The sequence below is a fragment of the Bradyrhizobium sp. SZCCHNPS1003 genome (assembly GCF_032381555.1).
GTDB lineage: Bacteria > Pseudomonadota > Alphaproteobacteria > Rhizobiales > Xanthobacteraceae > Bradyrhizobium.
Window position 1 is genome coordinate 113,206 of record NZ_JAUHIU010000015.1, and the last position, 53,720, is coordinate 166,925.

Here is a 53,720-nt window from a genome sequence, read left to right on the forward strand (position 1 = left end):
GCCTCGGAGGTGAAGGCGCTCGCCAACCAGACGGCGAAGGCGACCGAGGAGATTTCGGCACAGGTCGCGGCGATGCAGACCTCGACCCAGGATGCGGTCACCGCCATCAGCGGCATCACCCAGACCATCGCGCAGATGAGCGAGATCACCAATTCGATCTCGACCTCGATCGCGCAGCAGGGCGACGCGACGCGCGAGATCGCCCGCAACATCCAGTCCGTCGCTGCAGGCTCCAACGAGATCAGCGCCCATATCGGCGGCGTTACCAAGGCGGCGGAAGCGACCGGCATGGCTGCCTCCGAAGTGCTGTCGAGCGCGCGTGAGCTCGACAGCCAGTCGGGCCTGCTGCAGCAGGCCGTCGATGGCTTCATGGCGAAGGTGCGAACGGCCTGATCAGGCCCGGCGCGCCGTTGATCCGGGGCTCTCGGATCAACGGCGGCCGTCAAGTCGTAGGCGTGCCAGCCGTCACTTGGCTTTGAGGAAGTCGCCGACCTCCAGCAGCACGAACTCGTTGTCGTCGGCCTTGTTGGGATCCCGGCTGGACGAGAACGGCAGGTTGTTGTCGTTGCCGACGATGATGTGGGTGTCGTCGACGCGGTCGACATTCTCGATCGTGAAGAACGGGAAGGCGAGCACGCCGTCGTTGAGCGGCTTGCGCGCCTTGTCGTCCGGATCCTTGATCTTCATCAGGTCGATAGAGGCGATCTTGCGGACCGGCTTGCCGACGTTGGCGTCGGACAGTTCGATCTTGTAGACGCGCTTGAACTTGGCGAGATCGGGAAAGCAGTTGCCGCCGCGCGTGCCCTGCGGGCAGGCCTTGTCGCTGGTGCCCTCGCCATTGTCGCGCTCGATGATCAGACCCTGGGTCGGATCGATCATGTTGAAGTCGCCGATCGCGTTGCCGTTCTGCTCGAACACGTACTGCCAATACCGGCCGGTGAACCGCTCCGCCGCGACGTCGAATTCGAGGATGCGCGAGGCTTCCTTGCCGTCGACCTTCTCCCAATCCTTCTTCTCGGCGTCCCACAGCGGGCCTTCGAGCAGGCCGTAGATGAACTTGCCGTCGACCGAGGACGCGAAGCCTTCGTAGCCCTTCGAGCGCCGCAGGTTGACGTTCGCATAGGTCGCGCCTGGCGCGCCCGGCGATTGCACCGCCCAATGGTCGGGCGAGCGCACCGGCTTGCCGTCGGCGACCGTGTCGAACACGGCCAGCACCTTGCCGGTCCTGTCCGCCTTGATGACGTAGGGACCGAACTCGTCGCCGATCCAGAGATTGTCGCCGATGATCTGGAAGCCCTCGGTATCGAAATCAGCACCGGTCAAATAGCGCTTGGCGGTGTCCTCATGGACGATGCGGAAGGGAACCTTCCTGTCGGGATCATGCAGGAAGATCGTCTCGAGCCGCTCGACCTTGCCGCTGGTCCAGTCGATCTTGTGGTGGTTCAGATAGAGCATCGAGTCGGGCGAGTTGTAGCGCGAGCCCATGCCGTTGTCGGTGAGGACCCAGAACGTGCCGTCGGCCATCTTCTTGATGCCGGAGTGGCCCTGGAGAGGTTGTCCCTTGAACGGGAGCGACACCCCGGTCGGACGCTCATAGGACTTGCCCATCACGCTGCCGATCGCGTCGATGCGCTTGCCGGTGGTGTATTTGCCGGAGGTCTTGAGATCGTTCGGGGCATCGGCCGGCGCCTCGACGAAGGACTCGGCCGGCATCACGGCATGGCCGGAGAGCGTCGCCGGGAATTCGCCTTCGCCCTGGGCGAACGCTGTGCCGGCGCTCAGAACGAACGCGGCAACGGTGGTCAGCAGATATCGATGCATGGGAGGGCCTCCTGGGAGCTTGATCCACGCATCGTTCTGGACAGGAGGCCTGACGCGGCGCTGACATTTCGATGACAGCCGGATGATGCTCCCCGGTCTTCATGAGGCGTCTTGCCGCACGCTCACACCTTGAGCCGGTCACCTGTGCCGGGAGGCCGGATCGGGACCCGCGACGCGATGATCACGCCGGCAATGACCAGCGCGTAGCCCGCAAGGTGGAACAGCCTGAGCTCCTCGCCGAGGAGCAGGATCGCGAGCACCGAGCCGAACAATGGCACCAGATGGAGGAACGGCGCGGCGCGGTTCGGTCCGATCAGGCTGATGCCGCGATTGAAGAACAGGTAGGCCAGTGTCGACGCAAACACGACCACGTAGCCGAGCGTCAGGACCGACAGCAGATCGGGCTTGAGCACGAAGCCCGACGCGTATTCCCAAGCCGCGAACGGCAGCAGCAGCACGGCGCCGGCCGCCGTGCAGGCTGAGATCAGCGACAGCTGGTGCACCGCCGGCCGTCGCGTCATGGCGGCCGAGTAGAGCCCGAATACCATCAGCGCGCCCGCAAACATCAGGTCACCGCGGTTGAATTGGATGCCGGCGAGCGCACCGAGATCGCCGCGCAGCAGGATCACCAGCACGCCGATCAGCGACATCGCAATGCCGGCGAATTGGGCGATGGTCAGGCGCACACCGAACAAGGCCAGCGACCACAGCGCGACGAACAGCGGCGTCGAGGATTGGATCAGGAGACCGTTCAGCGCCTGGGTATATTGCATCGCCCAATAGGACAGCGCGTTGTTGATGGCAAAGCCCGTCAGCGACAACAGCAGGATCAGCGGCCAATGCGCGCGCAATGTTCGCCAGTCGCGGGCGAGATGCGCGCGGGCGAAAGGCCACAGCATCAGGAACGTTCCGACCCAGCGGATGCAGGACAAGGTCAGCGGCGGGACATGACCGGCCACATAGCGCGCGAGCACGATGTTGCCGGCCCAGAACAGCGAGGCCAGCGTGAGCAGCAGATAGGGCTGGTTGTTCAGCCAGGAGAGCGGATGACGGTGTGGGGCAGGCAAAGGCAGCCAAGCGTGCTTGGAGAGACGAGGCAATCTGGGCTCAATCGTATCCCCTCGCAAGCCGGCGCAGCGGATTGGTGCCATGCATCGGACAGCAAAGGGCCGCGGGGGCGCGCGCAGGACGTGGATATCAGGTCGCCTGCTTGCGCGACGCCACGAACACGCCGGCGAGCACCAGCACGAAGCCGATCACGTGGAAGACCTCCGGCTGCTCGCCGAGGAACACGAAGGCCATGATCGAGCCGAACACCGGGACCACGTGAAAGAACGGCGCGGCGCGATTGGCGCCGATCAGGAGCACGCCGCGATTGAAGCAGAGATAGGCGATCGTCGAAGGAAAGATCGCGACGTAGAGCAGCGACAACAGGTTCTGCGCGTCGAGCGCCATGACCGGTCGCGCGTTGATTTCCCAGATCAGCAGCGGAATGAGGCTGGCTGCGCCGCAACCGAAGGTGAAGGCGACCATCGACAGGCCGTGGATCTGCGGCCGCTTGATCGTCAGCACCGAGTAGAAGCCGAACACCGCCATCGCGAGCAGGAAGATCAGATCCCCTCTGTTGAAGCTGATGTCGGCCAGCGCGGTGGGGTGACCGCGCGTCAGGATGAGCAGCACGCCCACGAGCGACAGCACGATGCCGATGGCCTGCGCCAGGGTCAGGTGCACGCGCAACAGCAGCATCGACCAAATTGCCACGATCAGCGGACCAGCCGACTGCAGCAGCAGGGTGTTGAGTGCCTGCGTATATTCGAGCGACCAGTATTGCAGCGTGTTGAAGGCGCCGATGCCCGTCACGGACAACGCGATCATGATGCCGAGCCGCGACCGGATCGCGGGCCAGTCCTGGCGCAGTTGTTTCCAGGCGAGCGGCAGGATCAGCAGGAAGGCGAGCGACCAGCGCAGGAACGACAATGTCACCGGCGGGATGTGGCCGGCGGCAAGCCGCCCGACGATCGAGTTGCCGGCCCAGCATAGCGCCGTGATGCTGAGCAGCACATAGGGCTGGTTGGCGATCCAGGCGCGCGCGGGCGCGGCGGACGCGGTGGGATCGGCGGCGGACATGCGGCGGTGTTGGCCCCGGTTCGATGCGCCGCGGCGCGCGGCCGGGATGTCCGGCCGCCGTTCCTCCCGGCGCTTTCGACAGACACCAATTGCAGCTGCCTATCAAGAGGGCAGATGCATCGCGACCATGCAGCGATGGCCGTCGTCAAGATCGCGCACGAGCGTGTCCCCGGTGCGGTCTCCGCGGTCCGGATCGCACCGCGAGCGATTTGAGGCCCTCCGCACTGACCAGATAGGCGACGACGAGGGCGGCGATGGCAGCCAAGACGGTGAGGGGCGGTGCAACGAAGCCGAACCATGCGCCGGCCGGTGTGAAGGGCACGACCAGTGCGACGGCGAGCGCGGTGAGCGACGACGCCGTCAGCATCGGATCCGCCCGGTTGCTCCATGGCCGCCCATTGGTCCGGATGATGAAGATGACGAGAATCTGAGTTGCCATCGATTCGAGGAACCATGCGGTGCGGAATTCATCGGGCGTCGCATGGAACAAGTACAGCAGCGCGCCGAAGGTGAGAAAGTCGAACAGGGACGACAGGGGCCCCATGATCGCGGCAAAGCGCATGAGCCGCTTCATGTCCCAGCGCTGCGGCCGCGCGGTCGCCTGCCGGCTCACGCGGTCGAACGGAATGCCGAGCTCGGAGAGATCGTAGAGCAGATTGTTGAGCAGGATCTGCGTCGGCAGCATCGGCAGGAACGGCAGCACCATCGATGCGGCGGCCATCGACAGCATGTTGCCGACATTCGAGCTCGCGCCCATTCGGACATACTTCAGGATGTTGGCGAAGGTGCGTCGGCCTTCTTCGACGCCGTTGGCGACGACGTCGAGATCAGAGGCGAGCAGGATGATGTCGGCGGCCGATTGGGCGACGCCGGTGGCGCCTTCGACGGACAGGCCGATGTCGGCGGCCTTCAGCGCCGGCGCATCGTTGATGCCGTCCCCGAGGAAGCCAACGATCTCGCCGGAGGCCTGCAGCGCCTTGACGATGCGCGATTTCTGATCGGGCGCCAGACGGCCGAACGCATCGGCTGAGTGCACCTGCACCGCGAGCGCGTCGTCGCTGAGCTCGGCGATGTCGCTGCCGGACAGCACGCGATCCGCCTTCAGCCCGACCAGGCCGGCCAGCCGCTTGACCACGACGGGATCGTCGCCGGAGAGGATCTTCAGCGTGATGCCGGCGCGGGCAAGCTGCGCGATCGCAGCCGCCGCGGTCGGCTTGGGCGGATCGGCGAACGCGCACAGCCCTTCGAAGATCAGTTCCTGCTCGTCGTCGGTTTCGATCTCGCGCGGCGCGCCGTTCCACGGCCGTGACGCGATCGCGACCGTGCGCAAGCCCTCGCGTGCGAGCGCGTGAACGCGCTCGTACATCTCGGTGCGGCCGTTGTCGTCGAGCGGCGCGAACGTGCCGCCATGCCGCTGCTGCGTGCACAACTCGATCACCGCCTCAGGCGCGCCCTTCACGATCAGGATCCGATCCTGGCCGCGGATCGCCAGCACCGAGCCGAGCCGGCGCGAGAAGTCGAAGGTCTGCTGGCCGCCCAAGGACCATCCCTCGGCCGCATGATTGGCGCCTGCGACGAGCGCGCAATCGAGCGAGCCGCGATCACCGCCGAGTGCGGCCGCGATCGCGCCGAGCTCCGCAGCTCGCGGATGGTCGGTGCCGTCGGGCGCGACGCTGCGGGCGAGCGTGATCTCCGCGGATGTCAGCGTTCCCGTCTTGTCGGTGCACAGCACCGACATCGCGCCGAGATCATGAATCGCCGCGAGCCGCTTCACGATCACCTTGCGCTTGGCCATGCGCAGCGCGCCGCGCGACAGTGTCACCGTCGTGATCATCGGCAGCAGCTCGGGCGTCAATCCGACCGCGAGCGCGACCGAGAACAACAGCGAGTCGAGCACATCGCGTCCGAATACGACGCGAACCGTGAGCACGATCACGACCAGGGCCAGCGTAAGCCGCGCGATGACGAGGCCGAATTCATGCAGGTCGCGCTCGAACGGCGTGCGCGCCTGCCCCTCGGCGAGCGCCGCGGCGGCCGCGCCGAACATCGTGTTCGGTCCAGTGTTGACGACGATGGCGACGGCCTCGCCGGTCTGCGCCACCGAGCCGCGGAACAGCGCATTCGACGTGTCGTTCTCAACGGCCGGAATGCCGGCCTGTTTCGTCACGGGATAGGGCTCTCCCGTGAGCGCCGCCTCGCCGGCGGTGAACGCCTTGCTTTCGATGACCAGCGCATCGGCAGGAACGATGTCGCCCGCGCGTACGCGCAGGATGTCTCCGGGAACGACCGCCTCGACGTCGATCTGGCGATAGGCGCCATCCCGCTTGACCTCGGCCTTCAAGGCGACGGAGCGGCGGAGCTCCTCGGCCGCCTTGACGGCATGTCCCTCCTGAACCGTGTCGAGGCCGATCGACAGCGTCAGGATGAGAACGATGATGGCGCCGCCGATCACGTCTCCCGTCACCATCGAGATGATGCCCGCCACCAGCAGGATCAGCGACAGCGGCTCGAGTAGGCGGCGGAGCACGGCGCGCAATGGACCCACGACGTGCGAGGGCGCATCGGCGTTGTGGCCGTAGCGTTGCAGCCGCTGCTCGGCGTCGGCCGCGCCGAGACCGTTCAGGTCGCAGCCGAGCGTCGCGCCCGCCTGTGCGGGCGACAGGCGCCAAAATTGGTGCGGGCCGGAGGTCGTCTCAGTGCTCACGCGGGCCTGTCCAGGTTGGTGGATGAATGGTCGTGGTCATCATGGTTGATTTGCATGAAGCTCTCCGGGCGGCGGTTGACCTAGCGCAACATCCCGCTGCCGTGATGGCCTAGGTTGCCGCATGCGCCGCATCGCGGCCGTGCTGATCGTCTCGGTGATCCAGCGCTCCAAGGAGATCGGGATCCTGCGTGCGATGGGCACCTCGCGCGGACAGATTTTGCGTGTGCTTCTGCTGCAGTGACACCGAGCTCACCCATCTGCGCGGCCATACCATCGGCTTCATCTCTCAGTCTCATCTCCTGATCCTTGCCTTCACGGCCAAGGAGAACGTGATGATGCCGCTGCTGGTCGATCGCGGCTTCCCGGGCCCCGAGATCGAGGCGCAGGCGTCGACGCTGCTCGACCAGGTCGGGCTGGCGAAATTCGCCGACCATCTCGCGAGCAACATGTCAGGCGGCCAGCAGCAGCGCGTCGCGGTGGCGCGGGCGCTGGCGATGAACCCGGATCTGGTGCTGGCGGACGAGCCGACCGGCAACCTCGAAACCAAGTCGGCCGAGGCGGTCTTTGGCCTGATGCGCGAGGTCAATCGGGAGGTCGGCACGAGCTTCCTGCTCGTCACCCACAACCTTGATCTGGCCCGGCGCTGCGATCGCATCATCGAGGTTGTCGACGGCCGCATCCAGAGCTGAGAGCGCGCCGCTTCGATCGTAGATTCGCCGCCGTTCGGGTGCTCAATGGAACCGCCCGGGTCGATGCGCCGCCAGAAGCGTACGGCCGGGTCGCCCGATCCGCAGCCGGGGCGGCATGAAATTTTGGGGCTTATCAAAGGCTTGGTGGCGCTCTTGTGTGCTCCGAAGGCCCGTTCTCGCTTGCCTAGCCCGGCGGCTTCCTTTATCCGGTGGGTCGCCTCGCAAGCGAGCGGTCCCGGCCGCGATTTGGGCTGGGCGCATGGTTGGCCAGGCTGGCCCCTCATCGGAAGCGATTTCGTCCGAACCGATCGTGCTGTTTTGGATCTTGGCAGAGGAAAGAGCTGCGAATGGCTAACGTGGTCGTCGTCGGCGCCCAATGGGGTGACGAGGGGAAGGGCAAGATCGTCGACTGGCTGTCGGAGCAGGCCGACATCGTCGTGCGCTTCCAGGGCGGCCACAATGCCGGCCATACCCTCGTCATCAACGGCGCGACCTACAAGCTGGCGCTGCTGCCGTCCGGCGTGCTGCGCACCGGCAAACTGTCGGTGATCGGCAATGGCGTCGTGTTCGATCCGCAGGCCTTCCTCGACGAGGTCGGCAAGCTCCAGTCGCAGGGCGTCGCCATCAGCCCGGACAATCTGCGCGTTGCCGAGAACGTCACGCTGATCCTGCCACTGCACCGCGAACTCGACGCGCTGCGCGAGTCCGCGAGCGCGGCGACCGCGATCGGCACCACCCGCCGCGGCATCGGCCCGGCCTATGAGGACAAGGTCGGCCGCCGCGCGATCCGCCTGATGGACCTCGCCGATCTCGATACGCTGCCGCACAAGATCGATCGGCTGCTCGCGCACCACAATGCGCTCCGCCGCGGCCTCGGCCTCGAGCCGATCGACGGCCAGCAGATCCTGCGCGAGCTGACGGCCTTTGCGCCGAAGCTGCTGCCCTATGCGGAGACGGTCTGGCGTCTGCTCGACATCAAGCGCCGCGAAGGCAAGCGGATGTTGTTCGAGGGCGCGCAGGGCGCGCTGCTCGACGTCGATCACGGCACCTATCCCTACGTGACCTCGTCCAACACGGTCGCGGCGCAGGCGGCCACGGGCGCGGGCCTCGGGCCGGGCGCGATCGGCTATGTGCTCGGCCTGTGCAAGGCCTACACGACCCGGGTCGGGCAGGGGCCGTTTCCCACCGAGCAGGACAACGAGACCGGCCGCAAGATCGGCGAGCGTGGCCGCGAATTCGGAACGAATACCGGCCGGCCGCGTCGTTGCGGCTGGTTCGATGCGGTCCTGGTCCGCCAGGCGGTGCGGACCTGCGGCATTAACGGTCTTGCGCTGACCAAGCTGGACATTCTCGATGGTTTCGACACCATCGATGTCTGTACCGGCTACAGGCTGGACGGCAAGGAGATCGATCATTTCCCGGCAGGTGAGGGCGCGCAGGCTCGGGTCGAACCGATCTACGAGACCATCGAAGGCTGGAAGCAGCCGACCGCAAACGCGCGCTCCTGGGCCGATCTGCCGGCACAGGCCATCAAATACGTCCGGCGGATCGAGGAACTGGTGGGTTGCCCGATCGCGCTGCTTTCCACCAGCCCCGAACGCGAGGATACTATTCTGGTCCAGAATCCCTTCGAGGCGTGACGGGACCCGACAGCTGAGCGCGCGAATTGAGTTGATATGGCCGACTACTACCCGCTGATAGCCCGTGCCATTGCCGGATTGGACCCCAACGCTCCCGGGGAAAGCCGGCGTGCGCTTTACGAGCGGGCGCGGGCGGCCTTGATCGCACAGTTGCGCAGCGTCCAGCCGCCGCTGAGCGAATCCGAGATCACGCGCGAGCGGCTGTCGCTCGAGGAAGCCGTGCGCAAGGTCGAGGCGGAAGCGGCCCAGCGCGCCCGCGAGGCACAGCGGGCGTCCAGCGGCGCGGCCCGCCCAGGTGATGCGCTCCGGCGGGCCGGTGCGCGCAATTCGGATGCTCCGGCCACCCCCGCGGCTCAGCCCGCTCCGACTCCAGATCAAGCCGCCACGACCGCCCCGCGGCCACGACCGGCGGCCCCGGCCGCTGCCCGGGCCGAGCGGCCGCCGCTCGGCGGCGAGACGGCCGAGCCGCGTCCGGCGCGCAATCCGCGACCGGAAGCGCCGCCGGCTGCCGCTGGCGCGCCAGCTGTGCCGCCGCGGCCCCAGCCGCCTCAAACGCCTCCACAGGATGGGGCGGCGCCTCCAGTGCGCGAACGTCCGGCGGCCGCCCGCCGCGGTGCTCAGGACAACGGCAATCCGGCAACGCCGCCCGCCATGCGCGGCTTCCGCGACATCACCGCTGATGTCGACGATCTCGGCAAGGCCACTGCCCAGGCCAACCGTGCGGCGCGCAAGACCTACGCCAACGTTCCGACCACGGATCTCGATCGGCTCGAGGGCGACGACGATGACCGGCCGCCGCTGCCCGAGGCGCCATACTCCTATGACGAGTCGGTCCAGGAGGCCGAGCGCTACGCGCTGCCTGCCACCTCGACCCGCCAGCGCGGCGCCGCGCCGGATCGCGAGGGCAAGAAGAAGTCGGAGCGCAGCGGCTCGACCTTTCCGTTCAAGGCCGCCATCGCCGCAGGGATCGTGCTGATCCTGATCGGCGCCGGAATTCTGTGGGGCCGGCCGCTGGTCGGGATGGTCAATGGCCTGTTCAAATCTTCCTCGACGGTCGAGGCGCCCAAGGACACCGGCACGCCGCTGAGCAAGCCGAAGATCACCGACCGTGTCGGCCAGTCGCCGTCCTCGGACCAGATCGCGCCGGTCGCGCAACGCGTCGTGCTCTATGACGAGGATCCCGCCGATCCGAAGGGCAAGCAATACATCGGCTCGGTGGTCTGGCGCACCGAGCAGATCAAGGCGACGGGGACGCAGAAGGCCGACATCGCCGTGCGCGCCGACATCGAGATTCCCGATCGCAAGTTCAAGATGACGATGTCGTTCCGCCGCAACACCGACACGTCGCTGCCGGCGAGCCACACCGCGGAACTGACCTTCATCCTGCCGCAGGATTTCTCTGGCGGCGGCGTCGGCAACGTGCCGGGGATCCTGATGAAATCCAACGAGCAGGCGCGCGGGACGCCGCTGGCCGGCCTCGCAGTGAAGGTCACCGACGGCTTCTTCCTGGTCGGCCTGTCCAATGTCGACGCCGACCGGACCCGCAACGTGCAGCTCCTGAAGGAGCGCTCCTGGTTCGACGTTCCGCTGGTCTACAGCAATCAGCGCCGGGCCATCATCGCGATCGAGAAGGGCGCGCCGGGCGAGCGCGCCTTCAACGACGCCTTCGCGCTGTGGGGTGACTGAGCAGTCCGCACGCGCCTCGCGCGTTGGGCGAATCGGCGAGGCAGGAGATTGGGCATGAAGCGATATCTCATCTTCGTTGCCGTGGGCCCGGCGCTGGGCGGTTTCGCGCTGCTTCTGGTCACGACCTACATGTCCGGCTATTGGACCAACACCAATCCCGGCGAAGTGGCCAAGCTGTTCAAGGTCTTCGTCACCTCGCTGCAATACAGCTACCTGTTCGGTTTCCTGCCGGCACTGATGATGTGCGCGATCGACGACATCCTGTTCCACGTCAGGCGCATCGGGCCGACCTTGCGGATGCTGCTGGTGGGCGGCATCGCCTTCCTGCTCGCCGGCTTCAACTACGCTTCGCACGGCTCCGAATACGGTGCCCTGCAATGGGTCCTTTACGGACTGGTCGGCTTCATTCCCGCGACGGTGTCGTCGTGGCTGGTGCACAAATTCGTCGACGAAACCCCGCCCGAAGCCCCGGCGGCTCAGCCCAGCGAGCACAGCGCGTGACGGCGTGACGCAACTTGCGCCCTGCTGCCGCGTTTCTATGTGATGGGTATGCAAGAGCAGATGACCCCCTCGCCCCGCCGCGCCTCCGGACGCGCCTCGCAGGCACGCTTCAACGCCAATGAGGCGCGCGGACCGATCATCGACCAGGACGGACGTGAGATCCCGCAGGGATCCTTCCAGTCCTCGTTCAATGGCGCCTTCGTCGGCCCGGGCGGCGTGCGCTTCGATTTCAGCACCTCCAATCCATTCGGCAATCTGACCCGTGAGCAGCGCATCGCGCGGCTGGAGGCGGTGGCGAAGCTGCTCGACGTCGCCTTCGTCCTGCCCGGCACCAACATCCGCTATGGCATCGACGGCATCATCGGCCTGATCCCTGTGGTCGGTGACCTCATCGCGACCGCGCTGTCGCTGTGGCTGGTGCGCGAGGCCCGTGCGCTGGGCGCGCCCTGGCACGTCATCACCCGGATGCTCGGCAATGTCGCGGTCGAGGGGGTGATCGGCATGGTGCCGGTGGCGGGCGACGCCTTCGACGTGCTGTTCCGCGCCAATATGCGCAACGCCAAGATCTTGCGGCGGTGGCTCGATACCCAGCCGCGTTGATGCGCCGCGAGACCGGGCCAAAAGCCGCACAAACCGACCCCCATAAAAAAACTGCCCCGCACAAGGCGGGGCAGGGTGTTGGAGAATGGTCTGGCAGCCGTCAGGCTGCATCGGCGTCCGGCGCCTTGTCGACCACCCGGCGCGGCAGCGGGAACGCCTCGCTCTCATACAGGGTGCGGATGCCGTTCTGGTCGAACCGGGCTTCCTCGACCTGCAGGTAGGCGCCATTCAGCGAATCCGCAGGCAACTCCTCCATGGCAAAGCGCACGGCTTCAGCCGCGGTGCCGAACCGCCGATAGGCAAACCCCGCCCGCTTCTTCTTGCGGATGGCGGCGGGAAACAGTTCGGCAGAGGTGTTGAAGTTGAACGGACGCAGTGGACGCATGGTCTGAGACCTCTTCTTGTCGGCTGGAAGCGCTGACGCGAGCTTTCAAAACATTCAGCTTGGCGATGACGCCAGCGATTGCGGGGGTGGAGGGCGGGATTTGCCGCTCCAGGCGGCCCGGCCCTGCATAGTCAGTTACGACCCCTAATATAGGCCGATTTGGCAGAAATGCGAATCCTGCACGCTCACATCGTAAATCCGGCCTGGTTCGGACCGCGCTGAAATATCCTCTTTTTTCAATAGTTTAATCGATCTGCAACTTGTGAATGCAGGAGAGCCCGATCTGCACGGCTAAAATCTCACCCCTGGTGGCCGGTTTTGGCCGCCCACGCCTCGCCGGCCGCCAGCCCAGCGGCCCCATTACCGTCCGTAACGGAACCGGGGCCGATGGTGACGTCAGCGCGGCTTCAACTTCAGGGCCGCGGAATTGATGCAATAGCGCAGGCCGGTTGGCCCCGGACCGTCGGGAAAGACATGGCCGAGATGGCCCGAGCATTTCGAGCACAGCACCTCGGTGCGGACCATGCCGTGGGTATAGTCGGTCTCCTCGTCGATGTGGCTCTCCGTCGCCGGCTGGGTGAAGCTCGGCCAGCCGCAGCCGGAGTCGAATTTGGCGTCGGACTCGAACAGGGTCTGGCCGCAGCCGGCACACACATAGGTCCCGGCGCGATGCTCATGCTCGTATTCGCCCGAGAACGGGCGCTCGGTCGCCTTCTCGCGCAGCACGGCGTACTGCATCGGCGTCAGCTCCTTGCGCCATTCCGCCTCGCTCTTGATGACCTTGTCGTCGGTCTTGGTGTCGCTCATCTCTTTTCCTCTGGCGGACCTAGACTCGTCCGCCCCTGTCATTGCGCTGATCGGCCACCGTCGCGGCCTCAAAGTCGTGGCGGCAGGTCGTCGCCTCAGTTCGTCGCTTTGGCCTCGCCGACCAGCGTCGGCTTCTCGATGTAGTTCTCCGCGAAGATCTTCTTCAGGTTCTCGATCTTCGGCAGGTCGTTATAGGCAATATAGGGCTGGCTCGGGTGCAGCGTCAGATAGTCCTGATGATAGGCCTCGGCCGGATAGAACGCCTCGAGCTTGCCGATCTTGGTGACGATCGGCTTGCCGAACACCTTGGCCTTGTCGAGCTGGGCGACATAGGCCTCCGCGACCTTCCTCTGCGCCTCCGAGGTGGTGAAGATCGCCGAGCGATATTGCGGGCCTGAGTCCGGGCCCTGTCGGTTCAACTGGGTCGGATCGTGCACGACCGAAAAGAAGATCTGCAGGATCTTGCCGTAGGAGATCTTCTTCGGGTCGTACTTGATCTGGACCGATTCCGCATGGCCCGTCGTGCCGCTCGACACCGTGCGGTAGTCGGCCGTGGCCTTGGTGCCGCCGGCATAGCCGGACACCGCGCTGACCACGCCCGCCGTGTGCTGGTAGACGCCCTGGACGCCCCAGAAGCAACCGCCGGCGACAACGGCGGTTTCCAGCCCGTCGGAGGCCGGCTGATCCTGGGCCGGCGGCGGGATCACGACGGCCACCTCGGCGGCGTGCAGCGGCTGCCAGGCCAGGATGCCGGCCGCCATGGCACCGAGCGCGGCTGTCTTGACGAAAAGGGAGCGGGTGAGGCGCATCTTTGGATCCTCGCTAGGGGGGCTTGTCGTCTCGCCAGCCGGAAACACTGGCCCGGTCCGGCCTCTGCTGCAAGATACGTCGGTGCTCGGCCGGCGTTACGGGGGACGCGACACGACTGCGTGAACGGCCGGGGTGGCGCGAGGCGTGCACAATTGCGCGCTGGGCGCCGGGAACGACACTGTGAGTTGTGGCGGGAGCGTTCCAGACATGGCGATTTGTTCTCGCGGCTCGAATGGCCCGAGGGATGCCGGATCATCGGCCCTCCGGAAGCGGAGGGCGCAGGGAAGGCCGGACCTCGGCTGAGGCCCGTGGCCCGCCTGCGGAAAAAATGCAGGCGGCAGGTACCACAGGTTCAGCCAGACAGATCCGGCCTTCCCCGCGCGATGGTGTTAACGCTTATACGTGCTCTCCTCGGGGACCGGCTGTCTTGCCCCCGTCGCCGGCGGATCATCACCACCAGCTTGGCCTCAGCGTCGGGAGGCCAGGACCACACGCTTTCGCCGTCCGCGCCATGCCGTTCGTCCGCAGGCGCTTCGCCCGCTGCAACATGTCGCGTCCATCGCATTTCGCTGCCAACGTCCGTGACGATCGCGATACGTCCCCTGCCGTGCAACGAAACGCGGGCATCATAAGCGTGATTTGGGCAAACCGCGAAACGATTTATGTTTTTCAGAAGGCCTTGACAGCTTCTGTCGTCGTTGGCCGATTTGCCCGACGGGCCATCTAATCCGCAAGCTCACGATGACATCACACTTCGTCGATCTTCGAACCATGATGTGGTTCAGGTCTCGTGGTCGTGATGCCCGCGCGGCGGAGACGCCGCGAATATTTCGTTCTCTCTGCGGTCAATACAGAGGCGGACGCGTCTCGATCGTCAGACCCCTGACCAGACATCGAGTGCGCGTTCTCCGCATCTTGAGAACCTGGAGAACAATCATGACATCCTGGAAATCAAAGGCGGCAGCGGTGCTGCTGTCGATGGCGACTGCCGCGCCGGCATCGGCGCAGGGCTGGTTCTACGGCGAGCAGGAGCCGGGGGCGTTTCAGGCGATGTATCCCGATCGCGACGTGCTCAACGGCGGCGCACTGACGCCGGCGGGACGAATGGGCCTGGTGCGCGCCTCCGGCGCGGCGCCCGCGTTTCCGCCGTCCGCTCATCTCCGCCCGTATGATCGGCTGCCGCAGCGGCGATGACGGGTCGCCTGGAAGGCGTCCTACGATCTGCTGCCCGGACAGCGGCTGCAGCGCTACGTCTGAGAGATGGGCGCGATCACGAACGGCCGTCACCTCGCGCGGTCGTGATTGGGATGCCGCTTTCGCCTGCCTACATCATCGCCTGCGCGAATTGGTGCGCAACAGGGAAGACCAATCATGATCGCATTCAGGAGCCTGGCGGCAGCTCTGCTGATGTCGCCACTGGCGGCCACCGCGGCGTCGGCCCAATTCTCCGAGCCGGCGGCCTATGCGGCCATGCATCCCGACCGCGATGTGCTCAATGGCGGCGCGCTGACGCCGGCGGCGCAGGCGGAGCTGGCTCGCCGTGGCCCGCCGGCCTTTCCGAATGCAAATGCAGCGATGCCGCCAGCCGATCCCGTGAGGGCGCATCGGCGTCATCGGCGCTGAGCGCGTCGCCTCAGCTCGCGTGCTCCTCGCGCTCGTGGATGACGCTGGCGCGGCCGACGATGAGATCGTCGACCTGCCCGATGCGCGAGGCGTCCTTGCCGGCATAGGGCAGGGAGTGCAGCACGCAGCGCATCGCGTTCAGCCGCGCGCGCTTCTTGTCGTCCGACTTGATCACGGTCCACGGGCAGTCGGCGGTGTCGGTGGAGAAGAACATCGCCTCCTTGGCGCGGGTGTAGTCATCCCATTTGTCGAGCGAGGCGGTGTCGATCGGCGACAGCTTCCACTGCTTGAGCGGATGCGCCTCGCGCTCCTTGAAGCGGCGGCGCTGCTCCTCGCGGCTGACCGAGAACCAGAACTTGATGAGATGCATGCCGCTGCGCACGAGATTGCGCTCGAACTCCGGCACCTGGCGCAGGAACTCGTCATATTCGGCCTGCGAGCAGAAGCCCATCACGCGCTCGACCCCGGCGCGGTTGTACCATGAGCGATCGAACAGCACGATCTCGCCCGCGGTCGGCAGGTGCTCGACATAGCGCTGAAAATACCATTGGCCGCGCTCGACGTCGCTCGGCTTGTCCAGCGCGACGACGCGGGCGCCGCGCGGATTGAGATGCTCCATGAAGCGCTTGATGGTGCCGCCCTTGCCGGCGGCATCGCGGCCCTCGAACAGCAGCACCAGGCGCTGCCGCGCATCCTTCATCCAGTTCTGCAGCTTGAGCAGCTCGGTCTGCAGGATGAATTTCTGTTCCTCATAGTCCTTGCGGTACATGCGGAATTTGTAGGGGTAGCCGCCCTGGCGCCAGTTGTCGGCGAGCTCGTCGGAGGTGTGACGCTTGTCGGGCTTGGCCTTGCCCTCGATCAGCGCCTTCATCAGCTTGGCATCGTCGGGCGCGGCACCATCCAGCATCGCCTTGACCGGCGCGGAGTTGGCGTCCAGGGCCGGCGGTCCGTTGAGCACGGTCTCGAACGCCGACAGCCCGGTGATCTGCGCGGCCTGCATCTGTTCGTCGACCAGCGACTGCGCGATCGGATCGAGCCTGGCGGCGGACTGCCGGCGCGCGACGCGCGCGGTGGCGGCTGCGCGCCTCATGCGTTGGCCGTTGGAGGCCTTGCCCTTCGTGGTCCTGGACTTTGCCATGCGATCCCGCCGCCTGCTGCCGGATTAACAGAGATGTGAATCGATCTCTATCCGCCAAGGACCCTGCGTCAGGTTGACGTGGATCAACCGGCCGCAGGCGGGTACCAGCGAGGCGGACGAAATCGCCTCGCGCGGTAAAGCCGGCGTTACACCACGATCGACAGCCGCTTCGCGGCCCGTGTGATTCCGGTGTAGAGCCAGCGGGCGCGGCTCTCCTGGAAGGCAAAGCTCTCGTCGAACAGCACCACGTCGTCCCATTGCGAGCCCTGCGACTTGTGCACGGTCAGCACGTAGCCGTAGTCGAACTCGTCATAAGGCTTGCGCTGCTCCCACGGGATGTCCTCGATGCCGCCGCCGAAGCATTCGCCGCGCACCGAGACTTTCGTTACCTTGCGTCCGAGATCCTCGTCGGGCGCGACCCGCATCGTCACGATCTTGGATTTCGAGGTCGCGCGCGACTTCACCCGCCATAGCCCGCCATTGAACAGGCCCTTCTTGCGGTTGTTGCGCAGGCAGACCAGCTTGTCGCCGGCGACGGGGAGGGCGTCCTCGATGTCGAGGCGCTGCCGAAAGCGGTTGTTGTAGGCGCGGCGGGTGGCGTTGCGGCCGACCAGCACCTGGTCGGCCTCCATCACGCGCGACGGATCGAGCTCGCGGCGCTCCACCACCTCGCTCTCGCCGTAGCGGCCGATGTCGAGCGTGTTGCCCTCGCGCACGTCCATCGACATCCGCACGATCGGATCGTCCTTGGCCTGGCGATGCACCTCGGTGAGCATCACGTCGGGCTCGCTCTCGGTGAAGAAGCCGCCGCCCTTGACCGGCGGCAGCTGCGCGGGATCGCCGAGCACCAGCAACGGGCAGTCGAAGGACAGGAGATCACGGCCGAGATCGGCGTCGACCATCGAGCATTCGTCGATGATGATCAGCTTGGCCTTGGACGCCGGCGCGTCGTCCCACAATTCGAAGTTCGGCTGCTCCTCGCCGCTCTCCTGCGCGCGATAGATCAGCGAGTGGATGGTGGAGGCATTGTCGCAGCCCTTGCTGCGCATCACCAGCGCCGCCTTGCCGGTGAAGGCCGCGAACTTGACCTCGCCGTCGACGTCTTCGGCGATGTGGCGGGCCAGCGTGGTCTTGCCGGTTCCGGCATAGCCGAACAGCCGGAACACCTGCGGCGTGCCGTTCTTGCCCGGCTTGGCCTTCAGCCAGTCGCCGACGGCCTTGAGCGCGGAATCCTGATGCGGGGAGAAGGTGGTCATGGCTCACGAGGATGGAGCCGCGCGGCGACTCGGGGACATTCCGTGAACCTAAGGGCTGGCGGGGAGAGATCAAGCGCTCGATGTGAATGGGTCCACGCCTCCCCCGCTTGCGGGGGAGGTCGCATCGCATCGGAAGATGCGATGCGGGTGGGGGAACGCTCCGGCGGGACTGCCCGTGTGGCGCCCCCACCCCAGCCCTCCCCCGCAAGCGGGGGAGGGGGCGCAGCGTGCCTGCGGCGATCGCTCGTTCCCCTCCAGAAGAAGCCTACTGCCAGCCCGGGACGCCGCGCATGTCCGGCAGATGGTGCGCGATGCCCTTGTGGCAGTCGATGCAGGTCTTCTCGCCGGTGAAGAGGAAGCGCTGGTGCGCTTCGACGGCGCGCGGCGACTGCTTGGTGATGTCCATCGACTGCGCGCTGTGGCAGTTGCGGCATTCGAGCGAATCATTGGCCTTGAAGCGCGCCCATTCGTGCAAGGCCAGCTCCAGCCTGCGGTCGGTGAACTTCTCGCGGGTGTTGATCGAGCCGAACAGATGGCCCCAGACCTCCTTGGAGGCCTGCATCTTGCGCGCGATCTTGTCGGTCCAGTTGTGCGGCACATGGCAGTCCGGGCAACTGGCGCGCACGCCGGAGCGGTTGGAGAAGTGGACGGTCGACTTCAGCTCGGCGAACACGTTGTCGCGCATCTCGTGACAGCCGGTGCAGAATTTTTCGGTGTTGGTGATCTCCAGCGCGGTGTTGAAGCCGCCCCAGAAGATGACGCCGGCGAGGAAGCCCGCCAGCACCAGCACGCCGAGCCCGAACACGGAGCTCGGCTTCAGCAGCACGTCGATGAGGTCGAGAATGAACTGCCAGGCGCGGCGGACAAGGCCGAGCCGCTTCTCGGGGACGGGCGCTTTGGCGCCCTCCGGGATGTCGGCGCTGCTCATCGCTTGCCACCCGGCCTGTCGTGCGCCAGCAGCGTGTCGATGTCGACGAAGTCGTTGCTGACCGGCGGGTTGGCGACGCTCTGCGGCACGTGGCACTGGGTGCAGAAGAAGCGGCGCGGTGACACCGAGGCCAGGAACTGGCCGTCGCGATCCATGAAGTGCGTGATCGACAGCATCGGCGCCTTCGACTCCGCGGTGCGCGCGCGGGCATGGCAGGACAGGCATTTGTTGCCCTGCATGTCGACCTGATAGCCGTCGATGGCATGCGGAATCACCGGCGGCTGCTCCGGATAGTTGCGGACCTCCTTCTCGGCGGTGTTCTTCATCGGCTGCATCGGCGGCGCCGGGCCTTCGTCGTTGAGCGGCGCGGGACCGCGCAGGGACGAGCTGACGCTCTGGGCGAGCAGCGCGCTCGACCCGGCTGCAACGCTGGCCGCGACCAGCATCATGGAAAGTTTCCTGATCATGATCGTCACACCCGCTCGATGCGCACGGCGCATTTCTTGTAGTCGGTCTGCAGCGAGATCGGATCGGTGGCGTCGAGCGTCACCTTGTTGATCAGCTTCGACTCGTCGAACCACGGCACGAACACGAGCCCGCGCGGCGGCTTGTCGCGGCCGCGGGTCTCGACGCGGGCGCGGATAAAGCCGCGTCGCGAGGCGACCTTGACCTCGTCGCCGCGCCGCAGGTTGGCTTCCTGCGCATCGTCCGGATGCATGAAGCAGACGGCTTCGGGGAAGGCCTTGTAGAGCTCGGGCACGCGGCGCGTCATCGTGCCGGAATGCCAATGCTCGACCACTCGGCCCGTCGACAGCCAGAACGGGTAGTCCTTGTCGGGCGATTCCGCCGGCGGCTCGTAGGGCAAAGCGAAGATGCGAGCCTTGCCGTCGGGGAAGCCGTAGAACTGCACGCCGGTGCCAGCCTTGACGTAAGGATCGGAGCCCTCGCGGAAGCGCCAGCGCGTCTCCTTGCCGTCGACCACCGGCCAACGCAGGCCGCGCTCTTTGTGGTAGGCCTCGAACGGCGCCAGGTCATGGCCATGGCCGCGGCCGAACGAGGCGTATTCCTCGAACAGGCCCTTGTGGACGTAGAAGCCGAACGCCTTGGATTCGTCGTTGGCATAGCCCGGCTCGATCTGGTCGAGCGGAAACTTGTCGACCTGGCCGTTCTTGTAGAGCACGTCGAACAGCGTCTTGCCGCGCACGTCCGGCTTCTTGGCGATCAGCTCCTCGGGCCAGACTTCCTCGATCTTGAAGCGCTTGGAGAACTCCATCAGTTGCCAGAGGTCGGAGCGCGCCTCGCCCGGCGCGGAGACGAGCTGATGCCAGAACTGGGTGCGGCGCTCGGCATTGCCATAGGCGCCTTCCTTTTCCACCCACATGGCCGTCGGCAAAATGAGATCGGCGGCGAGCGCGGTGACGGAAGGATAGGCGTCGGAAACGACGATGAAATTGTCCGGATTGCGGAAGCCCGGATAGGTCTCCTCGTTCGCGTTCGGGCCGGCCTGGAGGTTGTTGTTGACCTGCACCCAATAGGCGTTGAGCAGGCCGTCCTTCAGCATCCGGCTCTGCAGCACGGCGTGATAGCCGGGCTTGTCGGGGATCGTGCCCTCCGGCAACTGCCAGATGTGCTCGGCCTTGGTGCGATGCTCCTTGTTGGTGACCACCATGTCGGCGGGCAGGCGGTGCGAGAAGGTGCCGACCTCGCGCGCGGTGCCGCAGGCCGAAGGCTGGCCGGTCAGCGAGAACGGGCTGTTGCCGGGCTCGCTGATCTTTCCGGTCAGGAGGTGGATGTTGTAGACGAGGTTGTTGCACCAGACGCCGCGGGTGTGCTGGTTGAAGCCCATGGTCCAGAACGAGACCACCTTGGTCTTCGGATCGGCATAGAGCTCGGCCAGCGCCTCCAGCCGGTTCAGCGGCACGCCGGACATCTCGGCGGCCTTCTCCAGCGTGTAGTCGGAGACGAACTTGGCATAATCGTCGAACGAGATGTCGGTGGCGTCATTGGCCTTGGTGCGGCCGGTCGCCTTCTTCTCCAGCGGATGCTCGGGCCGCAGGCCGTAGCCGATGTCGGTCTGGCCCTTCTTGAACACCGTATGCGCCTGGACGAACTCCTTGTTGACGCGGCCGGTCTTGATGATGTGGTTGGCGATCGCATTGAGGAGATAGAGATCGGTCTGCGGCTTGAACACCATGCCGATGTCGGCGAGGTCGAACGAGCGGTGCTCGAAGGTCGAGAGCACGGCGACCTTGACATGCGGCGCCGACAGCCTGCGGTCGGTGACGCGGCTCCATAGGATCGGATGCATCTCCGCCATGTTGGAGCCCCACAGCACGAACGCGTCGGTGGCCTCGATGTCGTCGTAGCAGCCGGGCGGCTCGTCGATACCGAAGGTGCGCATCATGCCGGCGACGGCCGAGGCCATGCAGTGCCGCGCATTCGGATCGATGTTGTTGGAGCGGAAGCCGGCCTTGAACAGCTTCGAGGCCGCATAGCCTTCCCAGATCGTCCACTGTCCGGAGCCGAACATGCCGACGCCGGAAGGCCCGCGCTTCTTCAGCGCCTCCTTGTACTTCGCGGCCATGACGTCGAAGGCTTCGTCCCAGGAGACGGGGGTGAACTCGCCGTTCTTGTCGTACTTGCCGTTCGTCTTGCGCAGCATCGGATGCGTCAGGCGATCATGGCCGTACATGATCTTCGAGAGAAAGTAGCCCTTGACGCAGTTCAGGCCGCGATTGACCTCGGCCTTGATGTCGCCATGGGTGGCGACGACCCGGTTGTCCTTGGTCGCGACCATCACGCTGCAGCCGGTGCCGCAGAAGCGGCAGGCGGCCTTGTCCCATTTCAACTCGGAGGCTTCGCGCTCGGTGACGAGGTTTGCCGCGAGCGAGGCGCTCGGCATGCCGGCGGCGGCCGCGGCAATCGCGGCGGCCTCCAGCTTCAGCATCTGGCGGCGATCGATCTTCATGTCGGTCATTGGAGTCTCGTGTGATTAGCCGGCGTCGATGGCGTGGAAGACGAGGCAGGCGGAGTGCACGTGCGGCAGCAGTCCGATCCGGTTCATGGTGGCGCCGAGCGCGCCGGCATCGGGCGCATCGACGACCACGATCAGCTTGCCGCGCTCGTCGCGGCCGTGGATCTCGCAGCCGGACAGCGCGAGGATGTCGGCTTCGACGCGATCGAGCTGCTCGGGGCGGGTCTGCACGATGATGCTGGCGATCTCGCCCTTGGCCGGCGCGACGACGGGATCGGCGGTGAGGACACGGCCGGTGATCAGCGCGCGGCGGTCGAGGGAGGTGCGGTGGGAGAGCATAGGCGTGGTCGTTCCAATCAATGCGCAGCAGGCGGGCCGGGCGGCCCGACCATCATCTGGTAGACCCACACCGTGAGCCCGTAGGAGCCGACGGTGGCGACCGCGAGCGCGGGCATCAGCACGGCGGTGAGAAACAGGAAGGCAAAAATTTCCATGCGTCTGCGACGCGCATGCGCGTTCGCATCGCTGCCAACGAGCGACATGAGAGAATTCTCTGCTAGGGGAGGTTCAGGAGGGATTGCGGCATCCGGGCCGCGCCTAATCTTATGTTTAAGAAAGCTCCGGAAACCGGCGTTGACCTGGATCAAGCGGGCGGAACCTCGCGCACACCGGCGCACCGCCAGAGCGGAGTCGCGCCGGTCCCACCGAGATCTTGGTTGATGGGCCGTGAAGACGCCTGATCGCATCTTTGCTTGCGAGAAATTCTCGCTGCTTTGCGTGGGGGCCTCGATACGATCATCCCCTCTGGTCGTGAGCCGAGAGGACCGGCATCACTATTTTCCAGGGGTGCTCGACACGCGTTTCGCCCGCCACCATCATCCTGTGCATCGCATCAACGTAGATGCACAAGGGTGATCGGAGAGGGCAATGAAGCGGCGTGATTTTCTGAAACTGTCGTTGGCATCGGCTGCGGTGATGGCCTCTGCGACGCCGCTGCGCGCCGAGGACAAGCCGAAGGAGATCCGGATCGGCACCCAGAAGGGCGGCTTCTTCCCGGCCGTGAAGGCGCGCCGCACCATCGAGGACACGTTCAAGCCTGTCGGCATCGACATCGTCTGGGTCGACTTCCAGTTCGGTCCGCCGCTGCTGGAGGCCATCAATGTCGGCAGCGTCGATTTCGGCTATGTCGGCGACGCGCCGCCGATCTTCGCGCAGGCCGCCAGTGCCAAGATCCGCTACGCGGCGGCCGTCAAGCAGAACGGCAGCAGCCAGGCGATCATCGTGCCCAAGGACTCGCCGATCAAGTCGCTCGCCGATCTCAAGGGCAAGCGCGTCGCCTTCGGCAAGGGCTCGAGCGCGCACAATCTCCTGGTCGCCGCGCTGGAGAAGGCGGGCCTGTCCTGGACCGACATCACGCCGGCGCCGCTCGCGCCCGCCGATGCCACCGCCGCCTTCGTCAAGGGCTCGGTCGACGCCTGGTCGATCTGGGATCCGTATCTCGCGCTCGCCGAGCTCAAGGAGAATGCGCGGGTGATCGCGTGGGACAAAGACGTGCACAAGCCGAACTCGTTCTACATCGTCGGCTCCGACTTCGTCGAAAAGTACCCGGCCGTGGTGGCCAGGCTGAACGCCGCCTTCGCCGCAGAAGGCGTGTGGGCCAACAGCCATCACGAGGAGGTCGCCAAGGCCCAGGCCGAGGCCACCGGCGTCGATCTTGAGGCGGTCAAGCGCTTCGTCGACCGCTCGGTCTATAGCGTCGTGCCGATCGACGACGAGGTCATCAAGAGCCAGCAGGCCGTCGCCGACCGCTTCGCCCGGGTTGGGCTCATCCCGAAACAAGTCAACGTCGCCGACATCGTCTGGAAGTGGACGCCGTCCACCTGACGCTCGCCTGCGACACGATCCGAAAGAGAACGACATGAGCAATGCTTCGAAGCCCAATGTGCTGTGGTTCCTGCCGACCCATGGCGACGGCCGCTATCTCGGCACCTCGCAAGGCGGCCGCGAGGTCAACTTCAACTATCTGCGCCAGGTCGCGCAGGCCGCCGACCAGCTCGGCTATTTCGGCGTGCTGATCCCGACGGGGCGCAGCTGCGAGGATTCCTGGATCGTGGCGTCGGCCGTGGCGCCTTTCACCGAGAAGCTGCGCTATCTCGTCGCGGTGCGTCCGGGTCTGCAATCGCCGGCCGTGGCCGCGCGCATGACTGCGACGCTGGACCGCGTCACCAACGGACGCCTGCTGGTCAACGTCGTCACCGGCGGCGATCCGGTCGAGAACAAGGGCGACGGCATCTCCCTGTCGCATGAGGAGCGCTACGAGGTCACCCGCGAGTTTCTCACCGTCTACAGCGCGCTGCTCGAAGGCGAAGCCGTCAACTTCGCCGGCAAGCACATCAAGGTCGAGGATGGCCGGCTGCTGTTCCCACCGGTGCAGTCGCCACGCCCGCCGCTGTTCTTCGGTGGCTCGTCGGATGCCGGCATCGACGTCGCCGTCGATACGGTCGAGAAGTATCTCACTTGGGGCGAGCCGCCGGCAGATGTCGCGGCGAAGATCGCCAAGGTGAGAGCCGTCGCCGACAGTCGTGCCCGCAAGCTGTCGTTCGGCATCCGCCTGCACGTGATCGTGCGCGAGACCAACGCGGAGGCGTGGGCGGCCGCCGACGACCTCATCAAGCACGTCACCGACGACACCATCGCCTCGGCACAGAAGATTTTTGCGCGGATGGATTCGGTCGGCCAGCAGCGCATGTCGCAGCTCCACGGCGGCCGGCGCGACAAGCTCGAGATCAGCCCCAATTTGTGGGCCGGCGTCGGGCTGGTCCGCGGTGGCGCCGGCACCGCGCTGGTCGGTGATCCCGACACGGTCGCGGCGCGCATCCGCGAGTACCAGGAGCTTGGCATCGACACCTTCATCCTGTCCGGCTACCCGCACCTCGAAGAAGCCTACCGCTTCGCCGAGCTGGTGTTTCCCAAGCTTGGGCTGAACGTGTCGGAGCAGGCCGGCAACGTGACTAAACTGCGCACCAACACCGGCCCATTCGGTGAGACGATCGCCAACGAGCATCGTCCGTTGCAGAGAGCCTCGCAGTCATGAGCCTGATCGAAAGCCTTCCCAAGGTCCGCAAGCTCGCGGTGCCGCGCGCGGATGCGCTGATCCCCTGGCTGGTGCCGCTCGCGATCATTCTGATCTGGCAGGCGGCCTCGGTCGCCGGCCTGGTGTCGCCGCGGGTGCTGCCGGCGCCGAGCGACGTCGCGCGCGCCGGGTGGAAGCTGCTGTGGTCGGGTGAGCTCGGCCGCAACATCTGGGTCAGCTTCTGGCGCGCCTCGATCGGCTTTTTGATCGGTGGCGGCATCGGCTTCGCCTTTGGGCTCGCCAATGGCCTGTCGCAGCTGTCGGCGAAGCTGACGGACACCACGCTGCAGATGGTGCGCAACGTGCCACATCTGGCGCTGATCCCGCTGGTCATCCTGTGGTTCGGCATCGACGAGAGCGCAAAACTGTTCCTGGTGGCCCTCGGCGTGTTCTTCCCCGTCTACCTCAACACGCTGCACGGGATTCGCACCGTCGATCCGCAACTCATTGAAATGGGCCGCGTCTACGGCATGACCGACAGCGAGCTGTTTCGCCGCGTGATCTTCCCCGGCGCGTTGCCGTCGATCTTCGTCGGTCTGCGCTTCGCGCTCGGCATCATGTGGCTCACCTTGATTGTCGCCGAGACGATCGCGGCCTCTTCGGGCCTCGGCTACATGGCGATGCAGGCGCGCGAGTTCATGCAGATCGACGTCGTCGTGCTCTCCATCCTGATCTACGCCCTGCTGGGCAAGGTCGCCGACAGCGCTTCGCGGGTGCTGGAACGGATGACGCTGTCCTGGCATCCGGCCTTCAGCAAACATTGAGGTTCGTAAATGCAGCAAGCGCTCCGAATTCCCGTGTCCGGCGCCGAGGCGATCGACGGCGCTGACGTGATCGGGCAGGCTGAGGCCTTCCGCCGCGCGAGGAAGCCAGGCGTGACCCCGGCCAAACCCGAGACGCGCGGCTTGCCGCTCGTGATCCGCGACCTTCGCAAGGCGTTCGGCGACAACGAGGTGCTGCGCGGCATCGATCTCGAGATTCCGGCCGGTCAGTTCGTCGCGATCGTCGGTCAGAGTGGCTGCGGCAAGAGCACGCTGCTCCGCCTGATCGCAGGTCTGGACAAGCCGACGTCGGGCAGCATCAGCTTCGGTGAAGCCGCGGCGCGGCCCGAGGACGTCCGCGTCATGTTCCAGGAACCGCGGCTGCTGCCGTGGGCGCGGGTGCTCGGCAATGTCGAGGTCGGCCTCGGCCGCGAGCGCAAGGCCGCCGGCGCGCATGAGCGCGCGCGGCAGGCGCTGGAGGAAGTCGGTCTCGCCGACAAGCGCGACCAATGGCCGGCGGTGCTGTCCGGCGGCCAGAAGCAGCGCGTCGCTCTGGCGCGCGCGCTCGTCAGCGGTCCGCGCCTGCTGGCGTTCGACGAGCCGCTCGGCGCCCTCGATGCGTTGACGCGGATCGCGATGCAGCGGCTGCTGGAGCGGGTCTGGGCCGATCAAACCTTCACCGCAATCCTGGTCACCCATGACGTGGCGGAAGCCGTGGCCCTCGCCGACCGGGTTCTGGTCATCGAGAATGGCCGGATCGCCGAGGACATCAGGGTCGATCTGCCGCGCCCGCGCCAGCGCGGCTCTGCGGAGCTTGCGGCGCTGGAAGGCTCGATCCTGGGCCAGTTGCTTGGACCGGGCACGGCGGGTTAGGAGATATCATCGCAATGAACTCCATCATCCGTCACATGCCCGATGCTACGGCGCTTCAGCCTGACTTCCGCTCTGCGATGCGCCAACTGGTCGGCGGCGTCAGCGTCATCACCGTAGGGCGCGGCGATGATGTGACCGGTATGACCGTGAGTTCGCTGGCGTCGCTGTCCATCGAGCCGCCCTCGGTGATCGTGAGCCTCAATCGGAACGCCTCGTCCTGGCCGATCCTGCAGCGGGAGCGTGTTTTCGGCGCCAATCTGCTCGCCGCGGACCAGATCGGCGTGGCCGAGCGGTTCTCGGGTAAAGGCGGTCTCAGAGGCGCCGAGCGGTTCGCCGGCGCCGAGTGGCGCAAGCACGTGACCGGCGTGCCGCTCCTGGTCGGGGCGCTCGCCGCGCTGGACTGCGAGGTCGAGGAGATCATCGAGCGGCATTCCCATGGCATCGTGATCGGCCGCGTGGTGCATGTCGAGGTGGCGCCGCAAGCGGCAGCCCTGGCGTATTGGCATGGCGGCTATGTGCACGTCGACCGCGACGCGGACATCGCCCGACTTGCCCCCCTCGGCGGGGCCGATCCGCAGGACGTGCCGTAGGGGGTGAGCGGCGGTTGGTCGCAGGGTGGCGTCCCGAAGCTGAACGCCGTAAAAGCACCGCGGCCTTGAGGCGGTGTTTGCGGCGGAGCTGATGAAACGGATCGGAACCTGGGCGCTCTACGTGATCGGCACCGTCGCGATCCTGTATCTCGCGCTCTATGCCTATGCCGTGCTGACGCAACGCGAGTTCACGCCCGGCGATCCCATTCACATCTTCCGCAATCCCGAGGCGCCGAACTATTCGTGAGGTGGTGCCCGGCGACGACGCGCCGGCGTGTTCTCGCGAACCCACGGATCCGGGGACTGCTGACAGTCCTGTAGCTGCATCCAATCGTCGGTCAGAAACTGCACGCGGCAGCGGCGCCACACTTTGATGCGCCCGCCGTCCGGCGACGTCTCGGCATCGGACAACGAGAGGGTGGGCGGCCGCCAGCGATAGCTGCGTTCATTGTCCCAGCCGTCGCAGCCCTCCCTGCCACAGGCGATCGTTCGCGAGATCAGCTTGCCCTTGCCTGCGAAGCACCAGCTCCGGGCGCCCCATTCCTGACCCGACGACGGATTGACGAGCGGCGCGTGCGACGTCTGCTCCCAGCAGCCGGACAGCACGCCGCGCGTTGCGGCATCAGCCGGCGAAACGGCAAGCGGCGCGCCGAGGGCCAGCGCGCCGCCGAGAACGATGCGGATGGGCAGATTATACGGCGCTCGGCACGCGCGGCGTGTCGCCGGAGCCTGGCGGCGGGATCGGCACGCCGCCGTCGGCATATTCGTTGAGCTTGTTGCGCAACGTGCGGATCGAGATGCCCAAGATATTGGCCGCATGTGTCCGGTTGCCCAGGCAGTGCTTCAGGGTCTCCAGGATCAGGTCACGTTCGACATCGGCGACCGTGCGGCCGACCAAAGCGCGTGTGACCTGTTCCGCGGCCATCGTAGCATGCGCGACGGCAGGCTGGGTCTTGCCGATGTCGAGACGGGTGCCGTCCGGCGTGAGGATGGCATCCGGCCCGATCTCGTCGCCCTGCGCCATCAGCACCGCGCGATGCATCGTGTTCTCCAGCTCGCGCACGTTCCCCGGCCAGCGATTGGTGGTGAGGATGCGCTTGGCTTCCGCCGAGATCGGCCGCAGCGGCACGGCATTGGCATCGGAGTATTTGCGCGCGAAATGCTGCGCCAGCTCGAGAATGTCGGCGGGGCGTTCGCGCAGCGGCGGGATCTTCAGGTTGACGACGTTGAGGCGGAACAGCAGGTCCTCGCGGAACGTGCCCTCGCGAACGGCGTCGGCAAGGTTGCGGTTGGAGGTCGCGATGATGCGGATATCGACCGGCACCGGGCGGGTGCCGCCGACGCGGTCGATCACGCGCTCCTGGATGGCGCGCAGCAGCTTGGACTGCAGCCGCACGTCCATTTCCGAGATTTCGTCGAGCAGCAGGGTGCCGCCATTGGCCTCCTCGAACTTGCCGATGCGGCGGGCGACCGCGCCGGTGAAGGCGCCCTTCTCGTGGCCGAACAGCTCGGATTCCAGCAGATGCTCGGGGATCGCGGCGCAGTTGATCGAGATGAAGGGACGCTTGGCGCGGGCCGAGCGGGTGTGGACGTAGCGCGCCAGCACCTCCTTGCCGGTGCCGGACTCGCCGGTGATCATCACCGAGGCGTCGGAGCCGGCGATCTGCTGGGCGAGCTTGATCACCTTGGCCATCGCCTCGTCGCGATAGACGAGGTCGCGCGAATCGTTGGCGACGGCGGCGAGCACCGCCGCGATCAGCTCGGGATCCGGCGGCAGCGGAATGTATTCCTTGGCGCCGGCATGGATGGCGGCGACCGCGGCGCGTGCATCGCTGGTGATGCCGCAGGCGACGATCGGCACGTGGATGTGCTCGGCGTCGAGCCGCATCACCAGGTCGCGGATGTCGAGCGCGACGTCGACCAGCAGCAGGTCGGCGCCCTTGCCGCCGCGCAGCACCCGCATCGCCTGCTCGTTGTCCTCGGCATGGGTGACGGTGGCGCCGTTCTCCATGGCGATCTTGGTGGCCGTCGTCAACTGGCCCTTCAGCGTTCCGACGATGAGAAGCCGCATGTTGGTCTCCTATTCGGTCGCGCCGCTCTCGATCGGCACGCAGGTCATGCCTGTCAGTTGCGGTCGGACTTGATGATTTCGGTCATCGTCACGCCGAGCTTGTCTTCGACCAGAACCACCTCGCCGCGTGCCACGAGCCGGTTGTTGACGTAGATGTCGATCGCCTCGCCGACCTTGCGGTCGAGCTCGAGCACAGTGCCGGGCCCGAGCTTCAGGAGCTCGCCAACATCCATCTTCGAGCGGCCGAGCACGGCTGAGACCTGAACCGGGACGTCGAACACCGCCTCGAGGTCGGCCGCGATGCGCGCGGCATGCTCTTCTTCGTTGTAGCCGACGTCCCCGCCCAACGGAGGCGCGTCCGCGGAATTGAGGTCGGGAAGCGGGATCTCGTTGTCGCTCATGACTTAAACTCCTTCGGCCGCCACAGCGGCCTAGTTCTTCCTGGACGCCATGTAGCGTCCGACCAACTCGTTGATCTTGGCGTCGATCGCAGCGCGCTCCAGCACCACGCCGCCATCGGCCCACTCGATGCGGCAGTCGCCGGTCGCGATCTCCGGCTCGGCGAGGATCACGAGGCGTCCCTCGAAGCCGCTCTGCTTGGCGAGCTTCTCGATCTTCTCGCGGGCGAGCTCGTATAGCGTCTCGTTGATGCGCAGCACGAGGTGCGGCGTGGCCACCAGATGCGCGAAGCAGTCGTGCACGAGTCCGACGATCTCGCCGAGCGGCTCCGCCTCGATCAGCGCCGCGCACAGCTTGCGGGCGACGGCGACCGCCACATCGACGGCCTCGGTTTCCATCCGCTGCTCGATGCCTTCGAAGCGGGCGGAGATGCCCTGCAACTGGATGTTGATCTGCTCCAGCGCCGACGCGACGCGGCGGTCGGCTTCGACCTTGGCTTCGCGCTGCGCCGCCTCGTAGCCGTTGCGGTAGGCGGCGGCTTCGGCGGCCGCGACCTTCTGTGCGATCTCGGCGGACGTGGCCGCACGCTCCCGCGTCGTCTTCTCCGGCGCGGCGAAGTCGGTATCGAACAGGAATTTCGCGGGCTGAGCCATCAATACACCAGTTCGTCGTCGGCGCGGTTCTTGCTGAGCATGATCTCGCCCTTGGCGGCGAGATCCTTGGCGAGATTGACGAGCAGGGCCTGCGCCTCGTCGACGTCGCGCAGCCGCACCGGTCCCATGGCGGCCATGTCGTCCTGCAGCATCTTGGCGGCGCGCGACGACATGTTGCCGAAGAAGAAGTTGCGCACCTCCTCGTTGGCGCTCTTGAGCGCCACGCCGAGCTTGTCCTTGTCGACATTGCGCAGCAGCGTCTGCGCCGAGGCGGAATCGAGCTTGATCAGGTCGTCGAAGGTGAACATCAGCGCCTTGATGCGCTCGGCTGACTCCCGGTTATCTTCCTCCAGCGAGGTGATGAAGCGGGTCTCGGTCTGGCGGTCGAAATTGTTGAAGATCTCGGCCATGACCTCGTGGGCGTCGCGGCGGCGGGTCTGCGACAGGTTCGACATGAATTCGGTGCGCAAGGTCTGCTCTACCCGCTCGATGACCTCCTTCTGGACCGCTTCCATGCGGAGCATGCGGCCGATCACGTCGAGCGCCATGTCCTCGGGCAGGATCGCGAGCACGCGCGCGGCATGCTCCGGCTTCAGCTTGGACAGCACGACCGCGATGGTCTGCGGATATTCGTTCTTGAGGTAGTTGGCGAGCACCTCTTCCTGGACGTTGGAGAGCTTCTCCCACATGTTGCGGCCGGCCGGGCCGCGGATCTCGTCCATGATGCCGTTGACGCGCTCCGGCGGCAGATATTGCTGCAGCAGCCGCTCGGTGGCGTCGAAATTGCCCATCAGCGCGCCGGAAGCAGACATGCGCGAGACGAATTCGAGCATCAGGTCCTCGACGACGTCGGCTTCGATGGTTCCCAGCGTCGACATCGCGAGCGACAGCTCACGCACCTCGTCGTCATCGAGCTGCTGCCAGATCTTGCCGCCATACTGCTCGCCGAGCGCGAGCATCATCACGGCAGCGCGCCGCGGGCCGCTCAAGGGCTCGGTCTTCGGGCGCTGCGCCTGGCGGCTCGCCAGCGTCGCGATCACCGTGGAAATGTCGTTGTTGTTGGCGTTGGCGTTCTGGGTCTGCGGCAGCGACATGGCGTCTACGTTCTTTTCAGTTCAGGCGGTTCACGTCGGTGGGATCAGTTCTGCTGCGGCTCGGCGAGCCACTGGCGGATGATGGCGGCGGCTTCGCCCGGGTTGCGGTCGGCCAGCTCGCCCACGCGGTGGACGGACTGGGCGTGGACCTGGCCCTGGACCTGGGCGACGTCGATCAGGCTGGCGGTCTGCTGGGCGTGAGCGGCTGCCTGGACGGTTTCGTCGGTGAGCGCCGGCAGGCCGCCGCCCAGGGCGGCGACCTCTTCGGTGGCAATGATCTTCTTCACCAGCGGCCGCACCACCATGAACACGACGACAATGCCGAGCAGCATCATCACCGCGAGCTCGATGACGTACATGACGTCATCCTTGGTGAAGTGGAGCATGCCGAGGAAGCCGGTGGGCTCGTTGATCTGCGGCACCGTGGGAGCGTCGGCGAATTTCAGGTTGACCACCTCGACCTGGTCGCCACGCTTCTGGTCGAAGCCGATTGCGGAGCGGACCAGCGCGGCGATGCGGTCGAGCTCGTCCTTGCTGCGCTCCTGATAGACCAGCTCGCCCTTTTCGTTCTTGGAGTAGGCGCCGTCGACCAGCACCGCGACCGAGATGCGGTTGACCCGTCCGGCCTCGGTGACCTCCGTCTTGGTGGTCCGGGAGATCTCGTAATTGTTGGTCTCTTCGGTCTTCTTGCTCTGGTCCCGCGGCTGCTGCGGCGGCTGGTTCTGCTGGTTGCCCGGCAGCTCGTTGTTGACCGTGACCTGGCCGTTGCTCTCGTTGGTCGCCGACTGCTCTTCGCGGGTCTGGCTCGAGCGCAGCACGCGGCCTTCCGGATCGTAGCGGTCGGAGGTCTGAGTGATGCGGTTGAAGTCGAAGTCGGCGGAGAGCTGGACGCGGGCGCGGCCCGCACCGACGACCGAGGAGACGATGTCCTCGACCTGCTTGCGCATCCGCTTCTCGAAGGCGTTGCGGCGCTCGTCGCCGACCTGCTGGTCGATGTCGGTCTGGGTGCCGTCGGCGAGCAGCTGTCCGGCCTCGTCGACGATCGACACCCGCTGCGGCTTCAGGCCGTTGACGGCGGAAGCGACGAGGTGGCGGATGGCGCGGATCTGCGCCGGCTCGAGGGTGCCGCGCACGCGCACGACGATCGAGGCGGACGGCTCCGGGGTCTCGCGCGAGAACAGCGGCCGCTCCGGCAGGACGAGATGGACGCGTGCCGCCTGGACGCGGTCGATGGCGCGGATGGTGCGGGCGAGCTCGCCCTCGAGCGCGCGGAGATGGTTGATGTTCTGGACGAAGCTCGTGGTGCCCAGCGCGTCCGACTTGTCGAAGATCTCGTAGCCGACGCCGCCGCCCTTGGGCAGGCCGCCCTCGGCGAGCTTCATGCGCAGCCGGGTGACCTTGTCCTTCGGTACCAGGATCACGCTGCCTTCGTTGCGGATCTCGAAGGCGATGCCCTGCCGCTCCAGATCCTTGATGATGCTGGAGGAGTCTTCCATGGTCAGGTCGGTGAAGAGGGTGGTCATCTGCGGCGCCGTCACGCGCATGATGACGAAACCGAAGAAGCCGATCAGAGCAGCGGTGACTGCGATCATGGCGGTGAGCCGCGCGGCGCCCAAACCCTTCAGAAAGTCCAAGAGACCTTGCAAGCAACTGCCCCATAGTTCGGCATTTCGACGGGTGGCTGCTGAAAGGTGATTTGAGCTTCGCGGGCCTTTACGGCCGGTTGCATAGATCGCGAAATTCAATCCTTAACCTTCACCAACACCCGCATTCCAGGTGGCGATCCGATGTCAGCCGCTGCCCCCGCCATTCGCGGGACGGGTTGCGGAGGTTGAAACGAACCACTGGGCAATTATTGCCTATGGGAAGGTTTCGATATGGTTAACGGTGGTTAAAGGGTCCTAACAAAGTGTAGACATGCAAAAAATCGGCTTGGCAGGGCCAAGCCGATTTTCGAAGAAGTCCAGTCGTGTCGGTAACGATCTATTGGCGATATTGCTGAATTCGGGTGGTGCGCAGGCCGGCCAGACCGTGCTGGTCGATCGAGAACTGCCACGACAGGAATTCGTCGACGGTCAGGGTGTAGCGGCTGCACGCTTCCTCGAGGGATAGCAAGCCGCCGCGAACGGCGGCAACGACTTCCGCCTTCCGGCGAATGACCCACCTCTTGGTGCCTGGGGCAGGCAAATCCGCGATGGTGAGCGGGCTGCCGTCAGGCCCGATGACGTATTTCACCCTCGGGCGATGGGGTTCTGTCATGGCGTACTCACAAACTCTTAACCACTGAACTCACGGTAAGACCCTACGCCGCCTCGCTTAAAATTTGCCTAAGCCAAGGGCGCGAATCCGGCGATGTGCGCGAACGCCGCCACTTCCGGTGGCGAGACGCCCCGGGAGCGGAATCGTGGTAAATGATTGGTTAAGAATTTCCGGCGCTTACGCTGACGTGTCGTCGCGGCAGCAGAGCTTGATGTTCAAGCTCAGCTGCAGGCGCATCCGCGGTCTCAGGAGCCGGTTGCTTGGGGGCTAGCCGACGATCTGCCGGATCTGGTTGACCGTGTAGGTCTGGCCGCCGATCGTCAGCAATGGCGGCTGCTGGGTCAGGTCGACCGAGGACACCGCGCCCTGGACCTGGGTCTTGATCGCAACCGGATTGCCGTTGGTGGCGTCGGTCGCCACCGTCGTGATCTTGTACTGTCCATCCGGCCATTGCGTGCCGTCATTGCCCTGACCATTCCAGCTGTAGGTCTGGTTGTCACCAGCGTTGGCCGTATATTTGCCGGTGAAGACGGTCTGCCCGGCCTTGTTGATGATGTTGACCGTCAGATTGCAGTTCTTGGGGATGGTGAGGCCCCAGCTCGCCTTTCCACTGGACAGGCTGGTGGTGTCGCCGGCGACGACCGCGGTCTTGCCGACGAAGGCCAGCGCCTGGGTCGCCTGTGCCGTCTGCTGCATCGTGAGCAGCGATGCGAGCTGGTCGTTGGTCTTGAGCTGCTGCTCGACGCCGGCAAACTGCACGAGCTGCTGGGTGAACTGGTTGGTGTCGAGCGGATCCAGCGGATTCTGGTTCTGCAGCTGCGTCGTCAGCAGCGTCAGGAAGGTCTGGAAGTTGCCTGCAATCGTCGAGCCCGCGCTCGAGCCGAGGTTGCTGTTTCCGGATGACGAATTGGTGTTGGTCGTGCCCGAGACTGGCGGGCTTGACGTGATTGCGTCGCCGATTGCCATGGAAGCCTCCTGTTAAACCCTGATATCCACGCCGCCTTGCGCGCCGAACATCCGTCCATAGGACCGGCCGGCGAGCTGGACCGGGACGTTTTCGTCCTCGGTCACGATCAGGCGTTGTGCGTTGCCATTCTGTTGATAATCGCCGCCGTTCTGGCCGGACGAGTTCTGGTCGCGGAGCGAGAACTGCAATCCGCTGTTGTTGCTCTTGAGGCCGGCGTCCTGCAGCGCCTGCTGCAGCTGCGGCGCCGTCTGCTGCAGCATCGCCAGCGTCTCCGGCTTCTCGACCCGCAGATGCGAGGTCACCTGGCCGTTGCGGTCGACGTCGATGCGGACGTCGATGCGGCCGAGCTCGGCCGGATCCAGTCGGATCTCGAAGCGGCTCTTGCCGTTGAGCGCGGAGGCTGCGATCTCGACGGCAAGTCCATGCAGCGGCACAGCGGCCGCCGTAGCGGCTGTCGCGGTGAGGTTGGCCGAGGTGATCTGGCTGGTCGATGCGGCCGGCGTCGACAGTTGGGGCTGTACGGCGACCGTGGCCTGTGCGCTCGGATCGGGCGCCGGCGCGTTGGTCTGGCTGGTCGTCGGGGCGGCGTTGCGATCATGTGAGGCCGGTGCCTGCACGTTGCCATTCGCCTTCCCGTCGCCGGCCTCGACGGAGTCCGGCTTGGCTGCAACAGCGGGCTGTTGGGCGAGGGCGCCATGGCCCGGCTGCTGAGCGGCCTGGACGTCGCCATTGCCCGGTTCGGTGACCTTGCCGGCTGCGCCGTCGGCGAGCCCCGTCTTGGTCTGGGTGCCCGGCTTGCCCGTCGGCTTGGTGCCGCCGGGAACGGCCGCATCGAGCGCGGCGGTGAAGGTCTGATCGGCAGATGCGGCAGCGTCGCCGGAGGCCGCCGCTGCCGTCTCGGGCGCCGCCGCGGTGGATCCGGCTCCGTCGGCATCCTTGGCCGCCCCGGTGGATTTGGCTGCGGCCGCCAGCAGACCTGCTGCGGCATCGACCGAGCCCTGCGGGCCAACACCGGACGCTCCGATGGGCGCGGTGGCGCCGGGTGCGTTGGATGTGCCGTCGCCGTCCGCCGTGCCATCGCCGGTAGCAGGGTTGGCGAGGATGGTCTCCGGCTGGATGGCCACGGCGACCGGCGTCGGCACGGTCAGGGTCTGCTCGGCTACTGCGGTCGTCACGGCGCTCGCATCCGTGCTGGCCTGATCGCCGTCCTTCTTGTCGCCGGTCTTGCCGTCGCTGGTCTTTCCGTCGGCGGTCCCGGCCGCGTCGGTCTTGGTCGGCGTGCCGGTGGTCGCGTCGGCCGTGGTATCCGAACCGCTGGCGTCGTCGCGCGCAGTGCTGCCGTCGGCCTTGTCCGCCGGCTTGTCCTGCGACCTGGCCTGGGTGGTGCGATCGGCGTCGCCGGCCCGCGCCGGCTCGCGGCTCGGGGTGGAGGCGCTGCCGGCGCGCGGTGACGGCGACGCGGAGGTGGGCGGCGACGCTGTCGACGGATCCGGAGTCGCGGCGTCGACCAGCGCCGAGAAGCTGTCGGCCGGCTGCGGAGCGTCCTGACGGGACTGTCTCGGCGCCGTGGTCTTGAGAGCCGTGCCGGCCTGGATGTCTGACGTGACGCTGAACACCTTGGAACCTCTCGCGATGAACTCGACGAAGCAGTTCAGCAAGGAGCGGGCCAAGCCAGTTCTGTCAAAAATAGTCAACAAATTCAAATTCTTATGGAATCGAGCGGGGCGTGGATCCCCCGCTGCGTCCTCGCCATTTCTGCCCGGCCGGCAAGATTTGCCGCCGGCATCTGCGACCGGCGCAATTGCTTCGCAGGAAGTGCGCCTATATTAGAGACAGATGCTTTCGTGTTGTTTCCGGTCAGGACATCCTGTCGGAGATCGCCGGAAGCAAGCCATCCGCAAAGACGGCGCATGCGAGGCGTTCCCGCGCCGGGAACCCGTTGCCTGACGCCGCGATCGCAGTGACCGGATCATGCTCAACAGTCTCGATCTCGAAGGCCGTCCCGAAGACACCAGGGTCGTCGTCGCCATGTCCGGCGGCGTGGACTCGTCGGTGACGGCCGCGCTGTTGAAGTCGGAAGGCTACGACGTCGTCGGCATCACCCTGCAGCTCTACGATCACGGCGCGGCGACGCACCGCAAGGGCGCGTGCTGCGCCGGCCAGGACATCCACGATGCCCGCAACGTCGCCGAGCGCCTCGGCATCCCGCATTACGTGCTGGACTACGAAGACCGCTTCCGCGAGTCGGTGATCGACAATTTCGCCGCCAGCTACGCTTCGGGCGAAACGCCGGTGCCGTGCATCGAGTGCAACCGAGCCATCAAGTTCGGCGATCTCCTGAAGACCGCGCGCGAGCTCGGAGCCTCCGTGCTCGCCACCGGCCACTACGTCGCCTCGCGGCGGCTGGCGGACGGATCGCGCGCGCTCACTTGCGCGGCGGACAGCGATCGCGACCAGAGCTACTTCCTGTTCGCGACCACGCGCGAGCAGCTCGACTATCTGCGCTTTCCGCTCGGCGACATGACCAAGCCGGAGGTGCGCGAGCTCGCGCGCCGCTTCGGCCTGGAGGTCGCCGACAAGCACGACAGCCAGGACATCTGCTTCGTGCCCACCGGCCGCTATACCGACATCATCGGCAAGCTGCGCCCGAACGCCATGGAGCCGGGCGAGATCGTCGATCTCCAGGGCCGCGTGCTCGGCGTGCATCAGGGCATCGCGAACTACACGATCGGTCAGCGCAAGGGCCTCGGCATCGCTGCCGGCGCGCCGCTCTACGTCGTCAAGCTGGACGTCGCCACCCGCCGCGTCGTCGTCGGCCCGCGCGAGGCGCTGCGGACGCATCGCATCACGCTGCGCGAGGTCAATTGGATCGGTGACGGCGCGCTCGACGCGGCCGCGCGCGAGGGCCTCGAATTGTTCGTGCGGGTGCGCTCGACGCGGCCGCCGCAGCCGGCCTGGCTGCGCGGTGCGGACGGCCATTACGAGGTCGAGCTCGTCGCCGGCGAAGAGGGCGTCTCGCCGGGCCAGGCCTGCGTGTTCTACGATGCCGCGTCCGGCCGCGCCCGCGTGCTCGGCGGCGGCTTCATCCAGAGCGCTGTTGCGGAAAGCAGCAGCTTGGGCGGCAACGTGATCAGGCCGCAGCGCGTGGCCGAGCCGGTCCGCGGCTGATCAGCATCCATCATTCGGGGCAGGGGCATGGGGGACATCGACCGCGCGGGGGTCGAAAAGGCCTATGAGCGCTGGGCGCCGATCTACGATCTGGTGTTCGGCAAGGTCTTCGATCAGGGCCGCCAATCGACCATCGCGGAAGCCGATCGCATCGGCGGCCGCATTCTCGACGTCGGCGTCGGCACCGGCCTGTCTTTGTCGGACTATGCCCGGACCACGAAGATCTGCGGCGTCGATATCTCCGAGCCGATGCTGCGGCGGGCGCAGGCCCGCGTGCGCGAGCTGAAGCTCTTCAACGTCGAGACGCTTGCGGTGATGGACGCGAAGCATCTCGCTTTTCCCGACAATTTCTTCGACGCGGTGGTCGCGCAATACGTCATCACCGCGGTGCCGGATCCCGAAGCGACGCTCGACGATTTCATCCGCGTGTTGAAGCCCGGCGGCGAGCTGATCCTGGTCAACCACATCGGCGCCGAGAGCGGCCCGCGCCGCCTCTTCGAGCTCGCCTTCGCGCCGATCGCGCGCCGGCTTGGCTGGCGGCCGGAGTTCCCCTGGGCTCGCCTCGTGAACTGGGCCGCGAAGCATGGCGGCGTCACGCTGGCCGAGCGCCGGCCGATGCCGCCGCTCGGACACTTCTCGCTCATTCGCTACCGCAAGGGCTGATCGCCAGATACTCTGGCAGCGCTTTGCCATGCCCTCCGCGCGGAACGCGAGCGCGGGGTTTGCGTTGCCCCGCCATGAGCATCAGGCAATCCTTGTTCCTCTCGTTCGCACTGGCCTCGGCTGCGGCCCACGCCCAGGCGCCCCCGACGCCGGCCACGCCGCCGCAGGCGACCGCGCCGGCGCCCGATGCGAATGCCGCCTGCGCGCCGAACGTCCGCGCGACGGCGACGCCCGACGGCATCACCATCGGCCGCGCCGGCGAGCCGCTCGGCGACAAGCTGGCGAAGACCAACGGCGTGTTGTGTCCGCCGAGCGGGGTCGATCCGGAGATGCACGCGCCGACCCCGGAGGGCGGCACGACGCCGGTGATTCCGCCGCCCGGCAGCCCCGGCGGCAATCCGAACGTGCAGCCGAAGTGAGCCTCTTGTGATCTGCATTGCCGAGCTGCCGCTCTCTCCTGCGCGCGTCGGCCCGTGCCCCTCGGCGAGTGGCGGATACATCCGCAAGGCCTTGGAGAGTCGCCGAGAAATCCGCTGGTGCGAAAACCGTTGCGGCCCGCGAGCTTTGCTTGACAGGGACGGAGACGCCTCCTTATATGCCGCCCGTTCACAAGGCCCCGGCGCCCGCTTCGACGGGTCTTGCCTTGATCGAACACCGTGGCGGGGTAGCTCAGCTGGTTAGAGCACGGGAATCATAATCCTGGGGTCGGGGGTTCGAGTCCCTCCCCCGCTACCAACGGTCACCCCCCCACCCGAACGCTTCAGCAGCGGTCCCGGCAATGTCAAATCAGACAAGGATGCCTTGATTTCGATTGTGAGTTCGTCGGTCCCCGGTGGCGCAAAAACTGTAACGGTTTGGACCAGCTGACGCAGCGTTAGAACGAGTTCCGGCTCATCAAGTTCGGCAGCCTCGGCGGCGATATCGGCAAGGCGCCTGATGTCGGCTAGATAGCGCTCGATCGCAGCCGGGTGCACGGTGACAATCTCGGAACTTGACGCGATCTGTACAAGTTCGGCTTCGACTCGCTTGCGTTCGGCCGCGAGTTCATTGACCTTAGGGTTGTAAAGATCGAAATCTGCGCCCTTCGATATATTTGTGATCAGCCGATCGATCTCGCGGTCTAGCTCGCCCTTGCGACGCTGCAGGTGCTTTTCACGGTCACCACTCACTTTGGCCAAGCGCCTTCGCTCGGCATTATAGGTGCGGACATATTCGGCGATCGCCTCGGGGTTGGCGAGCTCGTCGCGCAAGCCTTCAAACACCAGCGTCTCAATTGCATGCCGCGACACCTTGCGACCGTTGCTGCAGACACCACTCTCACGGAATGCCGAGCATTGCATGCGATGAGGTTTGCCCTTCCTCTGAGCGCCAATCGCCGACATTCCCGCGCCACAGGATCCGCAGCGCAGCAGGCCTGACAAGGGCCGGACAGCCTTGCGCGATTGTAACGCGCCCTGGTGACTGCGGCCGGCCTTAATCGCCTGTGCGGCCTTGAAGGTCGCGTCATCGATGATCGCCAAATGCGGCGCGTCGACGCTGCGATGTTGGTCTTTGCGATTGGGGCGAGGCACGCGCTTTCCGGTCGCAGGATCCTTGATCATTCGGACCTTGTTCCAGACGATGCGGCCCGCATAGAGCTCGTTGATCAGCATGCCATGGCCGCGCGCGGTATTGCCATTGATCGTCGAAGCGTTCCAATTCCTGCCGCGCGGCGGTTTAACACCATTGTTGTTGAGACCTGCGGCGATCTCGCGCGGCGTCTTGCCCTCGACAAACTCGCAGAAGATCCTCCGCACGATCTCGGCTTCAGCCTGTTCGATCTCGAGCTCGCCTGGTTTGCCTGCGATCGCCCGATAGCCATACGCACGACCTCCGGCGTGCCGACCGTCGCGTATCACACTCTCAAGGCCCCGGCGGGTGTGGACGGCTAGGTTCTCGAGAAACATCTCGCCCATGAGCGCGCGCAGGGCACCGTCAAGCTTGCCCACTTTTCCGCTCGCCGTATGGACCGCTATGCCTAGGAATTCGAGTCGCTTGCGTGTGGCATGCCAATCGCCCTGGTCTCGCGAAATGCGATCGACGTCCTCAGCGACGATGACCTCGAAGCGGAGCGCTTCGGCCGCCCGCATCAAGTCCTGGAAACCCGGACGATTCACGGTCGAGGCGCCGGAAATCTCGCGATCGCAGAAGGTCAGGACGACCGCAAAGCCTTCACGGGCGCAAAGCTCGCGGCATGACGCGATCTGATCGTCAACGGATCGATCGTTCTGATGATCGGACGAGAAGCGGGCGTAGATGGCTGCGCGTATCATTTTGTTTTGCCTCCAGCTCGCGGGCGAGCGCGGCGGCATGATCCTGCCTTGCATGCAGCAATGCAAGGGCGCGCGCAACCGCCAGAGCCGCCTCGCCGGGCCTTTCCGGTGGCGACTGTTGTGGCGAGTTGGTCATCGGAAGCCGGGCTTCTGCTCGATCATTGCGCCAACGGGAGTTGCTGTGAGGGGGGCGTCCGCGAGCTCCGCAATGTCGCGACGCCGCCACGCACGCTCCCATCCGAGCATCATGCCAGGGCGTGGCCGGAGTGGAATAAGCGCTGTGAGTTCTTCGTACGATTGGATGCGAAAGCGAAGAAAAGGAGGAAGATCGCCGCTTTCTCAAACGTGCGCATTCAACGGAAAGATTCATCGAGGCCAAAAAGGCCGCTGGCTCACCAGCGCCAAGACCAGCATGGGCGGCAGAATAGCGACCGCCTTTTAAGTTGTTCCTGGTGCGAAACAGGTGCGTTTTTGGTGGAAAGCAGCGCACGAGCATTGATACTGTCGGCGTGGGCAGGTTTATGCCGCAGCTTTTTTCGGTGCGCGCTTGTGCCCGTGAGCTCATTATTCGTCGGGCGCCTCATGGATTTCCTGGTCGCATCCCACCACTAATCCCTCTCATTAGCTTTGACGACAAACTAGATGACGCCCGCGCGCCAGCTCTTCTCCTGGGTTCGCTTCGAGCCCCAATAGTATGGTTGCTTCAAAGGATGAGGTGCGGCACATCTGCCTGCAAGCAACCAAAGATACTGGTCTCAACGTGCTTTCCAGGGGTCTTTTATATGTCGAGCTAGGCTTCGAATCGAATGGGGGGAACTTCTTCATGAATCGTGGCTTGTGTCGGCAAAGGATCGGACCATGGCCATAGATACGTTTGCGGGCACCACACCGCTGTTTCTCCCCGAACGATTCTTCATCGGTCGCCTCGAAGGGGGGGCGGTCGTGGAAAGTCTTGTCGGAGGTCTCCTGAAGCGCGCGGCAATATCTGGCCATGGAGAATTGGACAGCGACACGGACACAATCGTATTCACTGAGACTTACATGTTCGATGACGGTCACAGCGACACGTTGAAGTGGACAATCCGTAAGATAAGTGAAGGTCAATATACGGGACATGAAAATCGGCTGGAGGGAAAAGCTATCGGCGAGCAGGCTGGGTGCGCTTTCCACTGGAAGTACACCCGTGATACGCCGCAAGGCGATGGCAAGTCGTTCAAGCTGAACTTTGATGATTGGTTCTATGCGATTGATGATCGCACAAGCATGGTGCGTGGTAGTGCTGGCCGCGCTGGCATTCCATTCGCGACGGCGCACGTTGCCTATAAGAAGATTTAGTCCATCGGTTGAAACTCCGGGCTACAGTGCCCGCGTCAACGCTCTCCTAGTCGCCAGCTGATGGACACCGCTTAAGTTCGCGCGGCCTGGAGTCGACCGTGAGGGAAGGGGAGAGTGCGTCCGCTCGGCAGTCCGGCGTCAACTGCTTCACCAACGAAAGTGGACGTATCTGACGCGCCTTCCCTCGAAAAAATCTCGGGAGGGACTACGGCGTCTCAGCCCGTCCTGACGACCATGAAGCACTGCGCTGGGTGCCCAGCTATCGTTACTCCATCGACGCTCAAGGAGATGATGATGCGCAAACAAAGGGACTTTGATGCGGACCTGAAGGCACTCGAAGACAAGGCACGCGAACTGAAAACTCGCAAGGTGCGCCAGCTCGGCGAATTGGTCATCGCCATTGGAGCTGACACGCTCACCGTTGAAGAACTCGCGGGCGCACTGATCGTGCTGGCCGAGACGAAGGAGGCCGGAAAGAGGGAGGCATTGATCTCGCGCAGAATATCCGCGTCCGGGGCCTTCTCCACGAGCGCACGAAGGTTCATCATCTCGTCGGTCATCGGTGGTTCCTCGAATCAGGTTGGTGTCAGCAACCCGACCCTACCGGGCAATCGCCGGTGACCACCGCATAGCCGTCCACCCGCTACGGCGCAATGGGGGAGCGCGCGGGCGGACGGCTTTGCTCTACCGAGTTACACCAAGCCCGGGGACTCGACCGCTGCGGTCGCAGTGGTGTTCCCGGTCGTGGCTCATTCTCCGTAGTAAACTAACGCGGCCCAAACGGCCGGTGATTTCCCTTGTTCGCCCGCGTCTCCGCGTATGAACTCCCGTTTCGTTGCTGCGTGTCGACAGACCTGAGACTAGGAGTTCACGCGCCGTACACCCGCTTGCGTGGCCGCCCCGGCCACCTGGTCGCTGTCGCGCGACGCGGCAATGAACAGGTTGCGCAGCCAGGCATGCCCGAGGTCTTCGTCAGATCTGGCATGCCAGACAATTTTCGCCATGACCGGCTCGATGGCAATCGGGATGGGGAAACGTGCAAGGGACTTTCCTTCCGGAAGCACGTCTAGAAGGTCTTCCACGACCACGGCAAGATTTCGCGTACCGCAGATCAGCGCTGGTACGCAGCCGAAATAGGGGGTGCTGACGGCGATTCTTCGCCGTAGCCCCAGCGTTTCGAGCGTGGTGTCTATGGGCGTTCTTTCGTTATCCGCCACCGTGACGGCGACATGCGGCAGTGCAAGGAAGGTTTCCAGGTCCAGAACGCCATTCTGCAGCAGGGGATTGGCCGGATCCGCCACGCAGACTTCGCGCAACGCGCGGCGGTTGCTTGTGCGCAGCGTCCTGGGCAGGTGGTCGTAGACGCCCAAAGCCAACTCGGCTTGGCCGGTTTCCAGTTTGTGCAAGGCATCGTGGTTGACCGTGGTGATGATTGCCAGTTCGATGCCAGGCGCCTGCGCGCTGATCTGCTTGACGACCCGCGGGAGGGCAAGGCGCGCAGCCAGATCGGGCAGGGCCAGAACGAAGCGACGGGACGCGGTCGCCGGGTCAAAGCTGAGGCGCTGGCCAATAGCGGCGGCGATGTTCTCCAGGTTCGGCCGGATGGCTTGGGCGAGCGTCACGGCGCGGGGGGGCGGCTTCATGCCGTCGGACGTTCGGCGTAACAGTTCGTCGCCAAACAACTCACGCAACTGCCGCAAGGTTCTGCTCATCGCCGGCTGCGTCATTCCGATCCGGCTCGCGGCGCGGGAGACGCTCTCCTCCTGCACGAGAGCATCCAGGGCCACCAAAAGGTTCAGGTCGAGATTCAGGAGATTGAGTCTCTGCATGATGGGTCCTGGGCAACTTTGGTGCTGTAACGAGGATCTGCTGGCAGCCCAGCCAACGTGCCCAGGCAGCCGCTTGCCTACCTATTATAACGAAATGGGCATGTCCGGATATTGCAATTCGATTTGCGGCTCGGTGCTCCATCGGTTTGGCTGCGGGCAAGCTTGGAGCGATCCGGCAACACGGGGGGAAGCTGCTGTAGACCAACCGCGACCGCAGAAGGGTCGTGGCAGGCGCGGCATTCGATCCTGACAGTGTCGTCGGGCGCGCAAAGCGCTGAGATCCTTTCGGGAGGATAGACAATGTTCTTGCGCAATTGCTGGTATGCCGCCGCTTGGTCGCATGAGTTGAACCGCGACAGCCCGATCGCGCGAACGGTTATCGGAGAACCGATCGCTCTGGCGCGGCGGTCCGATGGAACGCCTTTCGCCCTGGAAGATCGTTGTCCGCATCGTTTCGCACCGCTTTCACTGGGCCGTAAGGAAGGCGATTCGCTGCGTTGCATGTATCATGGCCTGCTCTTCGGGGCGGACGGCCGCTGTCAACACGCGCCCGGCCCGCCGGGCGGCGCTCCGGCGCCGGCGGTGCGCAGCTTTCCGGTGATCGAACGCGACAGCTGGCTATGGGGGTGGATGGGTGATACCGCGCAAGCCGATGCCGCACTGATCCCGCCGGCGTTCGGCCTCGACAACCCGGCATGGGTCATGCAATCCGGTCAACTGGACTACGAGGCCAACTACGAACTCGTCAACGACAACTTATGTGACCTTTCGCACCTCGATTTCGTTCATGAGGGCACGCTTGGGCTTGTCACTGGCGGCGGGTGGTCGGATGAACTGCCCCGGATAAAGCCCCATCAGCGCAGCTTGCGCTTCGAGCGCTGGTTTATCGGTAAGACCATTCCCCGCAGCCCAGCGCTGATCGACCGGTGGACGACCTATGATTACTATGCGCCGGGCGTTTTTATAATGGAAAACCGCTCGTATCCCCACGGGGCCGCCGCCCGCAACGACTTTAAGGTTCCTGACGAGCCGCCGATCAGCTACCGCATAGAGCAACAGGCGGTCACGCCGATCGACGAGCGGCGAACGCGTTATCTCTATGCCAGCGGCTTTGAAGCAAACATACCCGCCAAACTCATGGAGGGCATGTTCGAAGTGGTCCAAAACGCCTTTGCCGAAGATCGTCTGATGATCGAGGGGCAGCAGCGCATCCTCGACGCCACGCCGCGCGATCGGCGCATGTCGTTTCTTCCGTCAGACAAAGGTCCGGTCGCAATGCGCCGACTCATCGCCAACCTGATCCGGCATGAAACGATGCCGCCGCGCCAGCAAGACGACCGGAGCGCCGCCCCCAACATGACAGGCAGAGGATGAGCCATGACAATTAGATTTCCCTCCGATCCTTCTGTTACCGGTTTTTTGGCGCCGGGCCGTTTCGAAGCTGACATTTTCGACTGCGAAGTGATCGGCGTTATCCCGTCGGATCTGAACGGGGCCTTCTATCGCGCCGCGCCCGACTGGTTTTACCCAGCCCTGCACGACGACGACGCCGGCCTGTTCAACGCTGATGGCTATATCAGCATGTTCCGGTTTCACGGCGGCAACGTGGACTACCGAGGGCGCTACGTCAAAACGGAGCGCTATCTGGCGAACCGCAAGGCGCGGCGACAGCTCTTCGGCAAGTACCGCAACGCCCGGACGGACGATCCAGCGGTCCATGGGCTCGATCGCACGACCGCCAACACCTCAGTCTACCACCATGGCGGCCTGTTGTGGGCGCTGAAGGAAGACGCTCTGCCGACGGTCATCGATCCGGTCACGCTCGAAACCAAGGGCCAGTGGGACTTCCACGGCAAGTACACCAGCCGCACGTTCACCGCGCATCCGAAGACCGACCCGCACACGGGCGAGATGATCTGCTATGGCTACGAGGCCTGCGGCGAAATCTCGGACGACGTATTCGTCTATTTCGTGAATCGCACCGGCCAGGTGACGCGCGAGGTGCGGTTCAAGGCGCCGGTGATCAGCATGATGCACGACATCGCCATCACGGAGAAGCACATCGTCTTCAACACTTGCGGCTACGTGACCGACCAGCAACGCATCGATGCGGGTAAGGTGCATTGGGGATGGGATTCCTCCGTCCCCACCTATGTAGCGATCCTGCCGCGTGATGGCGACGCCAAGGATGTCCGTTGGTTCAAGGGACCCGAGCGGGGCGCCATCCATCTGCTCAACGCCGTCACCATGGGCGACAAGGTCATCGTCGATGCGCCGGTCTCGAACGGCAATCCGTTCCCCCATTTCCATGCCGTCGACGGCAGCCCATGGGACCCCCATGCGGCACGGACCGTGTTGCGCCGATGGACGTTCGACCTCAACTCGAAGGACGACGGCTGGGCCGAAGAGATGCTCTTCCCCGATTTTCACGGCCTTCTGCCGAGAATCGACGAGCGTTTCTGGTCGCTCCGGCATCGCTATGGTTTCCAGGGCTATGCCGATCCATCGCGGCCTGTGCACGCGGCGGCCGAGAGAATGCACGGAAAGATGAGGCTTACAAACTGTTACGCCCGCTTCGACTTCGACACCGGCGAGGCACGGTCATATTTCGCGGGCGACGCCTGCGCGCTCCAGGAGGTGCAGTTCATCCCGCGTCGGGCGGACGGTCCGGAAGGGGAAGGCTATCTGATCGGCGTCGCCTCCAACTATGCCGAGATGCGGTCGGAGCTCGTCGTCGTCGACGCGCAGCGGCCCGACGAAGGCGATATCGCCCGGGTAATTCTGCCCTTCCGTCTGGCGCCGCAGATCCACGGCTGGTGGGTGCCGGGCGATCAGCTTCCTCCCGCCGACGCATGAGGCGAAGGGTGCGGGCCGCACGCGGCGGCCTGCACCGGCGGAGCCAGGGACAGGTGCCGCGTCCTGTCGTCATCTTCATTCATGGTGGCGGGTTCGTGGCGGGCGACAAGGGCGACGCGGGACAGCCAGGTCGCGCATATGCTGCGACAGCCCCCGCGCGCCGGAGAAGATGCGCTCCGCGGCCGGGATCACGTCCCGGCAAGCGGCGGTCGGGTGCAGCGCGCGTGTCGTTCGGTCGAACAGCTTTAGCTGGAAATTGTCCTCGATCTGCCGGATCAGCAGACTGATCGCCGACTGGGTCACCCGGAGATCGGACGCCGCCTTCGTGATGCTTCCGAGGCGATAGACGAGGACGAGCGCCTCGAGCTGCCGCATGGTCGGAATCATAAGAGTGGGGGCGTGCAAGATAATTCCGGAATGTTGAAGCCGCCTCCGTCCGAAGACTCTGACGGAAAGGAAGGAGAAGAGGGAGGGGGACTTGGCCGCAACGATCAACATCGGGCGTTACATCGACGAACGGCCGCTGTCGCCAATCCAGATCCGTGTTGTCTTCTTGTGTGCGCTCGTCGTAAGCCTCGACGGCTTCGATTCCCAGGCGCTCGGATTCGTCGCCGCCGCGCTCGGCAATAACCTGCATTTGGCGCCGGGAGCGCTGGGGCTGGTATTTGGCGCGTCGCTGTTCGGAGTCATGTTCGGCTCGCTGCTGTTCGGTGCGATCGCTGATTATCTGGGTCGCAAATAGCTTGTGATCGTCGGCGTCCTGGTGTTTGCGCTATCCCGCAAGGTACGGCAGCTCGGCGAATTGGTCATCGCCACCGGGCCGAAGCGCTCACCGCTGAAGAACTGGCCGGTGCGCTGATCGTGCTGGCCGAGACGAGAGAGGCCGGAAAGAGGGACGTATGGGCCAGGCGAGGGGCCGCCTTTTTTCAAGGACGGTCGCGGCGAAAAGCGCCAGCAAATGACCGGGACTCTGGCGGCTCTCCAGCGCAACCGAGCGGCCGCAACTGGCATCAATCCGCAAGGGCTCGGCATAACATGCGCAATTGGCAAGTCGAGCGCCGCAAGCGCACGCGTCGTCTCATCGAGCTTGGCGGACTCGTCGTCAAAGCCGGTGTCATGGACCTGATCGGTGATGACCGTCCAACGATCTTCGGCGCGCTGCTTTGGATGGCCGACAAGCTAAAAAGCGGTCAGGGGAAGGGGCACGAGCGCTGTGGGCCGCAAGGGAAGGCAGGCGTTCGAGATGGACCCTACAGTGCAAACACGCACGCGAGTTGGCCGATCGCTGATGCTTCCAGAGCAGTGCTCTTGATCAATTGCACGATGAAAATACAAACTGTGATTTGGTTTCCGTCCTTACCGCAGCTCCTTTGCGACCGGAACTGAGAGCGAGGCAAACAAAATCGCCCTAAGCCTAAGCTTGATCGCACCGACGAGAAGATAAGCGGGCGGATACAGGCCGTTTCTATCCAGATTGGCGATGTCGCGTGGCGTTCGGCCGTCGACTTAGTCCAGGAAGATCGGCCGCACGGCCTGGGCTTCGGCCTCCACTATGACCCGTTCTCCGTTCTTGCCGGCGACAGCCGCATACCCATAGGTCACGCCGCCGCCGGCGAGACCTTGACAGACTCGGCCAGCCTAAGCGCGTCGCACCTTGTGCGCATCGTCCTCACGATGGAGCCGACCAACCGCCGGCCGGGTTTGTTGATCTTCCTGTGACTTTGTCTGCCTTCGATCACGTTTGTTGCGTTCCAATCAGGTCGCTTCCGGTACGAAACTGGTGAGGTGACGCTTGGACGGCCGGCTCCCAGGTCTCTCGGTTACGAGTGTTCCAAATTCTGAGTGCCCGAAAGACACCAAGTGATCTGCCCAAGAGTTGCCGAGCATCTCCAAGGCGTCTGCCTGCTGGGCAGCTCCGTTTGTTTTCAGCTCTTGGAGCCTGAGCCCTTCAACGCCTCCCAGGCGGCCTGGTTGGCTTGATCGAAGGCCTTGCGGGACTCAGCGAGCGCGGCGCTGAGCACCGACCAGGACTCGTTGCCGGTCTGCTTCAGCGTCTGCAGACGAGCCTCTGCCTCCGAGGCGGCGGACTTCATCTGCTTGAGCACGGCGTCGACGTCGCCGCTGTGGGCCGCGGCGGCCTTCCCGGCCGCTTCATGAAACTTCTCGACCGCCTGCCGCCACGCCTTTGCCTGCGCCGCGGCGACGTCCTTGAACGTGGCCTGCTGCTGCTCGAACTGCTTACCGGCGCTTTCGAAATAGGTCTTCATCTGCGCCTCGAACGCGTTCCACTGCTTCTCCATGTCCGCCTTTCCACGTGCCCAGGCGGCTTCGCCGGCTTCCGCCTGCGTCTTGAGCTGCGCCTGAAATTCGTCGCGGTGCTTCGTCAGATCCGCGATGATCTGGTCGGCCTTGATCTTGGACTCGGCCTTGGCCTCGCCGGCCTTGACCTCGAACGATGCGAGCGCGGCGTCCATCTCATCGATGCGCTCCTTGGCCCAGTTCAAGTAGAAATGCATGCTGCTTTGCTGTGACATGACCGTCTCCGTTGACTAGCCGAGATTGGAGAAGAATTCCTGAACTCTGCTTTGCTCGTGTTGACCTGTGTCAATGGTCATCGCCTTCGCTGCTCCCGCTCCTTCGATCACATGAGGGGGAACCTCGTTTCGCCTCAATGCTTTCGCTTCGACTCCTGCTCCCATGCGCATGATGGACGTGCGGAGACGATAGCGGTGTAGAACTCGCGCGGAGCTTTGAGCTCTGCGTCGCTTGGCAGCACGTCCTCATTGAAGGCGTCCTCGCAGCCGCGTAGCGCATTGCTCAGGTTCGCGTCTGCGGCGAGGTTCAGCGGAAAGCCGCTTCTCGCGGCATCGCGTGGCGAACGGCGGTTCGAATGTTCGAGCCTGTTGCTTGCTTTGAAAAATCCCATTCTTTCAACCTCGTTTGTCCATGTGTTCGCACGGGCCGCGTGGCAGGCCGCCTGAGATGCATCGTCCACGCGACGGCGCGCTCAGACGACCAAAGCTCTCTCATTGGCGACCCGGACGGAGCGTCCGACCGGCTGGTGCAGATAGTCGTGCACCACCTTGCCGAGCCCGAGCGTGAGGTCGGCGCGGATGTGGACGGCCGAGACGATCTCCAGAACCGGCAACTTGGCGACCGGCGCCAGCGCGTGCGGCGTCAGGGCAAGCGCTGCCGGGCCGGTCCAGGCGCCCTTCAGCGCGATATCCTCGAGATGGTACTCGACGAGCTCGCAGATGCGCGGAGTGCCGTCGACATGCGGAATGATCTTGAGCAGGAAGTTCGGCTCGTTCAGCGCGGTCTTGACCTGCGCCAGATCAGCCGGACGGTGCTTGTAGCCCATCGTGCCCGTGGCGACGCGCAGCGGGCCGTAGTCCAGCGTTCCGATCAACGTGTCGATCTCGGTTCGCAGGGTCGGCTGCGCGAGCTTCTTGGGAAAGCCCCAGAGCTCTCGTCCGCCGGCAATGGGACCCTCGTCGTTCAGGAACATGCAATGCGTGTAGCCGCCCTTGCGTCCGCGCAACGAGACCGGAATGACCTGCCCGCTTTCGGTGTAGTCGCCAAAGCCGTTGGAGTCGGGCATGCGAATGAATTCGTACTTGACGAGCGCCGATCGCTCGTCGATCTCCAGCGGCTCGGGAACGACCGCCCGCAGCTTCGCCGGGTCGGTGCGATAGGTGATGATCAGGTATTCGCGGTCCACGAACCGATACGGCCCCGGCGGATAGGCGGGATTGGTGAGCGGCATGGCAAAGGCCTTCTGTTTCACGTCAGTCTCGCGCATTTGCGTTCTCCATGTGTCCGTGGCCGTGCGCGTCTACTCGCGGCCATCGTGTTCGAGATCGAAGGTGAAGACGCCGTCCGGGGTCGAGGGGCGGGCGAGCACCTCGGGATGGCGCAGCGTGCGCAGCGCATCGTGATAGCCGGCTCGCCAATGGTCCTGCATCGACAGGCGCGAGAACTCGTAGTCCTTGGAGTGGCCTTCGTGATTCCTGGCGCGATAGATCAGGTGAACGATGTTGTAGACGTTGCGGGACACGGCCGTGCTGAGCAGCTTCACGTCGTCGTGCCCGGCGAGATCGTCGGGGAGGCGGCCGAGCAGGTCGGCGAGCGCGCGCCGCAGGCGCTGCACGCGCTTGAACTGGTCGGTGCTTGCGCGCGTCCGGCTGGAATACTGGATTTCCTTGTGGCGCGTGACGACCTCGGCCATGTTGCGGGGCAGCTGGCCGCGCGCGTTCCAGAGATCGACCTGGAACGCCAGCGTGTCCTGGGGAGCACCCCATTCGATCACCCACTGCAACGGCGTGTTGGAGACGAGGCCGCCATCCCAATAATGCTCGCCCTCGATCTCGACGGCCGGAAAGCCCGGCGGCAGCGCGCCGCTCGCCATGATGTGCTCCGGCCTGATCGTATGGGTTGTGTTGTCGAAATAGACGAAATTGCCGGTTCTGACGTTGACGGCGCCGGCGCTGAAACGCGTCGTGCCGACGTTGAGGCGATCGAAGTCGACCAGGCGCTCCAACGTGGTCTTGAGTGCAGCGGTGTTGTAGAAGCTCGTCGCGTCGCTGGTCCCGCCGGTTTGCAGCCAGGGCAGTATCGGCCGCGCCGAGAAGAACCCGGACGCACCGCAGGTCAGCGCCAAGCCTGCGCTCATCTGATTAATCAGGTTGCGCGCGTGGTCGCTCCGCGTCCAGTCGAGGAAGGGATTGCCCGACCAGTCACCGGATGCCGTCGAGGTCACCTGCGTCCAGAACTCTCGCAGCCGGTCGACGCGCGATTCCGGCGCATTGCCGGCGATGATAGCGGCGTTGATCGCTCCGATCGATATTCCCGCGACCCAGTCGGGATGGATATCGGCCTCCGCCAGCGCCTCGTAGACGCCCGCCTGGTAGGCGCCGAGGGCGCCGCCGCCTTGCAGGAGCAGGGCGATGCATTCAAACGGCAGCTGCCGTTGCGTGGTGGAGAACTGTGAGCGGGGTTGGAAGTTCATGAGCGTGTGCCTCTGGTTGGACGGCGAGGCGCGTCTGACGGACTGCAGCTCGCGCGGGAGGGTTGATCAGGATGGGTGAGAGGGGCATGGCGCGGACGAGGTGCGGCCGCGGTATTCCTGCGCGTGGCTCGCTGTGCGTGGCTGTTTGTCGTCGGCCGTGACGTACGCGGCTCGCTTGTTCGGCGAGCGCCGGCCTGCCGCCTGGCAGGCCCATTTGTGGTCACCGGCGCGGTCCGAGCCGGCGCCGGGGAGGGCGACGCCGTGCGTCGAGCCCGCAAGCAAGCTCCGCCTGCGAGCGTGAGGACAAGGACGAGGCTGAGGCGCGCGAACCATGGCTCCGGTCTCAATCCGTAGTGACGAGCGGTGTTACGAACTATCAGCATTCTCTGAACCCTCGGGCCGGCGGCTAGTGCCGGGTTGAGCTTTGCTTTCCGACCTTGGGCGGCTCGAGCATGACCTCCTTGAGGTGGTCGCCGCTGGCGACGACGACCACGAAGCTGAGCCTGCCGTCCTGTCGCATCAGCCCTCCGGCGAGCGCGCTGCCGTCGGCGGCCTTCTCGGCGACCTGAACGGCATCAGAGAGTTCCTGCTTGATCCATTTGAGGGCGACGATGTTGGCGAGATCTTCTCGGTCCAGCTCCTTCAACGACGACGCGATCTCCTTGCCGCTGATACTGCCGGTTTTTGCGTCGATCACGTTCTCCCAAATGCGCCCGTTCCTGATCGTGCGCACGCGATAGACGGGTGGTCCGGAGATCTCGAAATTGATATCGGCAGTCTTGGAGCCCTCATGCAGATGCTCGGCGATCGCGATGGCGCGGCTCAGCGGCACGCGCGTGGTGCGGAATTGCTCGAGGACGCGGCCAATCGCGGCCTCGTCATTGTCGGATTGTGCGGTTGTGGCGGAGTTGTCCGCATCGAGCGGCGCCTGGGCGACATCGGCGACTGCTCCGGTCGTGGCGAGCGCGGCGGACCAGACGATGAGGGCAAATAGATGCTTTTTCGACATCAGGCAGATTCCGTTTTCAGATTGTCAGTCGTTCAGAAGGGTCGAAAGAAGACGAGCGCGTCGCTGCAACGACCGTTGGCTTCGTTGCACCAGCCGGGTGTGCCACCCCGTTTCGACGATTGGGCAGGCCGCCGCAGCTTTGCTGTCCGCACGCGCCGGGACTTCTGCCCACGCTTCGGCGTCGCGTGGGCCATTCCCGCTACTTGGTCAGGGATGGCCTGCGCCAGGCTATTGCGCACCTGCGGAGCCAGTGATGCCGCAGGGCGACGCGCCTCGGCATTGGGTTGGGCCGCAGAGCCGGTCTCCTCGACCGCATCCGGTGCATCAGGGTTGCCCGGCTGCGATGCAGCCATGACGACCTCATCCGTATGAGCGGGGAGCGGGTGTTGTGTGTCGATCGATACCGCTTCCGGTCCCTTCACGTCGGAGTGGATGCGGATCGGCGGCAGCGCGGGATTGGAGGCGTCAAATCGTTCCGGCAGGGGCGCGGGCAACACCCAGTCGACGGCCAGAAGCAGCAAGAGCAACGCGCCGCCGGCCGCGAGGAAGTAGCCGCGCAGCGGAAGGACGGGATCGAGCGATCCGCTCGCGTGCATCGAGACAGCGGATCGCCTGCTCACGACAACGTGCTCCTTCTAGCAAAAGGAGAGCGGTGCATCATCAGACCCCCCAGCGGCTTGGATGCGCGCGCGCGAGTTCGGCCTCGAGATAGCCGCGCTCGTTGAGCCATTCGCCGGGACAATAGGCGGCCGCATTCGGGTCGATCGTGATCCCGTCGCGGTGGAGCGCACGTCGGGTCCCCGTGGCCCCGGTCCACACTGCGCGTCCGGTGACCGCGTCCGTTTCCATGACGTCGAAGACCTCGACGAGATTCAGCATGTCAGCGCCGCTCGCCATCATGATCAGATCCTCTGCGGCTCACGGTCGTGGGCGCGTTGAAGCGCTATTCCTCTCCGCTCCAGCTCCGCTTCGATCAGGTCGAACACCCATTCGACGGGCGCAAGCCAGACATTGACCGAGCAGATGATGCAGTCGCGGGACAGCAGCGGCA

55 protein-coding genes, 1 tRNA gene and 4 pseudogenes (2 of these 60 only partly in view) are annotated in these 53,720 nt (G+C 65.2%); 26 read left to right on the plus strand and 34 right to left on the minus strand.

Annotated features, from left to right (window positions below; translation table 11 throughout):
- On the plus strand, positions 1–393 hold the end of the coding sequence (locus QX126_RS24185; RefSeq protein WP_315771877.1) for a methyl-accepting chemotaxis protein. Its footprint begins 1,293 nt before the window's first position; 393 of the gene's 1,686 nt are visible here — the last part of the coding sequence; its start codon lies off the left edge, out of view; it ends in the stop codon at positions 391–393.
- A gap of 72 nt (positions 394–465) precedes the next feature.
- On the opposite strand, the gene QX126_RS24190 is transcribed toward QX126_RS24185, so the two are convergent.
- The 4 genes from QX126_RS24190 to mgtA form a co-directional block, all read right to left on the minus strand.
- A complete protein-coding gene (locus QX126_RS24190; protein WP_315784154.1) occupies positions 466–1,821 on the minus strand; it encodes an esterase-like activity of phytase family protein in 1,356 nt (451 codons plus the stop codon).
- Positions 1,822–1,943: 122 nt separating this feature from the next.
- The gene (locus QX126_RS24195) at positions 1,944–2,921 is read right to left on the minus strand and encodes a DMT family transporter (protein ID WP_315784156.1); all 978 of its coding nucleotides are present in this window, start codon (positions 2,919–2,921) and stop codon (positions 1,944–1,946) included.
- Between the two features lie 97 nt (positions 2,922–3,018).
- Positions 3,019–3,948 carry a DMT family transporter gene (locus QX126_RS24200; protein ID WP_315778059.1) on the minus strand — a complete coding sequence of 310 codons (930 nt, stop codon included), beginning with the start codon at positions 3,946–3,948 and terminating at the stop codon, positions 3,019–3,021.
- A gap of 145 nt (positions 3,949–4,093) precedes the next feature.
- Complete coding sequence (mgtA, locus tag QX126_RS24205; protein WP_315784159.1) at positions 4,094–6,652, minus strand: magnesium-translocating P-type ATPase; 2,559 nt, start codon at positions 6,650–6,652, stop codon at positions 4,094–4,096.
- Between the two features lie 130 nt (positions 6,653–6,782).
- On the opposite strand from mgtA, the pseudogene QX126_RS24210 reads away from it, so the two are divergent.
- The 6 genes and pseudogenes from QX126_RS24210 to QX126_RS24235 all read left to right on the plus strand — a co-directional run.
- Positions 6,783–6,890: pseudogene (locus QX126_RS24210) on the plus strand (FtsX-like permease family protein); the annotation flags it as partial.
- A pseudogene (locus QX126_RS24215) lies at positions 6,889–7,341 on the plus strand (ABC transporter ATP-binding protein); the annotation flags it as partial. The pseudogenes QX126_RS24210 and QX126_RS24215, both read left to right, overlap by 2 nt.
- 347 nt (positions 7,342–7,688) lie before the next feature.
- The gene (locus tag QX126_RS24220) at positions 7,689–8,981 is read left to right on the plus strand and encodes an adenylosuccinate synthase (protein ID WP_315733910.1); all 1,293 of its coding nucleotides are present in this window, start codon (positions 7,689–7,691) and stop codon (positions 8,979–8,981) included.
- A 36-nt stretch (positions 8,982–9,017) separates the two neighbouring features.
- Positions 9,018–10,667: a hypothetical protein gene (locus QX126_RS24225; protein ID WP_315784161.1), complete on the plus strand. Its 1,650-nt coding sequence runs from the start codon at positions 9,018–9,020 to the stop codon at positions 10,665–10,667.
- Between the two features lie 54 nt (positions 10,668–10,721).
- Positions 10,722–11,168: a DUF5413 family protein gene (locus QX126_RS24230; RefSeq protein ID WP_315733906.1), complete on the plus strand. Its 447-nt coding sequence runs from the start codon at positions 10,722–10,724 to the stop codon at positions 11,166–11,168.
- A 48-nt stretch (positions 11,169–11,216) separates the two neighbouring features.
- Complete coding sequence (locus QX126_RS24235; RefSeq protein WP_409997726.1) at positions 11,217–11,768, plus strand: DUF4112 domain-containing protein; 552 nt, start codon at positions 11,217–11,219, stop codon at positions 11,766–11,768.
- A gap of 100 nt (positions 11,769–11,868) precedes the next feature.
- Here the strand turns inward: QX126_RS24235 and QX126_RS24240 are convergent, their stop codons facing one another.
- The 3 genes from QX126_RS24240 to msrA form a co-directional block, all read right to left on the minus strand.
- Positions 11,869–12,153, minus strand: a complete 285-nt coding sequence (locus QX126_RS24240; protein ID WP_315733902.1) for a hypothetical protein — start codon at positions 12,151–12,153, stop codon at positions 11,869–11,871.
- A 396-nt stretch (positions 12,154–12,549) separates the two neighbouring features.
- Complete coding sequence (msrB, locus tag QX126_RS24245) at positions 12,550–12,960, minus strand: peptide-methionine (R)-S-oxide reductase MsrB (RefSeq protein WP_315784164.1); 411 nt, start codon at positions 12,958–12,960, stop codon at positions 12,550–12,552.
- Between the two features lie 95 nt (positions 12,961–13,055).
- Positions 13,056–13,769 (minus strand): peptide-methionine (S)-S-oxide reductase MsrA, encoded by a 714-nt coding sequence (gene msrA / locus QX126_RS24250; RefSeq protein ID WP_409999004.1) that lies wholly within the window; start codon positions 13,767–13,769, stop codon positions 13,056–13,058.
- A 937-nt stretch (positions 13,770–14,706) separates the two neighbouring features.
- Between msrA and QX126_RS24255 the strand changes: the two genes are divergently transcribed.
- Together QX126_RS24255 and QX126_RS24260 are read left to right on the plus strand one after the other, a co-directional pair.
- On the plus strand, positions 14,707–14,964 hold the full coding sequence (locus QX126_RS24255) for a hypothetical protein (protein WP_315733898.1): 258 nt from the start codon (positions 14,707–14,709) through the stop codon (positions 14,962–14,964).
- Between the two features lie 177 nt (positions 14,965–15,141).
- Positions 15,142–15,393 (plus strand): hypothetical protein, encoded by a 252-nt coding sequence (locus QX126_RS24260; RefSeq protein WP_315733896.1) that lies wholly within the window; start codon positions 15,142–15,144, stop codon positions 15,391–15,393.
- A 10-nt stretch (positions 15,394–15,403) separates the two neighbouring features.
- On the opposite strand, the gene ppk2 is transcribed toward QX126_RS24260, so the two are convergent.
- The 7 genes from ppk2 to napE form a co-directional block, all read right to left on the minus strand.
- Positions 15,404–16,531 (minus strand): polyphosphate kinase 2, encoded by a 1,128-nt coding sequence (gene ppk2 / locus QX126_RS24265; protein ID WP_315784166.1) that lies wholly within the window; start codon positions 16,529–16,531, stop codon positions 15,404–15,406.
- 146 nt (positions 16,532–16,677) lie between these two features.
- Positions 16,678–17,787, minus strand: a complete 1,110-nt coding sequence (locus tag QX126_RS24270) for an ATP-dependent RecD-like DNA helicase (RefSeq protein ID WP_315733892.1) — start codon at positions 17,785–17,787, stop codon at positions 16,678–16,680.
- Positions 17,788–18,052: 265 nt separating this feature from the next.
- Complete coding sequence (locus QX126_RS24275; protein WP_315733889.1) at positions 18,053–18,715, minus strand: NapC/NirT family cytochrome c; 663 nt, start codon at positions 18,713–18,715, stop codon at positions 18,053–18,055.
- Positions 18,712–19,164, minus strand: a complete 453-nt coding sequence (locus QX126_RS24280) for a nitrate reductase cytochrome c-type subunit (protein ID WP_315784167.1) — start codon at positions 19,162–19,164, stop codon at positions 18,712–18,714. Before QX126_RS24280 ends, QX126_RS24275 begins: the two co-directional genes overlap by 4 nt.
- Before the next feature lie 23 nt (positions 19,165–19,187).
- The gene (gene napA / locus QX126_RS24285) at positions 19,188–21,692 is read right to left on the minus strand and encodes a nitrate reductase catalytic subunit NapA (protein WP_315784168.1); all 2,505 of its coding nucleotides are present in this window, start codon (positions 21,690–21,692) and stop codon (positions 19,188–19,190) included.
- A 15-nt stretch (positions 21,693–21,707) separates the two neighbouring features.
- A complete protein-coding gene (locus QX126_RS24290) occupies positions 21,708–22,028 on the minus strand; it encodes a chaperone NapD (RefSeq protein WP_315733883.1) in 321 nt (106 codons plus the stop codon).
- Between the two features lie 17 nt (positions 22,029–22,045).
- Positions 22,046–22,231 carry a periplasmic nitrate reductase, NapE protein gene (napE, locus tag QX126_RS24295; RefSeq protein WP_315733882.1) on the minus strand — a complete coding sequence of 62 codons (186 nt, stop codon included), beginning with the start codon at positions 22,229–22,231 and terminating at the stop codon, positions 22,046–22,048.
- A gap of 385 nt (positions 22,232–22,616) precedes the next feature.
- Here napE and QX126_RS24300 point away from each other — a divergent pair, with 385 nt between their 5' ends.
- The 6 genes from QX126_RS24300 (at position 22,617) to QX126_RS24325 (ending at position 27,293) form a co-directional block, all read left to right on the plus strand.
- On the plus strand, positions 22,617–23,573 hold the full coding sequence (locus QX126_RS24300; protein ID WP_315784169.1) for an aliphatic sulfonate ABC transporter substrate-binding protein: 957 nt from the start codon (positions 22,617–22,619) through the stop codon (positions 23,571–23,573).
- Between the two features lie 34 nt (positions 23,574–23,607).
- Positions 23,608–24,783, plus strand: coding sequence for an FMNH2-dependent alkanesulfonate monooxygenase (ssuD, locus tag QX126_RS24305; RefSeq protein WP_315784171.1), 1,176 nt, complete (start codon positions 23,608–23,610; stop codon positions 24,781–24,783).
- Positions 24,780–25,586, plus strand: a complete 807-nt coding sequence (locus QX126_RS24310) for an ABC transporter permease subunit (protein WP_315784174.1) — start codon at positions 24,780–24,782, stop codon at positions 25,584–25,586. Before ssuD ends, QX126_RS24310 begins: the two co-directional genes overlap by 4 nt.
- A 9-nt stretch (positions 25,587–25,595) precedes the next feature.
- Positions 25,596–26,456, plus strand: a complete 861-nt coding sequence (locus QX126_RS24315) for an ATP-binding cassette domain-containing protein (RefSeq protein ID WP_315784176.1) — start codon at positions 25,596–25,598, stop codon at positions 26,454–26,456.
- 14 nt (positions 26,457–26,470) lie between these two features.
- Positions 26,471–27,046, plus strand: a complete 576-nt coding sequence (locus QX126_RS24320) for a flavin reductase family protein (RefSeq protein ID WP_315778074.1) — start codon at positions 26,471–26,473, stop codon at positions 27,044–27,046.
- Between the two features lie 91 nt (positions 27,047–27,137).
- Entirely contained in the window at positions 27,138–27,293 is a 156-nt protein-coding gene (locus QX126_RS24325; RefSeq protein WP_315733870.1) for a hypothetical protein, read from the plus strand.
- On the opposite strand, the gene QX126_RS24330 is transcribed toward QX126_RS24325, so the two are convergent.
- The 9 genes from QX126_RS24330 to QX126_RS24370 all read right to left on the minus strand — a co-directional run bounded on the left by QX126_RS24330 (position 27,284) and on the right by QX126_RS24370 (position 36,105).
- Positions 27,284–27,808 (minus strand): hypothetical protein, encoded by a 525-nt coding sequence (locus tag QX126_RS24330; protein WP_315733868.1) that lies wholly within the window; start codon positions 27,806–27,808, stop codon positions 27,284–27,286. The genes QX126_RS24325 and QX126_RS24330 overlap by 10 nt on opposite strands.
- Positions 27,738–29,117 carry a sigma-54 dependent transcriptional regulator gene (locus tag QX126_RS24335; RefSeq protein WP_315784177.1) on the minus strand — a complete coding sequence of 460 codons (1,380 nt, stop codon included), beginning with the start codon at positions 29,115–29,117 and terminating at the stop codon, positions 27,738–27,740. Before QX126_RS24335 ends, QX126_RS24330 begins: the two co-directional genes overlap by 71 nt.
- 53 nt (positions 29,118–29,170) lie before the next feature.
- Positions 29,171–29,518: a flagellar motor switch protein FliN gene (gene fliN / locus QX126_RS24340; protein ID WP_315733864.1), complete on the minus strand. Its 348-nt coding sequence runs from the start codon at positions 29,516–29,518 to the stop codon at positions 29,171–29,173.
- A gap of 30 nt (positions 29,519–29,548) precedes the next feature.
- Entirely contained in the window at positions 29,549–30,169 is a 621-nt protein-coding gene (locus QX126_RS24345; protein WP_315733862.1) for a FliH/SctL family protein, read from the minus strand.
- Positions 30,169–31,263, minus strand: a complete 1,095-nt coding sequence (gene fliG, locus QX126_RS24350; RefSeq protein WP_315733860.1) for a flagellar motor switch protein FliG — start codon at positions 31,261–31,263, stop codon at positions 30,169–30,171. Before fliG ends, QX126_RS24345 begins: the two co-directional genes overlap by 1 nt.
- 44 nt (positions 31,264–31,307) lie before the next feature.
- On the minus strand, positions 31,308–32,909 hold the full coding sequence (gene fliF, locus QX126_RS24355; protein ID WP_315733858.1) for a flagellar basal-body MS-ring/collar protein FliF: 1,602 nt from the start codon (positions 32,907–32,909) through the stop codon (positions 31,308–31,310).
- Between the two features lie 337 nt (positions 32,910–33,246).
- Entirely contained in the window at positions 33,247–33,522 is a 276-nt protein-coding gene (locus QX126_RS24360; protein WP_002714638.1) for a DUF1153 domain-containing protein, read from the minus strand.
- A 267-nt stretch (positions 33,523–33,789) separates the two neighbouring features.
- Positions 33,790–34,488, minus strand: coding sequence for a flagellar hook assembly protein FlgD (locus QX126_RS24365; RefSeq protein WP_315733856.1), 699 nt, complete (start codon positions 34,486–34,488; stop codon positions 33,790–33,792).
- A gap of 12 nt (positions 34,489–34,500) precedes the next feature.
- Positions 34,501–36,105, minus strand: coding sequence for a flagellar hook-length control protein FliK (locus QX126_RS24370; RefSeq protein ID WP_409999120.1), 1,605 nt, complete (start codon positions 36,103–36,105; stop codon positions 34,501–34,503).
- A 355-nt stretch (positions 36,106–36,460) separates the two neighbouring features.
- Between QX126_RS24370 and mnmA the strand changes: the two genes are divergently transcribed.
- The 4 genes from mnmA to QX126_RS24390 all read left to right on the plus strand — a co-directional run bounded on the left by mnmA (position 36,461) and on the right by QX126_RS24390 (position 39,055).
- Entirely contained in the window at positions 36,461–37,657 is a 1,197-nt protein-coding gene (gene mnmA / locus QX126_RS24375; protein WP_315757301.1) for a tRNA 2-thiouridine(34) synthase MnmA, read from the plus strand.
- Between the two features lie 27 nt (positions 37,658–37,684).
- A complete protein-coding gene (locus QX126_RS24380; protein ID WP_315733850.1) occupies positions 37,685–38,320 on the plus strand; it encodes a class I SAM-dependent methyltransferase in 636 nt (211 codons plus the stop codon).
- Positions 38,321–38,394: 74 nt separating this feature from the next.
- Positions 38,395–38,739, plus strand: a complete 345-nt coding sequence (locus tag QX126_RS24385) for a hypothetical protein (RefSeq protein ID WP_315784181.1) — start codon at positions 38,395–38,397, stop codon at positions 38,737–38,739.
- Positions 38,740–38,978: 239 nt separating this feature from the next.
- Positions 38,979–39,055 (plus strand) — tRNA-Met (locus QX126_RS24390).
- 521 nt (positions 39,056–39,576) lie between these two features.
- Here the strand turns inward: QX126_RS24390 and QX126_RS24395 are convergent.
- Positions 39,577–40,686 (minus strand): annotated as a pseudogene (locus tag QX126_RS24395) (recombinase family protein); the annotation flags it as partial.
- Positions 40,687–41,490: 804 nt separating this feature from the next.
- Here QX126_RS24395 and QX126_RS24400 point away from each other — a divergent pair.
- Positions 41,491–41,967 carry a DUF3833 family protein gene (locus QX126_RS24400; RefSeq protein ID WP_315784183.1) on the plus strand — a complete coding sequence of 159 codons (477 nt, stop codon included), beginning with the start codon at positions 41,491–41,493 and terminating at the stop codon, positions 41,965–41,967.
- 294 nt (positions 41,968–42,261) lie between these two features.
- Complete coding sequence (locus QX126_RS24405; protein ID WP_315784184.1) at positions 42,262–42,588, plus strand: conjugal transfer protein TraD; 327 nt, start codon at positions 42,262–42,264, stop codon at positions 42,586–42,588.
- A gap of 239 nt (positions 42,589–42,827) precedes the next feature.
- Here the strand turns inward: QX126_RS24405 and QX126_RS24410 are convergent, their stop codons facing one another.
- Positions 42,828–43,796: a LysR family transcriptional regulator gene (locus tag QX126_RS24410; protein WP_315784186.1), complete on the minus strand. Its 969-nt coding sequence runs from the start codon at positions 43,794–43,796 to the stop codon at positions 42,828–42,830.
- 300 nt (positions 43,797–44,096) lie between these two features.
- Between QX126_RS24410 and QX126_RS24415 the strand changes: the two genes are divergently transcribed.
- The gene (locus QX126_RS24415) at positions 44,097–45,170 is read left to right on the plus strand and encodes an aromatic ring-hydroxylating dioxygenase subunit alpha (RefSeq protein ID WP_315784188.1); all 1,074 of its coding nucleotides are present in this window, start codon (positions 44,097–44,099) and stop codon (positions 45,168–45,170) included.
- A gap of 3 nt (positions 45,171–45,173) precedes the next feature.
- Positions 45,174–46,652: a carotenoid oxygenase family protein gene (locus QX126_RS24420; protein WP_315784190.1), complete on the plus strand. Its 1,479-nt coding sequence runs from the start codon at positions 45,174–45,176 to the stop codon at positions 46,650–46,652.
- A gap of 75 nt (positions 46,653–46,727) precedes the next feature.
- On the opposite strand, the gene QX126_RS24425 is transcribed toward QX126_RS24420, so the two are convergent.
- Positions 46,728–47,027, minus strand: coding sequence for a LysR family transcriptional regulator (locus tag QX126_RS24425; protein ID WP_315784192.1), 300 nt, complete (start codon positions 47,025–47,027; stop codon positions 46,728–46,730).
- Between the two features lie 103 nt (positions 47,028–47,130).
- On the opposite strand from QX126_RS24425, the gene QX126_RS24430 reads away from it, so the two are divergent.
- From QX126_RS24430 to QX126_RS24440, 3 genes and pseudogenes are all read left to right on the plus strand, one after another.
- Positions 47,131–47,394: a hypothetical protein gene (locus tag QX126_RS24430; RefSeq protein ID WP_315784194.1), complete on the plus strand. Its 264-nt coding sequence runs from the start codon at positions 47,131–47,133 to the stop codon at positions 47,392–47,394.
- A gap of 33 nt (positions 47,395–47,427) precedes the next feature.
- A pseudogene (locus tag QX126_RS24435) lies at positions 47,428–47,651 on the plus strand (conjugal transfer protein TraD); the annotation flags it as partial.
- A gap of 36 nt (positions 47,652–47,687) precedes the next feature.
- Positions 47,688–48,038, plus strand: coding sequence for a conjugal transfer protein TraD (locus QX126_RS24440; protein ID WP_315784240.1), 351 nt, complete (start codon positions 47,688–47,690; stop codon positions 48,036–48,038).
- A 539-nt stretch (positions 48,039–48,577) separates the two neighbouring features.
- Here QX126_RS24440 and QX126_RS24445 read toward each other — a convergent pair.
- From QX126_RS24445 to QX126_RS24480, 8 genes are all read right to left on the minus strand, one after another.
- Positions 48,578–49,186 carry a hypothetical protein gene (locus QX126_RS24445; protein WP_315784196.1) on the minus strand — a complete coding sequence of 203 codons (609 nt, stop codon included), beginning with the start codon at positions 49,184–49,186 and terminating at the stop codon, positions 48,578–48,580.
- 134 nt (positions 49,187–49,320) lie between these two features.
- The gene (locus tag QX126_RS24450; RefSeq protein ID WP_315784197.1) at positions 49,321–49,578 is read right to left on the minus strand and encodes a hypothetical protein; all 258 of its coding nucleotides are present in this window, start codon (positions 49,576–49,578) and stop codon (positions 49,321–49,323) included.
- Positions 49,579–49,659: 81 nt separating this feature from the next.
- Positions 49,660–50,454 carry an acetoacetate decarboxylase gene (locus tag QX126_RS24455; RefSeq protein WP_315784199.1) on the minus strand — a complete coding sequence of 265 codons (795 nt, stop codon included), beginning with the start codon at positions 50,452–50,454 and terminating at the stop codon, positions 49,660–49,662.
- 33 nt (positions 50,455–50,487) lie between these two features.
- The gene (locus QX126_RS24460) at positions 50,488–51,660 is read right to left on the minus strand and encodes a DUF3734 domain-containing protein (RefSeq protein ID WP_315784201.1); all 1,173 of its coding nucleotides are present in this window, start codon (positions 51,658–51,660) and stop codon (positions 50,488–50,490) included.
- 406 nt (positions 51,661–52,066) lie between these two features.
- Complete coding sequence (locus QX126_RS24465; RefSeq protein ID WP_315784203.1) at positions 52,067–52,669, minus strand: PepSY domain-containing protein; 603 nt, start codon at positions 52,667–52,669, stop codon at positions 52,067–52,069.
- Between the two features lie 32 nt (positions 52,670–52,701).
- Entirely contained in the window at positions 52,702–53,289 is a 588-nt protein-coding gene (locus tag QX126_RS24470) for a hypothetical protein (RefSeq protein WP_315784205.1), read from the minus strand.
- A 40-nt stretch (positions 53,290–53,329) separates the two neighbouring features.
- Positions 53,330–53,569 (minus strand): hypothetical protein, encoded by a 240-nt coding sequence (locus QX126_RS24475; RefSeq protein WP_315784206.1) that lies wholly within the window; start codon positions 53,567–53,569, stop codon positions 53,330–53,332.
- 2 nt (positions 53,570–53,571) lie between these two features.
- A protein-coding gene (locus tag QX126_RS24480; protein ID WP_315784208.1) for a hypothetical protein crosses the window boundary here: on the minus strand, positions 53,572–53,720 show its 3' portion. It continues 10 nt past the right edge of the window; 149 of the gene's 159 nt are visible here — the last part of the coding sequence; the start codon falls outside the window, past its right edge — the gene reads right to left on this strand; it ends in the stop codon at positions 53,572–53,574.

What these genes read in the sequence shown, in the direction of transcription:
- QX126_RS24270 (WP_315733892.1), bottom strand. Translation starts at nt 17,787, where the DNA reads ATGACCACCTTCTCCCCGCATCAGGATTCCGCGCTCAAGGCCGTCGGC.
- fliN (WP_315733864.1), bottom strand. Translation starts at nt 29,518, where the DNA reads ATGAGCGACAACGAGATCCCGCTTCCCGACCTCAATTCCGCGGACGCG.
- QX126_RS24230 (WP_315733906.1), top strand. Translation starts at nt 10,722, where the DNA reads ATGAAGCGATATCTCATCTTCGTTGCCGTGGGCCCGGCGCTGGGCGGT.
- ppk2 (WP_315784166.1), bottom strand. Translation starts at nt 16,531, where the DNA reads ATGGCAAAGTCCAGGACCACGAAGGGCAAGGCCTCCAACGGCCAACGC.
- QX126_RS24465 (WP_315784203.1), bottom strand. Translation starts at nt 52,669, where the DNA reads ATGTCGAAAAAGCATCTATTTGCCCTCATCGTCTGGTCCGCCGCGCTC.
- QX126_RS24475 (WP_315784206.1), bottom strand. Translation starts at nt 53,569, where the DNA reads ATGATGGCGAGCGGCGCTGACATGCTGAATCTCGTCGAGGTCTTCGAC.
- mnmA (WP_315757301.1), top strand. Translation starts at nt 36,461, where the DNA reads ATGCTCAACAGTCTCGATCTCGAAGGCCGTCCCGAAGACACCAGGGTC.
- QX126_RS24405 (WP_315784184.1), top strand. Translation starts at nt 42,262, where the DNA reads ATGCGCAAACAAAGGGACTTTGATGCGGACCTGAAGGCACTCGAAGAC.
- QX126_RS24420 (WP_315784190.1), top strand. Translation starts at nt 45,174, where the DNA reads ATGACAATTAGATTTCCCTCCGATCCTTCTGTTACCGGTTTTTTGGCG.
- QX126_RS24200 (WP_315778059.1), bottom strand. Translation starts at nt 3,948, where the DNA reads ATGTCCGCCGCCGATCCCACCGCGTCCGCCGCGCCCGCGCGCGCCTGG.
- QX126_RS24360 (WP_002714638.1), bottom strand. Translation starts at nt 33,522, where the DNA reads ATGACAGAACCCCATCGCCCGAGGGTGAAATACGTCATCGGGCCTGAC.
- napA (WP_315784168.1), bottom strand. Translation starts at nt 21,692, where the DNA reads ATGACCGACATGAAGATCGATCGCCGCCAGATGCTGAAGCTGGAGGCC.
- QX126_RS24380 (WP_315733850.1), top strand. Translation starts at nt 37,685, where the DNA reads ATGGGGGACATCGACCGCGCGGGGGTCGAAAAGGCCTATGAGCGCTGG.
- QX126_RS24325 (WP_315733870.1), top strand. Translation starts at nt 27,138, where the DNA reads ATGAAACGGATCGGAACCTGGGCGCTCTACGTGATCGGCACCGTCGCG.
- QX126_RS24315 (WP_315784176.1), top strand. Translation starts at nt 25,596, where the DNA reads ATGCAGCAAGCGCTCCGAATTCCCGTGTCCGGCGCCGAGGCGATCGAC.
- QX126_RS24425 (WP_315784192.1), bottom strand. Translation starts at nt 47,027, where the DNA reads ATGCGGCAGCTCGAGGCGCTCGTCCTCGTCTATCGCCTCGGAAGCATC.
- QX126_RS24290 (WP_315733883.1), bottom strand. Translation starts at nt 22,028, where the DNA reads ATGCTCTCCCACCGCACCTCCCTCGACCGCCGCGCGCTGATCACCGGC.
- QX126_RS24410 (WP_315784186.1), bottom strand. Translation starts at nt 43,796, where the DNA reads ATGCAGAGACTCAATCTCCTGAATCTCGACCTGAACCTTTTGGTGGCC.
- QX126_RS24225 (WP_315784161.1), top strand. Translation starts at nt 9,018, where the DNA reads ATGGCCGACTACTACCCGCTGATAGCCCGTGCCATTGCCGGATTGGAC.
- QX126_RS24345 (WP_315733862.1), bottom strand. Translation starts at nt 30,169, where the DNA reads ATGGCTCAGCCCGCGAAATTCCTGTTCGATACCGACTTCGCCGCGCCG.
- msrA (WP_409999004.1), bottom strand. Translation starts at nt 13,769, where the DNA reads ATGCGCCTCACCCGCTCCCTTTTCGTCAAGACAGCCGCGCTCGGTGCC.
- QX126_RS24300 (WP_315784169.1), top strand. Translation starts at nt 22,617, where the DNA reads ATGAAGCGGCGTGATTTTCTGAAACTGTCGTTGGCATCGGCTGCGGTG.
- QX126_RS24440 (WP_315784240.1), top strand. Translation starts at nt 47,688, where the DNA reads ATGCGCAATTGGCAAGTCGAGCGCCGCAAGCGCACGCGTCGTCTCATC.
- QX126_RS24280 (WP_315784167.1), bottom strand. Translation starts at nt 19,164, where the DNA reads ATGATGCTGGTCGCGGCCAGCGTTGCAGCCGGGTCGAGCGCGCTGCTC.
- QX126_RS24330 (WP_315733868.1), bottom strand. Translation starts at nt 27,808, where the DNA reads ATGCCGACGGCGGCGTGCCGATCCCGCCGCCAGGCTCCGGCGACACGC.
- fliG (WP_315733860.1), bottom strand. Translation starts at nt 31,263, where the DNA reads ATGTCGCTGCCGCAGACCCAGAACGCCAACGCCAACAACAACGACATT.
- QX126_RS24460 (WP_315784201.1), bottom strand. Translation starts at nt 51,660, where the DNA reads ATGAACTTCCAACCCCGCTCACAGTTCTCCACCACGCAACGGCAGCTG.
- QX126_RS24255 (WP_315733898.1), top strand. Translation starts at nt 14,707, where the DNA reads ATGACATCCTGGAAATCAAAGGCGGCAGCGGTGCTGCTGTCGATGGCG.
- QX126_RS24240 (WP_315733902.1), bottom strand. Translation starts at nt 12,153, where the DNA reads ATGCGTCCACTGCGTCCGTTCAACTTCAACACCTCTGCCGAACTGTTT.
- QX126_RS24335 (WP_315784177.1), bottom strand. Translation starts at nt 29,117, where the DNA reads ATGCGGCTTCTCATCGTCGGAACGCTGAAGGGCCAGTTGACGACGGCC.
- napE (WP_315733882.1), bottom strand. Translation starts at nt 22,231, where the DNA reads ATGTCGCTCGTTGGCAGCGATGCGAACGCGCATGCGCGTCGCAGACGC.
- QX126_RS24445 (WP_315784196.1), bottom strand. Translation starts at nt 49,186, where the DNA reads ATGTCACAGCAAAGCAGCATGCATTTCTACTTGAACTGGGCCAAGGAG.
- QX126_RS24415 (WP_315784188.1), top strand. Translation starts at nt 44,097, where the DNA reads ATGTTCTTGCGCAATTGCTGGTATGCCGCCGCTTGGTCGCATGAGTTG.
- QX126_RS24310 (WP_315784174.1), top strand. Translation starts at nt 24,780, where the DNA reads ATGAGCCTGATCGAAAGCCTTCCCAAGGTCCGCAAGCTCGCGGTGCCG.
- QX126_RS24275 (WP_315733889.1), bottom strand. Translation starts at nt 18,715, where the DNA reads ATGAGCAGCGCCGACATCCCGGAGGGCGCCAAAGCGCCCGTCCCCGAG.
- QX126_RS24220 (WP_315733910.1), top strand. Translation starts at nt 7,689, where the DNA reads ATGGCTAACGTGGTCGTCGTCGGCGCCCAATGGGGTGACGAGGGGAAG.
- QX126_RS24235 (WP_409997726.1), top strand. Translation starts at nt 11,217, where the DNA reads ATGCAAGAGCAGATGACCCCCTCGCCCCGCCGCGCCTCCGGACGCGCC.
- QX126_RS24400 (WP_315784183.1), top strand. Translation starts at nt 41,491, where the DNA reads ATGGCCATAGATACGTTTGCGGGCACCACACCGCTGTTTCTCCCCGAA.
- QX126_RS24365 (WP_315733856.1), bottom strand. Translation starts at nt 34,488, where the DNA reads ATGGCAATCGGCGACGCAATCACGTCAAGCCCGCCAGTCTCGGGCACG.
- ssuD (WP_315784171.1), top strand. Translation starts at nt 23,608, where the DNA reads ATGAGCAATGCTTCGAAGCCCAATGTGCTGTGGTTCCTGCCGACCCAT.
- msrB (WP_315784164.1), bottom strand. Translation starts at nt 12,960, where the DNA reads ATGAGCGACACCAAGACCGACGACAAGGTCATCAAGAGCGAGGCGGAA.
- QX126_RS24320 (WP_315778074.1), top strand. Translation starts at nt 26,471, where the DNA reads ATGAACTCCATCATCCGTCACATGCCCGATGCTACGGCGCTTCAGCCT.
- QX126_RS24260 (WP_315733896.1), top strand. Translation starts at nt 15,142, where the DNA reads ATGATCGCATTCAGGAGCCTGGCGGCAGCTCTGCTGATGTCGCCACTG.
- QX126_RS24450 (WP_315784197.1), bottom strand. Translation starts at nt 49,578, where the DNA reads ATGGGATTTTTCAAAGCAAGCAACAGGCTCGAACATTCGAACCGCCGT.
- QX126_RS24385 (WP_315784181.1), top strand. Translation starts at nt 38,395, where the DNA reads ATGAGCATCAGGCAATCCTTGTTCCTCTCGTTCGCACTGGCCTCGGCT.
- QX126_RS24190 (WP_315784154.1), bottom strand. Translation starts at nt 1,821, where the DNA reads ATGCATCGATATCTGCTGACCACCGTTGCCGCGTTCGTTCTGAGCGCC.
- QX126_RS24455 (WP_315784199.1), bottom strand. Translation starts at nt 50,454, where the DNA reads ATGCGCGAGACTGACGTGAAACAGAAGGCCTTTGCCATGCCGCTCACC.